55 protein-coding genes, 1 tRNA gene and 2 riboswitches (2 of these 58 running past the window's edge) are annotated in these 57,671 nt (G+C 45.9%); of the genes, 30 read left to right on the forward strand and 26 right to left on the reverse strand.

The genetic code is table 11. From position 1 onward, the window contains the following. On the reverse strand, positions 1–4 hold the 5' portion of the coding sequence (locus tag AC9UGD_RS01940; RefSeq protein ID WP_509568772.1) for a hypothetical protein. It extends 671 nt beyond the left edge of the window; 4 of the gene's 675 nt are visible here — the first part of the coding sequence; it begins with the start codon at positions 2–4; the stop codon falls past the left edge of the window. 274 nt (positions 5–278) lie between these two features. On the opposite strand from AC9UGD_RS01940, the gene AC9UGD_RS01945 reads away from it, so the two are divergent. Then, positions 279–351 (forward strand) — tRNA-Val (locus tag AC9UGD_RS01945). Between the two features lie 94 nt (positions 352–445). Next, positions 446–1,651, forward strand: a complete 1,206-nt coding sequence (locus AC9UGD_RS01950) for a hypothetical protein (protein WP_509568775.1) — start codon at positions 446–448, stop codon at positions 1,649–1,651. 209 nt (positions 1,652–1,860) lie between these two features. On the opposite strand, the gene AC9UGD_RS01955 is transcribed toward AC9UGD_RS01950, so the two are convergent. From AC9UGD_RS01955 to AC9UGD_RS01965, 3 genes are read right to left on the reverse strand one after another with little or no spacing between them, the layout of a single operon-like run. Continuing rightward, a complete protein-coding gene (locus tag AC9UGD_RS01955; RefSeq protein ID WP_509568778.1) occupies positions 1,861–3,144 on the reverse strand; it encodes a hypothetical protein in 1,284 nt (427 codons plus the stop codon). A gap of 59 nt (positions 3,145–3,203) precedes the next feature. Further along, entirely contained in the window at positions 3,204–3,461 is a 258-nt protein-coding gene (locus AC9UGD_RS01960; RefSeq protein ID WP_509568781.1) for a DUF2087 domain-containing protein, read from the reverse strand. A gap of 2 nt (positions 3,462–3,463) precedes the next feature. After that, on the reverse strand, positions 3,464–4,231 hold the full coding sequence (locus tag AC9UGD_RS01965) for a GNAT family N-acetyltransferase (RefSeq protein WP_509568784.1): 768 nt from the start codon (positions 4,229–4,231) through the stop codon (positions 3,464–3,466). Between the two features lie 202 nt (positions 4,232–4,433). On the opposite strand from AC9UGD_RS01965, the gene AC9UGD_RS01970 reads away from it, so the two are divergent. The 11 genes from AC9UGD_RS01970 to AC9UGD_RS02020 all read left to right on the forward strand — a co-directional run bounded on the left by AC9UGD_RS01970 (position 4,434) and on the right by AC9UGD_RS02020 (position 12,964). Beyond that, positions 4,434–4,757 (forward strand): hypothetical protein, encoded by a 324-nt coding sequence (locus tag AC9UGD_RS01970; protein ID WP_509568787.1) that lies wholly within the window; start codon positions 4,434–4,436, stop codon positions 4,755–4,757. A 113-nt stretch (positions 4,758–4,870) separates the two neighbouring features. Then, the gene (locus AC9UGD_RS01975) at positions 4,871–5,020 is read left to right on the forward strand and encodes a hypothetical protein (protein WP_509568789.1); all 150 of its coding nucleotides are present in this window, start codon (positions 4,871–4,873) and stop codon (positions 5,018–5,020) included. 126 nt (positions 5,021–5,146) lie between these two features. Then, positions 5,147–6,367 carry an ABC transporter substrate-binding protein gene (locus AC9UGD_RS01980; RefSeq protein ID WP_509568792.1) on the forward strand — a complete coding sequence of 407 codons (1,221 nt, stop codon included), beginning with the start codon at positions 5,147–5,149 and terminating at the stop codon, positions 6,365–6,367. A gap of 156 nt (positions 6,368–6,523) precedes the next feature. Then, on the forward strand, positions 6,524–7,456 hold the full coding sequence (locus AC9UGD_RS01985) for a carbohydrate ABC transporter permease (protein ID WP_509568795.1): 933 nt from the start codon (positions 6,524–6,526) through the stop codon (positions 7,454–7,456). Then, positions 7,456–8,286, forward strand: coding sequence for a carbohydrate ABC transporter permease (locus tag AC9UGD_RS01990; RefSeq protein WP_509568798.1), 831 nt, complete (start codon positions 7,456–7,458; stop codon positions 8,284–8,286). Before AC9UGD_RS01985 ends, AC9UGD_RS01990 begins: the two co-directional genes overlap by 1 nt. Positions 8,287–8,606: 320 nt before the next feature. Next, positions 8,607–8,924, forward strand: a complete 318-nt coding sequence (locus AC9UGD_RS01995) for a hypothetical protein (protein WP_509568800.1) — start codon at positions 8,607–8,609, stop codon at positions 8,922–8,924. Further along, complete coding sequence (locus tag AC9UGD_RS02000) at positions 8,924–10,312, forward strand: amylo-alpha-1,6-glucosidase (protein ID WP_509568803.1); 1,389 nt, start codon at positions 8,924–8,926, stop codon at positions 10,310–10,312. The genes AC9UGD_RS01995 and AC9UGD_RS02000 overlap by 1 nt, the downstream gene beginning before the upstream one ends. A gap of 42 nt (positions 10,313–10,354) precedes the next feature. Continuing rightward, complete coding sequence (locus AC9UGD_RS02005; protein WP_509568805.1) at positions 10,355–11,434, forward strand: LacI family DNA-binding transcriptional regulator; 1,080 nt, start codon at positions 10,355–10,357, stop codon at positions 11,432–11,434. Between the two features lie 44 nt (positions 11,435–11,478). Beyond that, a complete protein-coding gene (locus AC9UGD_RS02010; RefSeq protein ID WP_509568808.1) occupies positions 11,479–11,886 on the forward strand; it encodes a DoxX family protein in 408 nt (135 codons plus the stop codon). Beyond that, positions 11,883–12,404 (forward strand): SOUL family heme-binding protein, encoded by a 522-nt coding sequence (locus tag AC9UGD_RS02015; protein ID WP_509568811.1) that lies wholly within the window; start codon positions 11,883–11,885, stop codon positions 12,402–12,404. The genes AC9UGD_RS02010 and AC9UGD_RS02015 overlap by 4 nt, the downstream gene beginning before the upstream one ends. 335 nt (positions 12,405–12,739) lie before the next feature. After that, entirely contained in the window at positions 12,740–12,964 is a 225-nt protein-coding gene (locus tag AC9UGD_RS02020) for a cytochrome b5 domain-containing protein (RefSeq protein ID WP_509568814.1), read from the forward strand. Positions 12,965–12,968: 4 nt separating this feature from the next. On the opposite strand, the gene AC9UGD_RS02025 is transcribed toward AC9UGD_RS02020, so the two are convergent. The 19 genes from AC9UGD_RS02025 to lexA form a co-directional block, all read right to left on the reverse strand. Then, on the reverse strand, positions 12,969–13,430 hold the full coding sequence (locus AC9UGD_RS02025; protein WP_509568817.1) for a TspO/MBR family protein: 462 nt from the start codon (positions 13,428–13,430) through the stop codon (positions 12,969–12,971). Between the two features lie 4 nt (positions 13,431–13,434). Further along, on the reverse strand, positions 13,435–14,499 hold the full coding sequence (locus AC9UGD_RS02030) for an NADH:flavin oxidoreductase/NADH oxidase (RefSeq protein WP_509568820.1): 1,065 nt from the start codon (positions 14,497–14,499) through the stop codon (positions 13,435–13,437). A gap of 9 nt (positions 14,500–14,508) precedes the next feature. Continuing rightward, positions 14,509–15,060: a DUF4287 domain-containing protein gene (locus tag AC9UGD_RS02035; RefSeq protein ID WP_509568823.1), complete on the reverse strand. Its 552-nt coding sequence runs from the start codon at positions 15,058–15,060 to the stop codon at positions 14,509–14,511. A 64-nt stretch (positions 15,061–15,124) separates the two neighbouring features. Continuing rightward, the gene (locus AC9UGD_RS02040; RefSeq protein WP_509568826.1) at positions 15,125–16,153 is read right to left on the reverse strand and encodes an SGNH hydrolase domain-containing protein; all 1,029 of its coding nucleotides are present in this window, start codon (positions 16,151–16,153) and stop codon (positions 15,125–15,127) included. 13 nt (positions 16,154–16,166) lie between these two features. Then, on the reverse strand, positions 16,167–17,273 hold the full coding sequence (locus AC9UGD_RS02045; RefSeq protein ID WP_509568828.1) for an acyltransferase family protein: 1,107 nt from the start codon (positions 17,271–17,273) through the stop codon (positions 16,167–16,169). 6 nt (positions 17,274–17,279) lie between these two features. After that, on the reverse strand, positions 17,280–18,650 hold the full coding sequence (locus tag AC9UGD_RS02050; RefSeq protein WP_509568831.1) for a glycoside hydrolase family 28 protein: 1,371 nt from the start codon (positions 18,648–18,650) through the stop codon (positions 17,280–17,282). Then, positions 18,650–21,175, reverse strand: a complete 2,526-nt coding sequence (locus tag AC9UGD_RS02055; protein WP_509568834.1) for a glycoside hydrolase family 2 protein — start codon at positions 21,173–21,175, stop codon at positions 18,650–18,652. Before AC9UGD_RS02055 ends, AC9UGD_RS02050 begins: the two co-directional genes overlap by 1 nt. Before the next feature lie 2 nt (positions 21,176–21,177). Further along, positions 21,178–21,522, reverse strand: coding sequence for a phosphomannose isomerase type II C-terminal cupin domain (locus AC9UGD_RS02060; protein ID WP_509568837.1), 345 nt, complete (start codon positions 21,520–21,522; stop codon positions 21,178–21,180). A 6-nt stretch (positions 21,523–21,528) separates the two neighbouring features. Next, the gene (locus AC9UGD_RS02065) at positions 21,529–22,437 is read right to left on the reverse strand and encodes an ROK family protein (RefSeq protein ID WP_509568840.1); all 909 of its coding nucleotides are present in this window, start codon (positions 22,435–22,437) and stop codon (positions 21,529–21,531) included. Then, on the reverse strand, positions 22,434–23,477 hold the full coding sequence (locus tag AC9UGD_RS02070; RefSeq protein WP_509568843.1) for a LacI family DNA-binding transcriptional regulator: 1,044 nt from the start codon (positions 23,475–23,477) through the stop codon (positions 22,434–22,436). The genes AC9UGD_RS02065 and AC9UGD_RS02070 overlap by 4 nt, the downstream gene beginning before the upstream one ends. Beyond that, positions 23,477–25,195: a hypothetical protein gene (locus AC9UGD_RS02075; protein WP_509568846.1), complete on the reverse strand. Its 1,719-nt coding sequence runs from the start codon at positions 25,193–25,195 to the stop codon at positions 23,477–23,479. Before AC9UGD_RS02075 ends, AC9UGD_RS02070 begins: the two co-directional genes overlap by 1 nt. A gap of 60 nt (positions 25,196–25,255) precedes the next feature. Further along, complete coding sequence (locus AC9UGD_RS02080) at positions 25,256–26,224, reverse strand: carbohydrate ABC transporter permease (protein WP_509568849.1); 969 nt, start codon at positions 26,222–26,224, stop codon at positions 25,256–25,258. Then, entirely contained in the window at positions 26,221–27,186 is a 966-nt protein-coding gene (locus tag AC9UGD_RS02085) for a carbohydrate ABC transporter permease (protein ID WP_509568852.1), read from the reverse strand. Before AC9UGD_RS02085 ends, AC9UGD_RS02080 begins: the two co-directional genes overlap by 4 nt. 79 nt (positions 27,187–27,265) lie before the next feature. Further along, positions 27,266–28,522 (reverse strand): extracellular solute-binding protein, encoded by a 1,257-nt coding sequence (locus AC9UGD_RS02090; RefSeq protein WP_509568855.1) that lies wholly within the window; start codon positions 28,520–28,522, stop codon positions 27,266–27,268. A 196-nt stretch (positions 28,523–28,718) separates the two neighbouring features. Beyond that, positions 28,719–29,273 (reverse strand): hypothetical protein, encoded by a 555-nt coding sequence (locus AC9UGD_RS02095; RefSeq protein WP_509568858.1) that lies wholly within the window; start codon positions 29,271–29,273, stop codon positions 28,719–28,721. 69 nt (positions 29,274–29,342) lie between these two features. Then, positions 29,343–30,347: a glycoside hydrolase family 5 protein gene (locus tag AC9UGD_RS02100; RefSeq protein WP_509568861.1), complete on the reverse strand. Its 1,005-nt coding sequence runs from the start codon at positions 30,345–30,347 to the stop codon at positions 29,343–29,345. Then, a complete protein-coding gene (locus AC9UGD_RS02105) occupies positions 30,348–31,322 on the reverse strand; it encodes an acetylxylan esterase (RefSeq protein ID WP_509568864.1) in 975 nt (324 codons plus the stop codon). A gap of 40 nt (positions 31,323–31,362) precedes the next feature. Continuing rightward, positions 31,363–33,135, reverse strand: a complete 1,773-nt coding sequence (locus AC9UGD_RS02110; RefSeq protein WP_509568867.1) for an ABC transporter ATP-binding protein — start codon at positions 33,133–33,135, stop codon at positions 31,363–31,365. A gap of 90 nt (positions 33,136–33,225) precedes the next feature. Then, entirely contained in the window at positions 33,226–33,891 is a 666-nt protein-coding gene (gene lexA, locus AC9UGD_RS02115) for a transcriptional repressor LexA (protein ID WP_509568870.1), read from the reverse strand. A 184-nt stretch (positions 33,892–34,075) separates the two neighbouring features. On the opposite strand from lexA, the gene AC9UGD_RS02120 reads away from it, so the two are divergent. From AC9UGD_RS02120 to AC9UGD_RS02170, 11 genes are all read left to right on the forward strand, one after another. Next, positions 34,076–34,459, forward strand: coding sequence for a LysM peptidoglycan-binding domain-containing protein (locus AC9UGD_RS02120; protein ID WP_509568873.1), 384 nt, complete (start codon positions 34,076–34,078; stop codon positions 34,457–34,459). A gap of 203 nt (positions 34,460–34,662) precedes the next feature. After that, complete coding sequence (nrdR, locus tag AC9UGD_RS02125; RefSeq protein WP_509568876.1) at positions 34,663–35,184, forward strand: transcriptional regulator NrdR; 522 nt, start codon at positions 34,663–34,665, stop codon at positions 35,182–35,184. A gap of 21 nt (positions 35,185–35,205) precedes the next feature. After that, on the forward strand, positions 35,206–38,049 hold the full coding sequence (locus AC9UGD_RS02130) for a vitamin B12-dependent ribonucleotide reductase (protein ID WP_509568879.1): 2,844 nt from the start codon (positions 35,206–35,208) through the stop codon (positions 38,047–38,049). Positions 38,050–38,145: 96 nt separating this feature from the next. Next, positions 38,146–38,273: riboswitch (FMN riboswitch) on the forward strand. 85 nt (positions 38,274–38,358) lie between these two features. Further along, positions 38,359–39,372: a bifunctional diaminohydroxyphosphoribosylaminopyrimidine deaminase/5-amino-6-(5-phosphoribosylamino)uracil reductase RibD gene (gene ribD / locus AC9UGD_RS02135; RefSeq protein ID WP_509568881.1), complete on the forward strand. Its 1,014-nt coding sequence runs from the start codon at positions 38,359–38,361 to the stop codon at positions 39,370–39,372. After that, entirely contained in the window at positions 39,372–39,974 is a 603-nt protein-coding gene (locus tag AC9UGD_RS02140) for a riboflavin synthase (protein WP_509569188.1), read from the forward strand. The genes ribD and AC9UGD_RS02140 overlap by 1 nt, the downstream gene beginning before the upstream one ends. Further along, positions 39,974–41,179 carry a 3,4-dihydroxy-2-butanone-4-phosphate synthase gene (gene ribB / locus AC9UGD_RS02145; RefSeq protein ID WP_509568883.1) on the forward strand — a complete coding sequence of 402 codons (1,206 nt, stop codon included), beginning with the start codon at positions 39,974–39,976 and terminating at the stop codon, positions 41,177–41,179. The genes AC9UGD_RS02140 and ribB overlap by 1 nt, the downstream gene beginning before the upstream one ends. Next, on the forward strand, positions 41,180–41,644 hold the full coding sequence (gene ribH / locus AC9UGD_RS02150) for a 6,7-dimethyl-8-ribityllumazine synthase (RefSeq protein WP_509568885.1): 465 nt from the start codon (positions 41,180–41,182) through the stop codon (positions 41,642–41,644). Between the two features lie 13 nt (positions 41,645–41,657). After that, positions 41,658–42,545, forward strand: a complete 888-nt coding sequence (gene prpB, locus AC9UGD_RS02155; protein ID WP_509568887.1) for a methylisocitrate lyase — start codon at positions 41,658–41,660, stop codon at positions 42,543–42,545. A gap of 6 nt (positions 42,546–42,551) precedes the next feature. Further along, complete coding sequence (prpC, locus tag AC9UGD_RS02160; protein ID WP_509568889.1) at positions 42,552–43,682, forward strand: bifunctional 2-methylcitrate synthase/citrate synthase; 1,131 nt, start codon at positions 42,552–42,554, stop codon at positions 43,680–43,682. Between the two features lie 2 nt (positions 43,683–43,684). Further along, positions 43,685–45,124 carry a bifunctional 2-methylcitrate dehydratase/aconitate hydratase gene (locus tag AC9UGD_RS02165; RefSeq protein WP_509568891.1) on the forward strand — a complete coding sequence of 480 codons (1,440 nt, stop codon included), beginning with the start codon at positions 43,685–43,687 and terminating at the stop codon, positions 45,122–45,124. Beyond that, positions 45,124–47,115 carry an ATP-dependent DNA helicase gene (locus tag AC9UGD_RS02170; RefSeq protein WP_509568893.1) on the forward strand — a complete coding sequence of 664 codons (1,992 nt, stop codon included), beginning with the start codon at positions 45,124–45,126 and terminating at the stop codon, positions 47,113–47,115. The genes AC9UGD_RS02165 and AC9UGD_RS02170 overlap by 1 nt, the downstream gene beginning before the upstream one ends. Here AC9UGD_RS02170 and AC9UGD_RS02175 read toward each other — a convergent pair. Then, entirely contained in the window at positions 47,089–47,544 is a 456-nt protein-coding gene (locus AC9UGD_RS02175; RefSeq protein ID WP_509568895.1) for an NUDIX hydrolase, read from the reverse strand. The two genes, AC9UGD_RS02170 and AC9UGD_RS02175, sit on opposite strands and share 27 nt — an antisense overlap. 79 nt (positions 47,545–47,623) lie before the next feature. Here AC9UGD_RS02175 and AC9UGD_RS02180 point away from each other — a divergent pair, with 79 nt between their 5' ends. The 4 genes from AC9UGD_RS02180 (at position 47,624) to AC9UGD_RS02195 (ending at position 51,928) form a co-directional block, all read left to right on the forward strand. Further along, on the forward strand, positions 47,624–48,352 hold the full coding sequence (locus AC9UGD_RS02180) for a PKD domain-containing protein (protein ID WP_509568897.1): 729 nt from the start codon (positions 47,624–47,626) through the stop codon (positions 48,350–48,352). Positions 48,353–48,358: 6 nt separating this feature from the next. Continuing rightward, on the forward strand, positions 48,359–48,907 hold the full coding sequence (locus AC9UGD_RS02185) for a DUF4192 family protein (RefSeq protein ID WP_509568899.1): 549 nt from the start codon (positions 48,359–48,361) through the stop codon (positions 48,905–48,907). A 16-nt stretch (positions 48,908–48,923) separates the two neighbouring features. Beyond that, positions 48,924–49,028, forward strand: a riboswitch (SAM riboswitch). A 14-nt stretch (positions 49,029–49,042) separates the two neighbouring features. Beyond that, entirely contained in the window at positions 49,043–50,128 is a 1,086-nt protein-coding gene (gene metX, locus AC9UGD_RS02190) for a homoserine O-acetyltransferase MetX (protein WP_509568901.1), read from the forward strand. An 87-nt stretch (positions 50,129–50,215) separates the two neighbouring features. Beyond that, the gene (locus tag AC9UGD_RS02195; protein ID WP_509568903.1) at positions 50,216–51,928 is read left to right on the forward strand and encodes an RNA polymerase sigma factor; all 1,713 of its coding nucleotides are present in this window, start codon (positions 50,216–50,218) and stop codon (positions 51,926–51,928) included. Between the two features lie 59 nt (positions 51,929–51,987). Here the strand turns inward: AC9UGD_RS02195 and AC9UGD_RS02200 are convergent, their stop codons facing one another. Next, entirely contained in the window at positions 51,988–52,200 is a 213-nt protein-coding gene (locus AC9UGD_RS02200) for a DUF7455 domain-containing protein (RefSeq protein WP_509569191.1), read from the reverse strand. 187 nt (positions 52,201–52,387) lie between these two features. Between AC9UGD_RS02200 and AC9UGD_RS02205 the strand changes: the two genes are divergently transcribed. Together AC9UGD_RS02205 and AC9UGD_RS02210 are read left to right on the forward strand one after the other, a co-directional pair. After that, the gene (locus AC9UGD_RS02205) at positions 52,388–54,469 is read left to right on the forward strand and encodes a DNA gyrase/topoisomerase IV subunit B (protein WP_509568905.1); all 2,082 of its coding nucleotides are present in this window, start codon (positions 52,388–52,390) and stop codon (positions 54,467–54,469) included. A gap of 26 nt (positions 54,470–54,495) precedes the next feature. Continuing rightward, on the forward strand, positions 54,496–56,334 hold the full coding sequence (locus AC9UGD_RS02210) for a metallopeptidase domain-containing protein (protein ID WP_509568907.1): 1,839 nt from the start codon (positions 54,496–54,498) through the stop codon (positions 56,332–56,334). Here the strand turns inward: AC9UGD_RS02210 and abc-f are convergent. Continuing rightward, positions 56,331–57,671: the 3' portion of a ribosomal protection-like ABC-F family protein gene (gene abc-f, locus AC9UGD_RS02215; RefSeq protein WP_509568910.1), read on the reverse strand. The gene runs 258 nt beyond the window's last position; 1,341 of the gene's 1,599 nt are visible here — the last part of the coding sequence; its start codon lies beyond the right edge, outside the window — the gene reads right to left on this strand; the stop codon is at positions 56,331–56,333. The genes AC9UGD_RS02210 and abc-f overlap by 4 nt on opposite strands.

Consider the following 57,671-nt stretch of genomic DNA (forward strand, 5'->3'; position numbering starts at 1 on the left):
CCATGGCTAAGTCTCTCTAACCAGCAGGGGATTGTCTGCAGTTAAAGGGATTAATTCGGGTGAACTTCTCATACCGATGAACCTAAACCCCACTACCGACAAATCTATGGACATAGCAAAAGCCCCGCAGAAATTAATCCACGGGGCTGTTGTCTTTAAACGGGAGAGATTTTCACTCTTTTGACTAAGGTAAAAAAAGTTTATCACCTTTCTTTTGTCCACAGATTATCCAGTGATCGACTTGCTTGCGATGTTATGCCCTTACCTTCCGTTTGCGTACTGCTGTAGCTCAACGGATAGAGCACTCTTTTGACTAAGGAGCGGTTGCGGGTTCGAATCCCGCCAGTAGTACGCACATCAGGTGGCCCCGCAGTTCGTCGCGCGGGGCTACTTTTTTGACCACTGGGTAATGGTTATTTCCTCCAAGCCCCACCATAATTTGCATATGCGCAAGAGACTGCTGGTGTTACTGACTGTAACTCTTGCCATGGTTTCTCTTGAACCAATCGCAACAGCTGCAGTAAAGCCCGGCACAACCTGTAAGAAAGCCGGTCAAATAAGCACTTCAGCGGGAATCAAATACACCTGCATTAAATCTGGCAAGAAATTAATCTGGAACAAAGGCGTCGCGGTCAAGAAGCCTGCACCAGCACCAACTCCAACGCCCACTCCAACCACGCCAACAGCAATAGGCGATCCAATTGGTGCGATTGGCGGCACCCCAACACCCACAGCGACGCCAACACCCAAAAATCTCACTCCACTCGAAAAAATGAACTCCGATATTTATGCGCGCTACTTGGCTGCCGATAAGAAAATCAGTCCAAGCTTTAACTTTGTGCGCTGCCCTAACGTGGATAAATCCATGGCTGACATCACCGAAACTGCATATATTGATGCTTATTCTTTTTGGGCAACCGTATACAAGGCAACAGCAAAAATTAATTGGCTCTTAATGAGCGAGAAGGACTGGGACTGTTGGTATGAAACAACAGCTAAATTTGAAGGCCCTAGTCCGGTCAGTAGATCGTGGAACGTTTGGAACAAGGACACTGGAGTACTGGGGCATTGCTCTGTGAATTCCACAGCATTTTGTGGATACGGCACCGGAGTCCGCGAAGGTGGAATTTTTGCGCAATACAACCTCATCGGAAGTAACTACAAGATCGCGCCAACACCTGGAGTTGTCCATCACGAGACGGTTCATAACTATCAAGCGCAATTAATTGCCGACAATTTTGCAACTTCGAAAGTAGACACAGTCGCACCTTGGTTTATGGAAGGCCAAGCAAATCTTTTTGGTGCACCTATTTCAGCCAAGGGTGATCCAACCACCTACAGAAACTTTGAAATAGGCCGACTTCTCAAGGTCTATCCAAAAGGTGCTACGTACACAAAGGAGGAATGGGTCTTTGTCCTTAATACTTTAAAGAAAGACTCTGATTTCGTCTTTAAGAATGAATTGGGATACTCCCTTGGCTGGTTTGCCCTTGAGTGGACTTATATGAACTACACCATCGAAGAAATGCACACCTTCTTAGAGTTAATAGCAAAGGGCGCTACCTGGGAGCAAGCAATACAGGCCGTGATGAAGATGGATGAACAAGCGTACTTATCCAAGATTGCTCAATATTTTGCAGATGAGTTCTAGCCTAGATTCTTTTCAATAGATCTTTTGTCAGCGACAGTTCTAGTCTCAGGCTATGGCTGACTATCAGCCTTAATCGATTCCTTGACCGACTTTCATGCTCGAACCATATTTGTAGAGGGTGACAGTCCAGCGTAAGTAGGCCAATTAATAGGGCTATGAATATTTTCCAATTATAAGCAACTGGAGCATCTCCATTCTTCTCCAGTCAATTAGATATCCAACTTCTTGACCTTAGTTGGGAACATTTCTATAAATTCGGCATGCCTTTGGCGAAAGGAGTTGATTTCTTTTGCTGAAGATTCATAAGCAAGTTGAATTTCGAATAATTTTCTCTCGAAGGCGAATTTAACTGCGGTTGCGGCATCGCCGTATTCTGTTACCACCTTAGCATCAAGTCGCTTTTCATCCATCTCATGTGCGACTCCGATCAAAGTAGCGGCAACCCATAGTTCTTCAAGCAATTCGAACTGTGTGATCCAAACTTTAGACCCAGTGCGTGGCGCGATAAGTAGCTGGCGCCCATCGTATTGAAAATCGACTATTTTCTTGAAATCTGTCGTCTTGGTAAACATGCTGCCGGAGTATGAAACTTTTAGATTTGTAATAATGAATCGACCGCCATCATCAATCATGGTGAGTTCATCGGGGGCCGGGTAACTTATTGATGTCGAAGAACTCGATCCACTGCTACTGCCGCCACCGACACTTATCCGGCCTACACGAACACTTCCGCCGCCACTAGAGCCTGAATAAGACGATTCGCGATGGGTGACTCGTGCACCTTTTCGAACCTCGATAAGGCTACATCCAGAAGTTTCGAAAATGGTGCGTTCCGCAGTCGAACCCAGAGCATCCGGATTAATCGAAAGAATTAGATCCTTAAAGCGATCTCGCGTTTTAGCCAAGTTTTCTTGGTACATCAATTCTTTCTTTAAGGATCTGACCAGTTTCTTTACTTGTGGCGAAACTTTGCTCTTGTAATGTAACCATTGCCCGAAGGTCAATGTTGTAGATGGAAGCTTCTCCTGATTTTTCTTTTCCCTTGACTCAAATTTTTCATTTTTTTTCTCTTCTTTTTTCTTTTCCCTTGACTCAAATTTTTCGATTACCTTCGCTTCTATTTCTGTCGTCGCCTCTGCCTTCAGCTTCGCAAACGCTTCCGCCTTCTCCTTAGCTTCTACTTTTGCCTTCGCCTTAGTTTTTACCTTAGGTTGTTTAACCTTTTCCTCAATAGTTGACTTAAGGAAAATACTTAGCAGTAATGAAACTAGCCAAATGCCCAGAAGCGCATAAATATTTTCAAAAAGTCCAGAGACAATAAATCCTAAGAATGTAATTGTTGCTATCCATTTAGCGGCCTTTAGGCGTTTCTTGAACGCTAAAAATGACGGACCAAATAACCCAATGGAGGCTATGGCTAGTAGAAGCCAAAAGACATTTAGGGGTCTCTTAAACCAGGCTTGGCTAGCTAGGTCATTATTTTCCTCAGTCATGACAGAACTCTAGGGTCTCAGCTATTTTTTTCCCAGTAAGGACCAGTCGAGCCAAATGTTTAAGAGTTAACGCACATCCAATAAACACTCTCCCCATCCCTCTCCAATATTCCGTACTCGATCATGTGCCTGCGTAGTGCAGCTGTGTCTGCGTGGTACTTGGCAATTACTAGGTTCAGTTCCTTCTCCGGGTACTTGGTATCAGGGGAGAGTTCAGAGGCAATGTACTGAAGGACTGCGATCTTCTTGGCTGGTTTAACGGGAATGCTGATTAAGGTGCCATCAGGGCGGAAGAACTGGTCTATCTGTTCGGTCATTCTTACTTCTTGGTGACCTTTGATAGATACGGCAGGTAATCAAGGGTGATCCAGCCGCACTTGTCATACAAGAACTTGCCGGCGGTGGTTGCGTGCAGGAAGAAGTTCTTGGCACCCATGTCTTTGTGGGTTTTCATGACGTATTTAAGTAGTTGGGATCCGTATCCGTTTTTCTGATGGATAGTTGGCGTGCCCATGTTCCAAACGCCAATGGTGTCTTTATAGATAACTGCCGTTACTAGAGAAACCATTTCGCCATCTTTAAACAGGCCCCAGGTGTAATCCTGGTCAGTTGCAAATTGGAAGGGCTTGAAATCTGCAATCATTTCAGGAGTCATTGTGTAGACATCTGCGTAAATTGTGTTCATGACATCACTGTCGGTTGGGACAAGGCGTCTGACAGTTAGGCCATCGCGCAGTGTGAAGGTGTCCAGGGATGTATCTGCGCTCCAGAGCATAAATGGGCCGCCGCCATGGTTTGTGTATCCCAGTTCGGCTAAGGCGGTTGTGTGCACGATTGCTGGTCCTGCTAAACGAATTCCGGCAGGGGCCTGGTTAGCTTCAATGGTTGCGATTAACTCGGCAAGTGCTTCTTTGCGTGATGTGTAGAGCAATGCATTATTGAGCATTGAAAATTGTGAGTTGCTACTGCAGATTCTCCAGCCGTCGCCCTGTGCGATTTTTGAATGAGGGTGTTTTTCAGAGAAGAGTTCTAGGCCATCGCTAAATTGCTGCAGGAACTCGAGGCGTTGTTCGTAGCTAGTGTGCATTGGGAAAGTTTAAAGGCCTATACAAATCAGGCAATAGGCAAAACACGGCAAAAAACATGGACGGTGTGTACCGCGCAGTACGAGGAGGTTCAGCGTAAAGGCTTAGGCTGAGCCTTCAAGAAAGATTGCCTCAGGTATATACACCCTCTCTCAGCAGGTTTAGATTGAATTAACGAAAGCCCCACAATACTTAGGAGAGAACATGGCACGTACAGTTGAAGTTGCAATCGTCGAAGGCTTACCAGGCAAGACTCGAGCGCAGCAGATTGCTCGATTAAAAGAGTGGAAGAAGCACTGGCTAACTGAAGGTGCTGACAAGATCGTGGTTTCTGAAGTAGGTCCTGGCACTCTCAACCCTGGTTGGATCTTTGCTGTTCATCACAAATCAGGTGCTGCATATGGTGCAACACATGATGTCTACTTCAAGAACCCAAAAGCATATGACTCATTGATGGAAAAGTGGATTAAAGCGCCAGTCCTGAATGTGGTCAGTTTCGCTGTGACATTTGAGAATGATGAAATCTAAGCAATAAGCATTGATTTCAAAGGCTCCGTGCTGACGCGCGGGGCCTTTGGACTGCATAAAGGCGGTATGACCTATACGATTTCGCCAACCTTAATCAAGAAAAGAGATATGACATGGGCGCTTGTAGCTGCACATACACCAGAGATGAAGAGAAGAACTGCGACGGAACACATAAGGTCGTAAAGGCTGTTAAGGCAGAGTTAGCTGAGAAGCTAGAAGCAAATGGCTTTCCACATGCAGCTGAGTATGTGAGAAACAACTAGCTCCACCCTCCTGGGGCCTTTATCGTTATAAACACGTTATAAAAATCTGAGCCGAAGGCTATTGCCATGGAGTCTTTGCCACCCTAATATTTGAACGTTCAAATTATCAAGGAAATAGGGGGAAGTATGAAAAAGGCTCCAATCTGGGTGTCACTTCTGGCACTTGCTGTAACTGTTTCACTAGTGCCGCAGGCAAATGCTGCCGAGGCTGTCACCACGATTTCTGTTTCTACTTGGGGTTCTTCTCCATCAGAGACTTCAGCACTCAAGGATGCAATCGCAACTTTTGAGTCACGTAATCCAACCATCAAGGTGGATCTAATTGTCGATAACGACCACGGTGCTCAAATGGCTGCTCGTTTTGCCTCAAAGACACCTAATGATGTTTTCTATCTTGATGCAGGAATCGCACAAGATTGGGCTGCCCAGGGAGTTCTTCTTGATCTAACTCCATCAATCACTGCAGCTAAATTTAGTTTGACTCCTTTCAACGCTAGCTACCTGAAGCCATTCCAAAATGGCGGAAAGTTGTATGGCTTGCCTAAGGATGCAAATCCATTGGTTCTAGAGGGCAACAAGGCACTTATGGCAAAGGCTGGAATTAAAGCTTTGCCTAAGACAATTGCAGAGTTTGCAACTCACTCAAAGGCTCTATTGGCTAAGAAAATTACACCAATGTGTGTTGATGCTGACATCAACCGTCTTGGTGCATATTTTGTTGCCTTCGGTGGCGGTTTAGCTTCTAATGCAAACAAGTCACTTCTTTCATCAGCTGGTACCAAGGCTGGGCTCGAATGGGCAATGGGCAATTACAAGACCGGTGCTTTCAAGACTCCTGCACAGCTTTCAGCTGGATGGGCTGGAGAAGCGTTTGGTAAAGCAAAGTGTGCATACACAATGGAAGGCGCTTGGTTAGATCCATACCTTAAGGATTCATTCCCTGCTGTTTACAAGCAGTTAATTAAGGGACAACTTCCAACTGCGAAGCAAGCTGGATCTCTAGCGTTCACAGCTGCATATGCAATCGGTAAGGATTCACCAAATCCAAAGCAAGCTTGGACTTTCATTGAATACATGACAGGTGCTCGAGGCATGACTGTATGGACTTCATTTGGTGTTGCAATTCCTTCACGTTCAGATGTTGCAACTCCACTTGGCTACGAAGTCAATGGAGTAGCAGCGGGAATGAAGACAACAATTACAACTCCAGCATTTAAGGGCTGGGGCGATGTAGTTGGTGCATTCAACAACGAAGCAAAGAAGCAGATTCAAGATAAGAACTTCGATGTCAAGAAAGCGACAGCAGCTGTTATTGCCGCTGCAAATGCTGCCTGGCCACAGGGATAGGACACATAGAAAGCACCTTGATTTAGGCCCTAATAAGCCTAAATCAAGGTTCTTCTAGATAAGAGTAAGAGTTATCTCTGCATAAGGGGCGGATTTAACTCTTACTCTTAGTCATTCATGCACCATCATTGATTAACCACAAAAGAGGGGGAGGCTATGCAACTGACTAAACAGAAAAGCCTCCGACTAAGTCGTAAGCAGACAGAGTCTCTTGTTGCTTACGGTTTTCTCTCTATTCCTATGGCTCTTTTCTTGTTTTTAAGTGTAGGAATCTTTTTCTATGCAATTTATATTTCAATGTATGACTGGGGAATTATGGGCCCTACAGAATATGTCGGGTTAGATAATTATCGAAAAGCCTTTTCTGATCCAATATTCTTAAAGGCAATTAGAAATTCAGTTAAGTATGCAGCTCTCGTCGTTCCTATCCAAAGTGCCTTGGGTTTGTATCTTGCACTTTTGGTTAATTCCAAGATCAAGGGGAGTAAGTTCTTCCGATCTGCTTTCTACTTTCCATCAATCGCGAGCAGCGCGGCAATTACAACTCTTTTCATTTTTCTCATGGCACCAGATGGCGTCTTCAATGGGGTCTTACGTTTCTTTGGTGTAGATACCGCAAATCTTTTTAATCAAGGTGCTTGGCTGTCAGATTCTAGAACAGCGCTGTATTCGATCATTGGTTTAAATGCCTGGACGACAAGTGGCACCATGATGCTTTTCTATCTCGCGAATTTACAGACCGTTGACTCGCAGTATGCCGAGGCTGCCGTGATGGATGGGGCTAGCCGCAGACAAGTCTTTTGGTACATCACAATGCCGCTGTTAAAGCCGGCACATCTATTTGTCGTAGCAACCGGAATGATTGGTGCTCTGCAGCTGTATGACCAAGCCATTTTGGCTGGTGGGGCAGATGGAAGTCCAGATTATTCATTAATGACTGTTGTTCTCTACATTTACAACGCCTGCTTTAGAAAATTTGAGTTTGGATATGCAAGTTCTATTGGCGTAATTCTCTTTATCATCATTTTCTCCCTGACTCTTCTTCAGAAATCTCTTTTTGGCTCTGGGGCCTGGAAAGCAAATAACTGATGAGTAGAGTCCGCAAATTTAGCTTCTATGGGCTACTCATTTTCTACTCAGTCCTAACTATCGTTCCTTTTCTTTGGTCTCTCAGCACTTCATTCAAGCCATCAGAAGAGGTGTATCAAAGTAATCTGATTCCTGAAGCAGCGACCATGAAGGCTTACGCAACTGTCTTTGGAAAGATACAACCTAACTTTCAGACACTTTTTGCTAACTCACTCTTTATTGCTTGTGTTGTTGTTGTCTTGCACCTTATTTTTGCAGCGTTAGCCGGTTATGCCTTTGCTCGACTAAATTTCCCGGGCCGCGATGTTCTCTTCTTTGTTGTCCTTGGTTGCATGATGATTCCCGATCAACTGCGCCTTGTTCCTATGTATCAACTATTAGTGAATATGGGTCTCATAAACACCGGGCCAACCAACTACTTGGCAATTTTTCTAATCAAAGCTATTAGCGCTGCTGATGTGTTTTTAATGCGTCAGTACTTCCTAACCATGCCCAAGGAAATGGAAGATGCGGCAAAGATTGATGGAGCAGGGCCCTTCCAGCTCTTCTGGCGTGTGATGCTTCCTAATGCCGCGCCCGCGTTAGCAACAGTTGCAATATTAACTTTTCAGGGAACCTGGAATGACTTGTTCTGGCCCTCTATTGTTTTGCAAAGCCCATCACACTGGACGCTGCCTTTTGGAATCTTGCAATTTAAGGGCCAATTCTCAACAGATTGGCCGCCAATTATGGCCTTAGTAGTTCTTTCTACCGTCCCAATTCTGGCCCTTTATACCTTTGGGCAGAGGTACATCATTAACGTCCAACTCGCATCATCGGCGAAAGGATAGAAATGCAGATACGAAAAACTCACGGTAAATCGAGTGCGCTTCGCAGTGCTCTCTCTTTGACCTGGGATCTAAATCTTCGGGCAATTCCTTCTTCTATGGTGTGGGCTATTAGCTTGCTCTTTCTTTTTCAAACATCCAGTCTTTTGATGCGGTTGGGATGCGCGGTGGTGTGCTCATTGATTTCCTTGTTCAACTCCACAATTGTTAAATTCTCGCATAAGCGGATTAGGCCGATTGATTTAATTGAATCTCCTCAGTTTCAAAAGGTAGCCGTCCTTAATGTGTTCGTGGGGATTCTGTTTGTTCTAGCGCTCAGCAACATGCTCAATTTCGAGACTGCATCTCTTTTGATTTCGATAGCTCTTAAATCCAGCGCTCTTACATTATTGATCGCATGGATGGGGTTAATGCTTGTACTAAATCCAGTTTTTGTAAGTAAGGTCGCATATCAAGAAGCAGCGCCTATTTTTGAGATCTTCATGCTTTATGTGAAGCACAGCAAAAAGGAAGTACTTCTAACAGGAGCGATAGTGGTTGTGTGCGCCCCACTGATATTTATCTTCATTTCAATAGTTTTGACATTAACTCAGGCAATCGCCATCACCACATTCGAAGCAATGAGAGAGACTGAAATTTAATGGATGAATTGAAAGCTGGCGAAACTACGGTTAATTACGAGATCATTGTGCAAGAAAATGATCCTGCGCTTAATCCTGCCAATCGACCACCTATCAATGATGCGATAGAGATGATCCTTGGCCATGCCAACGGGTATCAGGTCCCATTTGCAGCGGTGCCATTAAGCCAACACAAGGATGTACCGGAGCAGAATCTTTATAACTGTCTTTTTGGGCGTGACTCACTAGTTATTTCAGATCTACTGTTTGACGTTAAGCCACATTTGCGCATGAATGTTATTTCTGCACTTGCACTGGATCAAGGAAAGAAATTTGATGCAAAAAGCGAAGAAGAGCCTGGGCGCATAGCCCATGAAGTGCGAAGTATTGATGATCCAGTAGCACAAAAACTTAGCGACCATGGTGACTGGAAGTTTCCATACTATGGCTCTGTAGATGCAACATTGATCTGGATGAAGCAAGTTTATTGTGCAGCAAAGGATGATCAATCAATTCTAGATACTGATATTGGTGGCGTTGCCCTGTGGGAGCGCTTCATTGCTTCGACCGAGTGGGTCTTGAAGCGTCTTGCCACTCCTTCAGGTTTTATCGAATCATCACGAGCAAATCCCAAGGGTATTGCTAATCAAGTGTGGAAAGACTCTGGCGATTCCTACATGCATGCCAATGGCGCATTAGCGCGTGGAAATTCAACTGCATCGGTTGAAACCGTGGGTGAAACATACGATGCAATTATGGCTGCTGTGGAAATTCAGCTGTTGAAACCAACTAAGAGTTGGCCACTTTCAACAAAAGAGTTGACTCAATTAGCACACAACCTTCGGCGCTCTTTAATCGCATATTTTTGGATGGGAGATAGTTTTGCTTTGGGTCTTGAAAGAGATTCGAATGGTGAGATTGTTAAATTCGAGTCACTCGCGAGTAATCAAGGTCGACTCTTAGATTCTGATGTTCTTTCAGGTGATGAATTCAGCATCTATCGCACAGCTATTGCCGCAGCGATGACTGATAGTTCGATGTTGGGTGATAGTGGATTGCGTACACTTTCAAACGCGCATGTTTCATATCGACCTGGGGGATACCACACAGGGTCTGCGTGGCCATTTGATGGCGTCCTAACCGCCCGTGGGCTCTTAAAACAAGGATTCACCAGAGAATCTATTTATGTGCAAGATAAAATTAAAAATGCAATTGAATCATGCGGTGGGTATCCCGAATTCTTCCGTGGCGATTGGCCAGAACAAGATCTCATCAATCGTTTTATACAGGATGTACAATTTGAGGATGAAAGCGGAGTTCGTGCAGACACAAATCGAATTGCACAACCACCTCAAATTATTCAAGGGTGGACTGTCGCTGCATACTCCTGGCTTTCTAATAGGCAGTGATTGCCCAGTAGTAAATCAAACAGGATCTCTGGGATACAAATAATGGATAAAAAAAGAGCTTCCATTGTCTCTGTTGCCCAAGAGGCGGGCGTTTCCTTGCAAACCGTTTCTAACGTGCTCAATTTTCCGGACAGAGTAAAGCCTGAGACAACAAAGAAGGTCTTGAAGGCTATTGAGAAACTTAACTATTCACCGAATTTGTCAGCTCGACGATTACGATCAAAAAAGTCATCATCAATCGCGGTCCGAGTAGATTCAAATGCACCTGTAGGCAAGGGATCTGATGGTCTGTACTCCGGATATATTCAAGATGAATTTGTGTATGAACTTGTTCGAGCCTCTGAATTGCGTGGAATTAGAGTTTTTACTTATGCATGCGGTGAGAAAGAAAACGAAGTAGAAAAACTATCAAAACTCATTGATTCCCGTGAGGTTGATGGATTTCTTCTAACCTCGACCGTAGAAGCAGATCCACGACTTAAATACCTACTCGACAGAAATGTACCTTTCCTCAGTTTTGGTAGACCATGGGGAAGTTCCCCTGAGTTTGCTAACTCATATCCATGGATCGATGTTGATGGTGCCAGCGGAACTAGAGATGCGACCAAAATGTTCTGGAAACTTGGACATCGCACAATTGGATTTCTCGGTTGGAAAACTAGCAATCAGAGTTCTGCTAAACCTAAGAGCGTTGCAGAAGATCGCTTACTTGGTTGGTCGCAGACCTATGCTGAATTGAAGGATTTCAAGCCAAAGAGGTCTCCACGTGATTACTCTGAATTAGGTGAAGAGACAATAGCTAGCGCACGTGCTTCAACTGCACGTTTACTCTCGCGCCATCCAGAGATTGATGCGCTTGTTTGTGCCAGTGATACTTTGGCTTTAGGAGCACAGATGGAGATAGCAAGCCTTAAAAAAACTATCCCTGTCTCTGGATTTGATAATAGTCCAACCTCCAAAGTCTTTAATTTCTCCTCGCTAGATCAAAATATCCCAGAAGTAGCATCCCTTGCACTGAAAGTGCTTATGGGGGAAGAGGGTAATTCGATAGGAAAATTCAATTCACTGAAACAAATTAGTGAACCGAACTTAATCATTCCACCCAGATTAGTTATTCGTTAAGTTTATTTCACAAATAGATCGATTAAAGGGTGTTTACTTATCCAATGATTATTGTGCGAAGGCTGCCTCAGATGCTCTTGGGGTTTGCTCTGGCCTATGCCGGTATTGGGCATCTAACAACTAGTAGGCAAGAGTTTCAGGCACAGGTGCCAACTCTGTTAAAAGATTATGCAGACTTTGTGGTGTTGGCATCTGGGGTGGTTGAGATCGCACTGGGTGTTGGGTTAATAGCGTTGTGGCAATACAGAGTGCAGTTAGGTTGGCTAGTTGCGGCCTTCTTTGTGGCAATCTTTTGGGGAAATATCTCTCAGTATGTAAACGGCGTTGATGCCTTTGGTTTAAATAGCGATACAGCACGGTTAATTAGATTGTTCTTTCAGCCGTTGTTGGTGATGTGGGCATTGGGTAGTACTGGTGCCTGGAGTGCGTGGAGATCTAGGGTTAAGCCATGACAGAGAGACAAGAGTTCAGAGTTATTCAAAGCTATAAGGGCTTTGAGCTACGTGAGTATCTACCGTGCTCCTTAGCTGAGGTTAAAGTCTCAGCAGATTACTCATCTGCTGGAAGCGTGGCCTTTAGATCTTTATTTGGATATATCTCTCAAGGCAATAAGCGATCAGAAAAAATTGCTATGACAGCACCTGTTATCAGTGCGCAAAAGGCTGACAAGGTGGCCGATGATGAGTGGTTTGTTTCCTTTGTAATGCCAGCAGGTAGCACTAAGGCGGATATGCCTGATCCCAATGATCCGCGGGTTGTGTTGCGCCAGCTAGAGGCTGAGAGCTGTGTTGCAGCCTCTTTTAGAGGTAGAGCAAATGAAGATGTAATGAAGAAAAAAGTAGCAGAGCTACGTGCTTTGGCTGCTAAAGAAAATATTGCCTTATCTAATGAGACAAGGATCTGTCGCTTTGATCCGCCAATGAAGCCAGGGTTTATGCAGTACAACGAGATAGTTATTCCAACTCTTTAAAGTGCTTTTACGGAATAGAAGTCAAGACAAAAGCCCCGCAATATTTCGCGGGGCTTTTGCTTTGTAACTCTATGGATATTCTTTATCACTGACTTCGCAAGTAAGAAAAATATAGCAGAAGAATTAACAGTCTAGAAGTTATCCACCACATTCATTTCGAAAAAGAATGACTTAGCGACCTCCACTTATCTTTCGCTGGTCCAACACCAACACCAACACCAACACCAACACCAACACCAACCCCAACGCCAACGCCAACACCAACACCAACACCAACACCAACACCAACACCAACACCAACACCAACACCAACGCCAACAGTTGCGGGTTACACGATGACCCAGGTAAGGGCTAATAACAACGCACAGAGTTGTTGGACCGTTGTAAATGATTACGTGTACAACTTAACCAGCTGGATAAATTCTCACCCTGGTGGATCTGGTGCGATCTTGTTCTTATGTGGAACAGACGGCACGAGCGCCTTTAAGTCTCAGCATGCAAATCAAAGCAAGCCTGCCATCCGATTAGATGGTTACAAACTAGGTCCGCTTAACAAGTAGTTTGTTAATTTAGTTTGCTGTATTGATAACTAAGAGTTGCAGCTGTTGCTACCCAGAGTTGATAAGGAAGCAGCGCAAATCCAATAGGGATTGATGTTCTAAATGCGATCACCATCATAGGCAAGGTCAAAAGCACGGTTCCAAAAAGTGCGATCACGGCAAACTCAAGGTTGTGGGGCCGATAGAATTGATAGGCCCAGATCAGCGCACATGCCACAGAGAGGGCAAAGAAAGTCAGATAGATCAGGGTGGCTGTGCTGGTTGCACGTTGGGCAATAGTGACAGCGGCAATACCTAAAACAATAAAATTGTAGGGCCAGATGATTCCAAAGATATAACCCGGTGGTTGCCATGCTGGTTGGTTCAATGTGCGATACCAGTTATCTCCAGTATTTACCCAGAGACCAGAACCAATGACATAGATTGCAACGATCGCAATACCTGCAACAGCGCCAAGTGATTTCATGGAATTAACTTAACTTGCCGCGCTCTATTGGTAGCGGCCACTTAATCTTCACACCAAGTTTTTCTGCAGCATGCAAAGGGAAGCGTGGATTGCGCAGGAATTCGCGGGCCATAAAGACAGCATCTGCCTCGCCGGTTTGGATGATGTGATCTGCTTGCTCTGGTTCAGTAATTAAGCCAACAGCAGTTGTCATGATTCCGGTTTCTGCTCTAATCGCTGTAGCAAAAGGAACTTGAAAACCAGGTGTTGCTTTGATGGGTGCGTTATGAACATTGCCACCGGTTGAAACATCGACCAAGTCCACACCCAGCGCCTTTAGCTGTGTACATAGTTCAACTGAATCAATCAAGTTCCAACCATCATCAACCCAGTCTGTTGCGGATATTCTGACAAACAGTGGTGTGCCTGTTGGAATCGCTGCGCGAACTGCTTCGACAGTTTCTAGAAGGAATCTGGTTCTGTTTGCAAAATCTCCGCCGTATTCATCGGTGCGCTTATTTGCAAGAGGTGAATAGAACTGGTGAAACAAATAACCGTGGGCTGCATGTAGTTCGATGACATCAAAGCCAATAGCAACTGCGCGCTTTGCTGCATCAACAAAATCCTGTGTTAGCTGATGGATTTGCGGGATCGTTAAGGCGACAGGTTCGGCGTAGCCTTCAAAGGCAATTGCCGATGATGAAACTGCTTGCCAGCCACCTTCCGAAGGTGATGCCATTCGGTGATCATCCCAAGGCAACATCGTGCCGCCTTTACGACCTGCGTGAGCTAATTGGATTCCGATCTTCACATCGTGGCTATGTGCAAAATTAACCATTGGTTTAAATGCATTGGCATGTGCGTCATCTTCGATAGATGGGCACCCAATTGAAATGCGACCTTCTGGCACAACTCCTGTTGCTTCGACCATGATCAAACCAGTGCCACCTGTTGCAAAGGAACCTAGGTGAACATCGTGCCATTGGCCGACAAAGCCATCCTTGGCCATGTACTGGCACATAGGAGACACCCAGATGCGGTTATTGAATTGGACCTCGCGGATTGTTAGTGGATCAAAGAGTGCGCTCATGTGTGCAGTCTATTTGAGATTGGCCAGGCTTGCTTTAATCATGGCCTGGATCAACTTGGCATCGACCTCCCAGTCATTGGGCAGCTGAATAGTTTTTTTAAGGGCGTTGCCCTCTTTGAACTTTGGAGCAAACTGCTGCAATACCTTTTGATCCCAGGGCGCTATCAACACATGCTTGGTCGATGCTGATGCACCAAAGATGTAATGCTTTTCAAACTTGACCATGGGTTGGTTATAGGCGATGACAAGTTCTAGGTCGGGAAACTTGGTGGAGATTGCCTTAAAGATCGCCTTCATTGTTTTTGCTTGTTGTGGAGTTACAGATTTATAAAAATCAGTGTGAGTGGCAAACCTTTGTGATGATTCAGAGCCCCGTGAAAACATAACAAGTGCGTTGGCATGGGCTTGTGAAAAACCATAGTTTTCTCGCAAGTGTGCAATTTGCTCTGGATATTTCTTGCCTTCAAGTTTTGCCATGACCTTAAACCAGTAGGCCATCTTCTCGCCGTACTTCTTTTCAATAGCCGGGAAGTGGGCTTCGCGCGAAGGATCTTTTGCCATGGGAAAAGAATAACCCCCGCAGCGATAGGGCTACGGGGGCTATGTCTAGTTCTAGCGCAGTCCTTTAGGGCTTAAAAGCTGGCGCTAATTTACTTTCCAAAGCTGGTGTCAAAAATTTCACATAGCTTTCAGAAAAATGCCATTGGTCGAAGTATGCAAGCTTTGAATTGATCACAATTGGACACAATGAATCGGTGCATGCCCAGGCAACGGTATCGATATATGTGCCACCAACAGCTTTGGTCGCTTTGGCTTCAGTACTGTTGTACTTGGCGTTATCTGCCTGTGTGCGGCCAGCAGAACACAGCGCAAGAGTTACGTTGGGCTTACTAACGCAATCAACTGGGTCTTGGGTCAAGCTCGGGTTATTACCAAGGACATAAACCTTTTTTGCCATCTTAGATATGCGAGCCATAGCTACCGGGAACTCTTTCTCCCACATAAACGGAGTATCAAAATCTGACTTCTTTCCATCCACAACAGCAGGCTTCCACTGATCTGTGACGATAATGATTTCTGGAGCAAGCGCTGAGATCAATGGGAACACTTTTTGTTGCCACTGCGTGCATTCGATGAATGGTTTATTCAGCTGATAACTCCAAATCGGAATTTCAACAAGTGGGCAGGCTAACTTTGCAAAAAGTCGAACCTTGTACCCATTCTTTTTCGCAATTACATCTAGGGCGCTCATCCACATCGACGCATGCGAATCACCGTACAGCACAATCACTTTCTTCGAATTCAAATCACCAGCTTCACACACAGGCGTATCTGTGGATGCAAAATCAACTGAACATTCTTGATCTAGCCAAGAACTCTTATCCTTACGAGCCTGCAGAATATTTGATGTGACAGCTTTAGGAACTACATTCAGGGTTACAGCTTTTTCAACGGCTAGCTTGATCTTTAGGTCTGCTGTAAGCAATTGCCAGCTTCTTTTACTTCCGGACTTCAAGCAGATGAAGGTCGAACTCTTTTCAGTCACCGTTTTATTCACCGTTGGACAATTGGCTCCGACCTTAGTTGCAGCTTGCGCAATTGGAATCGGACTGACAAGCGCGATCAGCACTGCTGCAGTAATTAGTCGTTTCATTTCAGCTCTTTTCTTATCCTTGGTATACAGAGAATAGGGTTGTTGCGGTTGCTGCAATTGCAATTGTTCCAGCGCCAACTGTGATTTTCGGTCTGCGAGATAGCGTTTGGGAGTAGCGAACCGGGTTTTCAAAGAAGTGATGGGTTAATACGGATAGCAGGGCGGTCAGAGCAATAACAAGCAGAACCTCTTGTGTGCCTAGCCGCGAGTAATAGCTTCTTGTAATCGTTAAGACTGGCCAGTGCCACAAATAAATGATGTACGAAAGATCACCGATATATGTGATGACCTTGTTTTCAAGAAGAGCAAAACTTTCCATCCGCGGATTTCTGAGTAACAGAACTGCGGTAGCGAGAACAACCGGAATTGTTGTAAGTCGGGGCCACTGCATACTTTGCTCAATGATAAACGCCGATGCTAGTAAAAAAGTCACCAATCCATACAGCACAAAGCCTGGAATCCGTATTGTCTTTGCTGTTATTGCCAGCAAAGCGCCAGCTGCTAACTCCCAAATTCTGGTCCAAGTAGAAAAGAATTGCGCGCTTTCGTTAATGACACTTTGATAGATCGCTGTTAGTAATGAAAGTGCGATCACGACACCAAGTAACATTTGCTTGCTTTTTAGGCTTATTGACTTGACAGACAAAAGTATAAAAAGAGCTGGCCATACAAGGTAGAACTGTTCTTCTATCGATAGCGACCAAAAATGTTGAAGCGGGGAAACTGCGGTTCCGGCCGCAAAATAATCTAAGGCGGTGTTGTGGAAATGAAAATTGCTCAGAAAGATGGTCGCCCAACCGGCATCTAAAGTCGCATCATTTGAAGCAACAGGCCCTAGCAACAGTTTGGTAGCCCAGATAGTTACAAGAGTTACCAAAATCGCACTCGGCACGATGCGTCGGATGCGACGTGCGTAGAAGTTGATAAGAAATCCCTTAGAACTGTTCAGATAACTTTTAAGCATCTGCTGGGTAATGACAAAGCCCGAGATCACAAAGAAAATATCAACCCCAATAAAGCCGCCCTTTACGACCCCTGGGAACAAGTGACCCGCAACAACTAGTAAGACAGCAAGTGCGCGCAGCCCCTGGATGTCCTTACGGTGCTGCGTTGGGGCCATCGTGGGTCAGCGAGTGAGTTCAGTGAAATTAGTTGAGGTTACGTTTACCGAGTTAGATTCAACAACAGCTTGTCCATATTCAGCCCTAGATGCCTGATCCCAAATTACAGTGCAGTTATCCAGATTAATGTCGGATGAATTAAAAATTTCAAAGGCATTGTGCTTGCGATGTATTACTGGCTCGATTGCATTTGGACGCAGGTCAATACGTGGCGCCCATTTTGATTCCTTTTGCATATGTACTTCTACATTGCGATAGGTCACGCCCTTAATTAGTTCGGGGTGTGCTGCGTAATTTAGGATTCCGGCCTCGGTGTGGCAGGTGATGTTTTCAAAGGTAATGTCTCGCACAAAGCCTTCATAGGTACGTTCGATATTGCCATCGGTACCCTTTGCTGGATCATCCCAAGAAAACGCAGTCACATGTAGCGCTTCGCCATGTCCCCACCATATATCGCTGAAGGTGCGGGTATGAACTATTGAGTTCGAGAAGCGCACATTTGAAATTGTTCCGCCTTCTCGTGCTCTAACTGCAAACCCTCTGTGTGAATCTTTAATAATGCAGTTGTTAACCAAAACATTTTTGATATCGCCAACAGATTCTGTGCCCAAGGTAATCGCACCTGATGTAGATGTCATGATGCAGTTTGAGATCAGGATATTGGCCACATCGCCGTACTGGGCTGTTTGCGAACATGATTTCAAGGAAATGCAGTCATCTGCTGTGACAAATTCACAGTTAACAATTCGAACATTTTGACAGCGATCAATGTCGACCCCATCGGCGTTAGGAACCATCAAATCGGTAAGGATTCGAATGCCATCAATCAGAAGCTCGTTACATCCAGTAGTGCGGACCGCCCAGAATGCTGGATCCTTGATTACAACATCTCTTATGGTCAAGTTTGTGCACTCGATCATGAAGATGGCAAAGGGGCGTTCTAGGTATTGATCTTTACCGCCAACAGGTCCACGCATTTTATGGATGTATTGACCGCGTTCGGCAATGAACCCATCAGCGTTACCGTCGATAGTGCCATGACCTGAAATACGGGCGTTATGAGCCTTAAAAGCGCTAATGAATGCACGTTGAGGCAGTACAAACTCATCAACAGTCCCATTAGTTAGGGTCTTTATGTTGTGGTTTGCGGTGTAGTCGTTGTAGTCACTACTTGCTCGCAGAGTTGCACCTGATTCTAGGTACAGATCCACATTGGCTTTTAGCGCAATACTGCCGGAAAGATAGATTCCTCCACTTGGGATGATTACCTTGCCACCGCCAGATTTATGCACAGAGTCAATAGCTTCATTGATAATTAAGGCATTGTTGAAAATGCCGTCATTCTTGGCACCTACATCACTAATGACGATATTCATCAGCCATTAACGATTCTGTTATGTGACCACAAGATCGATTCTACGGATTTTTGAATCTTTGCTAGATCCTGCGCGTTACCAGTAATCGTGAAGACATGGTTTTCACCAGGCAGCAGCGAAACATTTTGCGAATCAATCTGGGTTCCTAGTGCAATAATTTCTGGAAGAATCGACAGTTCGTGAACATAAGTTTTGGCAGTTACATCTACCGTCAATTTTCCGTCAACCATTTCGGCAAAGTATTCAAGATCATGTGCTGGTGCCGCCGCAGCTGGCTTTAAAGTTGTGCGACGAGAAACCCGAACTTCAGGGCAGGATGCAAGAATGAATCCTTCAAAATCTCCTGCTGCAATTTCAGGGAAGATTTCGGTTGCTGGTGTTCTGAAAACTCCGTAGCGATCTAATTCAACTTCCAGCAGATGCTTGTTAATGACGGTACCAACGTGATTGATTAAGAAAACCTCAACACGTGGCTTCCAAGGATCTGGATGATCGTTTAGCAAGGTGATCTGTGCACCCTGATCTACTCGGCCAACAATTAGAGTTCGTGGGCGATACGCAGCCTTCATCGCATGCCAAGCAAGTTTTCTAAATCCAGTGTGGTCCAGGACAGCCCAGCTAATCGCTGGCCACATGTCATTGAACTGCCACAGAATTGAGCCAGAACAGGTCTCGTACAGGCTTCTAAAGTGCTTTAAACCAATCTCTACAGCGCGGGCTTGATCCAACGCGGCAGCGAAGTACCAGGCATGGCCTGCAGTTGGGGGATTGGCAAACTCGCGTGAAAGTCCTGATGCAATCTTTGTCATTCCATCAAATGCCCGCTGGTAGTACGCAACTTCAGCTGTTGTTGAATCCAGATCATCACTACCGATTGCTCGGGTCAGCATTGACCACGAGCCAGGGCCGTTAAATCCAAACTCTGCAGCAAAGGAAGGGCTGTACTGCTCGTAGCGCTCGTATCCGGTTTCATTCCAGACATCCCAAATGTGATTAGTACCAGAATCAAAACTGCGAACATCATCGCTATGAGTTGAGAAAGGTGATCCAGGAATATATGGACGTGAATTATCAATTGTCTTTAAGGTGTTTGGAATTGTCTGACGGTAGAAAGTTTCACCCCAAGGACGACCAGCAAGATCTGGCTGCCAGCCCCAGTATTGAAAACCTTCTAGACATTCATTGCCGCCACACCAGATAACTAAACTTGGGTGGGATGACAGTCTGCGAACATTTTCATCAACTTCTGCGGCGACTTCCTCAAACATTTCTGGTGTCTCAGGATATGCAGCACAGGCAAAAAGAAAATCTTGCCAAACAACAATTCCTTCTTCATCACAGAAATTGTAGAAGTGCTCGGATTCATAGATTCCGCCACCCCAAACTCTAATTCCATTAATGTTTACTTCCAACATATCTTTGATTCTTTGTTGGTAGCGCTCTTTTGTGACTCTAGTAGGGAACGGGTCATCAGGAATCCAGTTAGCACCGCGAATCCAAAGGCGTTCGCCATTGACCTTGATTGCAAAAAGATTCTTGCTATCGCTAATGGCTGATGAATCTAATTCGACTTTTCTAAAACCTACGCGCTTGCTTTGGGTTTCTAGCAGCTGACCAGCTGCGTCGAGCAACTCAAACTCAACGGTGTACAACGGTTGTTCGCCTCGACCACGAGGATGCCAAATCTTTGCATCCGGAACTTGGATCCGTTCGGCAAATTGTGAGCCATGTATGCTCACTTTTTGCTCCACAATTGCAGCTCCGCCGCTAGCTGGCAGTACTCGAACAACTGCTGTTAGTGAACGAGTTTCACCTTTTACCGGAACATTCAGATCAAAGGCTGGAACTCCATTTTCAACAGTCGGAACAATCGCCAGGTGATCTACATATGCAACATTCCAAGAATGAAGCTCAATTGGCTTCCAAATACCTGAAGAAACTGTGATGGGACCCCAATCCCAGCCATAACTACAGGCCATCTTTCGCTGATAGTTATATGGCATGTCATATGGACGGGGATATAGCCCTAACTCTGCAACATGTTCTTCGGCATCAGTAAGCGGTGCTTTAAAGGCAATCTCCAGTACAACATCGCCCTTTGATATTTCTTGCGTAATATCTAGTCGGTACGAACGATGCATATTCTTGGTGGTCAAACGAACAGACCCATTAATGGAAATAGTTGCAATCGTGTCTAAACCTTTAAAGATTAAATCTTTATGGCCAGCAGTTGTATCCTGTGGAATTGTTGTTGAGTAGAGGCTATCGGTTTTCCAAATCCAGAATTGATCCTGCTCTTTTCCATTGATGGAAATATCATCGATGAAACCGGCAGCAATCAGATCTGTATGAATACATCCCGGCACAGTTGCCTTAAATGAAGTAGGAAGTTCTTTGCGAACAAATTTTGTTGGATCATTACGCCAAGCGTTGTGTCCATCTTTAACAGGTTCGATATCCCAGGCATCTGGTCGTGGTGAAAGCTTTAGAGTCCAGTCAGTCTTAATTTCGCGTGATGAGTTCATGGCTATCGACCAAAATCATCTTCGACGCGTTCGATGTCATCTTCACCGAAGTATGATCCTGTTTGGACTTCGACGAAAACAACGTCATCATTACCGATGTTTGCAATTCTGTGCAAAACACCGATTGCAAAATCAACTGTTGCTCCTGGTCCCAAGGTGCGATCTTGGCCATCAATGGTTACAAGAGCGGTTCCCTGAACAATAAACCAGTGCTCTGCACGCTTTTGATGACGTTGGTACGACAATCTCTTGCCAGGTGTGACCCAGATGCACTTGACCTTGTGGCCCGTTGCTTCTTGTAAGACTTCGTAACGACCCCAAGGACGTTCTGATTTTTCGAGTTCCATGTGTTCCTAACTCAGAACTGCAAGAGCTGCGCCTAGAACACCAGCATCTCTATCCAGTTCAGCTTTTTGTAGTTGGATGTTTTTAAGGAACCCAATCGCCTTTGATTCGGTTTCAATGTGCTTCTGGAGTGGTCCCCAGAAAATTTCACCAGCCTGTGCAACCCCGCCACCAATTACTACATGGTTGATATCAAGGGTTCCGACAAAGTTCACAATACCGATGGCCAGTGCGCGTGTTCCTTGAGAAATCGCATCAATTGCAATTGCGTTTCCTTCGCGTGCAGCTTGGGCCAAATCAATAAAGGAATCTAAGTTGCTAGCCCAGCCATTTTCGCGTGCAATAGCAACCATTTGTGGTCCACTTGAATAGGCTTCTACACAACCTTTTCGGCCGCAGGCACACATGCGTCCTTCGAAATTAATTGAGTGATGTCCGATGTAGCAGGAATTTCCAGATTCCCCAGTGAAGACTTTTCCATCAAGAATTAATCCTCCACCAACTCCGGTTGAGACAACCATTCCCAACATATTTTGCAAACCTCGACCGGCTCCCAAAATGTGTTCGGCATGTGCCAGAGCTAGGGCATCACCGTGCAAAGTAACTTTAGAACCCCCAGTTAAATCATTTAATCTGCTAACAATTGGGAAATCTCGCCAAATAGGAATATTGACAGGGCTTAAGGTTCCGTTGGGAACATCAATTGGTCCAGCAGCTCCAACACCAATACCTAGCAATGATCCCGACTCTGTTTTTATGAATTCTGAAATCACCTCTTCGATACTGGCCCACAGCTCGTCACCACTACCCGCAAACGTCAGCACCTCTTGCTTTTGGTGCACAGAAAAGTCTTCACCAATAGTTGCGATAGCTACCTTTGTGGCACCAACATCAATACCAACTGCAAATTTACTCATCGCCGCTTGCCGCCATCCGTTTCAGTGTCTCTCATTGAAACTTTCATGATTTGAGTTGAAAATGCTCGATCTGTTGGGTTTTCAAAGCGCTTCAGTAGCAACTCTGCAGACATTCTTCCCAATCGCTGTGGATCGTGATCAAGGGTTGGGATGTTCAATAAATTCGCTGTAGGAAAAACGTCGAAGCTAACCACGTTGACCGTTGCCTTTGAGGCGTTAATTGTCTGTCCAACGCCCATCGCAATCAAATCATTCGTTGCGATAATTCCATCTACTTCTGGATTTTCTTTCAATAATTTCTTTGTAGCTAATCCAGCTTCTTCCGAAGTGTGAACGTTGGAAATAATGTGAACATTCTTTCTATCTATCTTGCGGCTAAGGAGCGCTTGCTTAAAGGCCTCTATACGCTCTGATGCGGTCCAAATGCTTGGCGTATCGGCAATGATTGCAATTGACTTGCAGTTTTGTGCAAGTAAGTAATCTAAACAAGAAGTGATTCCACCGCGGTTATCTACAGTGACAGAGTCCGCATCAAGATATGGCGCTGGGCGATCCACAAAGACAAATGAGAATCCACGTTTACGTTCTTGGTGTAAGTGACTGTAATCCTCGCCAGATGGAACAATAATTAATCCTCGAACGCGGCGTTCTAGAAGTGATTCAATTAGGTTCTTCTCTCGCTCGCCATCATCTCTAGCCGTTGCAAGAATTAAGTCCAGGCCTTCTTCGCTCAAGCGTTCTTCAGCTCCAGCTGCAAGACCGGCATAAAAAGGGTTCGCTAAATCTGAAATTATCATTCCAACCAGATTGCTGAGAGAACCAACTCTTAATTCTCGGGCAATTCGATTAGATCGGTATCCAACTAGGTTGGCTGCTTTTTTCACTTTGTCAGCGGTGTCCTGTGAAACTTGTTCAGATCCATTCATGACACGGCTGGCGGTTTTGATACTTACGCCAGAAATTGCTGCGACATCAGCCAAGGTTGGATGTGCTAACGGATTATCAATCTCTTTTGGGGAATTCAACTCGCTCACCTTCATTAACTTAGCACCGCCTCTATGCGAAAGGCCAAGTCTCCGGTGAATTTAGGAACCTTAATGCTCACAGAAGTTGTTTTCGTCGTAACATTTTGCTGAGAAACAATCTTGCCGGTAAAGGTGTTCATGTAAACAACTGTGTAAGAGCCAGCTTTGGAAACTGGAACCACAAGATTGCCACCTTTAGAGGTTGGAGTTGGGAAGACGGTTTGAATCTTTTTCTTGGTCTTTAAGGAAAGTATGGCGGCCTCAAGCATCAATTGAGTTTTTGCTGAGCGATCGAAATTGGTGTGACGAATCCAGCCGATAGTTGCTTTTTCATTTGAAAGCGTCAATGAAGTAGTCAGTGGAATTCCAGAAACACGTGTTGTTTGCATATTTGCAACATCTAGATCTTTTATAAGTTTCACAAGTCCAGTTGTATGTGGCCACAAACCAAGTGGGTCGATGTAGTTATCCCACCACCAGTAAGAGGCTGGAGCGCCAAAACCAACAAATGTTGCTGCCCATTGTGAGTTATGAAGATGCAATCCTGTGGGATCAGAAAATGGATCCTCTGTAACGCTGCCGGAACCCATCTCGCCAACAAGGATTGGTTTATTTGGGACAACTGCGCGCAGCGCATCTGCCTGCACAGTTAATGATTTGATCGGGTCAGATGGGTCGTACACATGTGTAACTGCGTAATCCAAATCATCCCAATTTTGCAGGCTGGCTGCAGAAGACCATGAATTAGTAACAAGTGTGTTGTACGGATCCCACTGATCTAATACAGCATTAGATTTCTTAATCCATGCGGTCAAGTCATTGCTCAAAATAGGGGTGTAATTAACTTCATTCCACCACTCCCACGTAAACAATGATGGATAAGCGGCATAACGGGCGACGATGTAACGCAATCTACGTTCCCAGAATTTCCAGGCAGTTTCATTAGTTGCAAACTCCCCGGCATTAGCAATCGGACCGCCATTGGCTGCGTAGTATGGGTTGGAATACCACTCGGGGTTAGTAGTAGTACTGAATGCTCCATGATTGATAAAAACTAAATTGATTCCAACACCATATTTAGCAGCGATGGCAAAGACTTGATCCAAGATCCAGGCACGATCCAAACGCTTTGTGTAATCACCAAGACCGGTATCAGTCCATTCGATTCCTAATGACCATGATGCCATCCACACACGAGCAACATTTACTCCAGCTTTTGAAGCCTTTGAGAACCATTGATCGTACTTTTCAAGCTCCTCAAAACGATTTGCCCAGGCTATGTTGTAAGCAATTGGAACAAAAGGACGTGAATCACGAATAAATGATTTACCAGAAGTTACAACCTTTGATTGCGTCGCATAATCTGTCGTAACCGAGTGAGTCACGGGAGCTTGTTTAACTCCGTTTACCTCGCTTTGTATCGCTATGGAATACGTACCTGGCTTTGTCGAAGAAAATGAGACTTGCCAGTATGGATCACCAATCTTTTTTGTGCTGCGTTGGCCATTTACGTTAACTAGCGAATACTCCTGGTACCAAAAACCTTCAGCAGCAATTGATGTGCCATCTGGACGAGCAATAGTTGCTACAACTCGAATCTGTGAGGAATCAAACGGATTAGAAACAGTCGGCAAGCCATAAACTCCAACGATAACTGGCATGATTTTTGAACCAGCTGACACTGTTTTTACGGTTGCACCAGTGTTTGCATGCAGGGGCAAAGGCGCAATCAAGAAACTTAGGCAGAGGAAAGCCAGTAGGGAAGTAATTGATTTCTTATACATTGCGATGAATCACTTCAATCCAGACAGTGCAATTCCGCGAATGAAGTGCTTTTGAGTGGCAAAGAACAAGGCAATAGTTGGGATACTTGTAATCAAGGAAGCACCCATAATTACGCCTTGTGTACCAATATTTCCTGCGCCAGAGTTTCTCAGGTTAGCCAAAGCCACCGGCAAGGTAGCCATATCTTGACTGGTTGTAATGATCAACGGCCACAAGAAGTTATTCCATTCACCAATTGCCGTAAAGATCATCATCGCGATTAGGGCTGGCTTTAGTAACGGAAGAATAATCCTGTAGTAAATCGTAAATTCAGAAGCACCATCGATACGGGCCGCTTCAACTAGCTCATCTGGAATCGACGATAAGTACTGCGTCAAGAAGAAAACTATGAAGGCTTTGGGAAGAGCCGGAACAATGTAAGCCCAGAAAGTGTTAAGCCAGCCAAATTGATCCATCAGTAAGAATCCTGGGATTAATCCAACCTGCCAAGGAATCATCATCGAACCAATAATGACGAGATAAATAGCTTTTTTACCCTTGAAACGATGCTTGCTGACAACGTATGCTGCTAAAGAACCGATTATTAGAGTCAAGCAGGTGATGGAGATATTGACGAAAAAGCTATTCATCATGAATCTAAAGAAACCGAACTGTAAATCTGGATAACGCTGGAACAAACCCTGCATTACATCTTGCTGATAGTTCAATGGATCAAAATTAACGTCGTAATAATTTCCCCAAATTAACTTTTTAGGGAACAAGGTTGGTGGAACAACTTGAAGCTCTTCTACCGATTTTAGGGATGAGGTAATCATCCAGTAATACGGCGCGATCATTACGATCGTTAAAATGTAGAGCGGAAGTCTACGCAATTTTGCCGAGCGCGATTTGTGTTCGAATGGATTCTTGAAGGAGCCGCTGCGCTCCATCAACTTATCGTTGCGTTTGATCTCTGACTTTGTCAGCACGGCGCTCACTTGAGGTCCTCCAATGAACGGGTCAGTTTCAGATTAATCATGCTGACTACAAAGATGATTGCAAAGAGAATCCAGGCGATCGCAGAGGCGTACCCAAGCCGGAATTTGTTAAAGCCGGCGTCATATAGGTAAGGAACAATCATCAACGCCATATCCTGCAAGCCACCAATTGATCCAACACTTGTTGGGAACAACAGGTAAACGCCTTCAAAGATTTGGAAAGCACCGATGATTCCGGTTATTGCCACATAAACCATCACCGGACGCAGCAAAGGCAAGGTGATGTATCGGAAACGTTGCTTGGGACCAGCGCCATCAATTACTGCAGCCTCGTAATACATGGCCGGAATTGAATTGAGACCAGCAAGGAAAAGAATCATTCCGAAGCCAGCGCCACCCCAGATGGACATAAAAATCAAAATCGGAATTGCCATCCAGGTTGTTGCTAGCCATTCGATTGGCGCAACATCTAAAAGGCTCAGCATGGCATTTAACAAACCGACACCATCACCTCGGAAGACCCAGCCCCAAACTAGGACAACCGCAATTCCAGAAGTAACGGACGGCAAAAAGAAGATCACGCGTAAAACGCGGTTTGCTCGTGAATCCTCTTGCAAAGATAAAGCTAAAGAAAGTGAGGCAATCATTCCCAAAATCACTGCACCAATTACGTACAGTGCGGTGTTGGCTAGCGCCTTATGAAAACGAGCATCTTCAAAAATTAAAGTTGTGTAGTTGCCGAAACCAACGCTGCCACACGGGCTCTGATCTGGATTACAGATGGCGTTGTAGCGCATAAACGATAAGCGCAAACTAGCAAGTACTGGATAAACGCTAAATACAAGAAACAACAGGGCAAAAGGAGAGAGCATCAAATAGGTCGAGATACCCACATCGCTGAATCTTCTAAATCCAGTTTTGCGAGTGACTCCACCCTCTGTTGCCTTGATGCTCTTTAACATTGATTAACCAATCTTTTAAGTGACAGTGGATGGGGTGTGAACCCCATCCACTGTCTTCCCTTGAATCGCTCTTTTAGTTTTAGAGCTTGGACTTCATGACAGCAGCGGCTTCATCTAGTGCAGCCTTTGCTGTTGCAGAACCGAATAGGAAGTTCTGAAGCGCAGTTGTTACACCGGCTTGTGAATCTTCCCATCCCTTACAGTTTGGAGGACCTTGTGCATCCTTCAACTGACTCTTGATTGTTGCCAATACATCAGCTGGGTACGCATCGATTGTGTCTGCGTTGCTGATAACTGGTGACAAGAAGATTGCATTCTGTGCTGCACCAACAAGGTTCATCTGACGTACAACGCTGCGGTCGTACAGTGTCTTGATGAATGAAGCTGCAAGCTTTTGCTGTGCTGGCTTTGCGTATCCCATGATTGAGATTCCACGTCCACCAATGAATGCAACGCTCTTAGATCCTGCTGCTGCAGGAACTGGTGCGACTGACCAGTTCTTGTAATCCTTGTAGTAGGTGTAGTAGCTGCTTGCCTGGAAGTTTCCAGAGAAGCCGATTCCATACTTACCTTGCTTGATGTTGTCGTTCATGCTCCAGTCAGCAACGCCAGGCTTTGGTGCGCTGTAATCTGTGTACAACTTCTTGTACTGAGTTAGAGCTGCAACACCCTTAGCGTTATTGATTGTTACCTTGCACTGTGCGTCGTACAAAGTTCCACCTGATGAGTACAACCAGGAGAAGAAGCCAAGCCAGTCAGCATTTCCCCATTCGTTGTAAACAGGTGTTGCAACGCCAGCCGCCTTTAGCTTGTCTGCTGCTGCGTTGAAATCAGTAATTGTCTTTGGCGCAGCTGTGATTCCAGCCTTTGACAAAGTTGTCTTGTCGTAGAACATCATCATCAATGTAAGGTCGAATGGAACTGCATAGACCTTAGTTGACTTGTATCCAACAAGTGCCTTGTAAATCTGTGATGGCACCTTTGGTTGTACGTAGCTTGCAACTCCGAGAGTACGAAGGTCAGCTAACGCTCCCTTGTCTCCTGCAGAGATACCCCATGAAAGACCCCCAGTGAAAACATCTGGACCCTTCTTTGCTGCGGCGGCTGCAAGAACCTTTGCATAACCATCGCCCCATGAGATTGCTTCTACCTTCACAGTTACACCTGGGTTAGCATCCTCAAATGCTTTTCCAGCTGCCTTCATTACCGCAGCATCTGCATCTCCGCCGGTTGCCCAAACGGTCAATGTTTGCTTAGCCGCAGCGTTTGCAGGGGCAGTTAAAACAACCCCGGCGATCATGGTGATAGCTACAGCTATCGCTCCTAAACGCTTCACGTATTACTCCTTTGTAGAAGCGCAAGCGGCTCTCGCTGCGCCTTAGAGGGTAGATTTCTTGGAAATGACAGCGTTGTCAAGAATAAACATAGGCACAGTTAGGTAACGATTGAAAAGTCTTTCGGGACATTTCCTGTCTGCTTAGGACATGAATGCGGCAATTACGCGATAGGTAGTACAAGCAGAAACAGCGTGCTTACTTGACCGTACTTTCTAGGGTGACCTGCTCTTCACCCGTAGCGCTAAAGGTCAGGTACAACTTATCGCCGGCAACGGTTGGACACACGATTGCCCACTTGAATTCCAGAGATTTGCCTGGCGCAATAATTGTTTCCATGGGCAAGCCGGCAACTCCGGATGCTTCCTCAAAAACATCAAAACATGACAGCGTCGCATCGGATTCAAAGGCGCTTTGAATAATTGAAAATGATGCTAAATCAGCCTCTTTTGAGCCTGTATTACTGATTTTTATACTCATGATCAGTGGTCGTCCATCGACGCCGAGAGCGGCAAAGTCCTTAGCCTTGAAAACTTCAGGATCAGACACATTTAAGATCAAACCATTGCCAAGATCGATGTCAGAGCCAAAGCCGCCCTTAACTTCTTCTAGTTTATCTTCAGACTCTTGTTCGCTGATGGCAAGAGCTGATGTGTTGTCGCCATCCATGGGCACACGTGGACCGGCAGTGAAATATGCAATTGATACAACTGATGCAATTGCAAGTGGTGCGATGATCTGCCAGCGTTTCATAACTGCTCCCTTTTCGATATGCGGAGATTTCCATTTTGTTCCATCGTTGTCAAGCGATACCGGCGTGGCTTATGCGCGACTTTCCAACATTAACTCTAAGAGCGCTCGATCAATATTGAGTCCTTCGAAGTTTTCATACTTAACCCCGGGACGGCCGTGGTTAGCAATTCCAAAGTTTCCATCAAACTCCCACAATGAGTAGCCCCATTTGGATTCGCGATAGATATCAAAGAGATCTTTAAACCAAGCAAGTGCTACAGCGTTATCGGTGTATTTGTAACAACCAAATTCACCGATGTGTACCGGTCTGCCCATTGCTTGAACTTCGCGCCACGGGGCGTAAAAATCCCACAGCGAATCTCGATTCCAATGCGTACCTTCGTAATCACATGGATACGTTGGCACCGGCATCCCTTTGCTGCCATCCCACCATTCAGCTTTGTAATGGCTGACTAACATTGGTTGATATCCGCGACCGCTATGAACAACATTTAAATCAGCAAGTTCTGGCATCGCCAAATGCCCACCAGCTAAACCATTGATAACAACTGTTCTTTCGGGATCAATTGCATGAATAGCATGTGTGACAGAACGAATTACTTTTTGATGAATATCTCGAGTGAAACCTCGCTGCCCAACTGCGGGAGGTTCGTTGACTAAATCAAAACTCATTAAATCCAGGTATTTACCTTTGTATCGCTCCGCAACGGCTTCCCATAAGCGATGAAAGGTTTTTTGCGGTGCTTCATCTGCCCACAGATTTGTACTTTCTTGTTCCCAGCCATTGATGCAATAACCAGGCGCCCGATGCAGATTAAGACTGATATGAATTCCACGAGAGACGGACTCATGTACATAAGAATCGATTAACTTCAAAAAACTCTCGTGAATAGGACCTTCTAGGTCATCAATCCAAAACCTGTAATCAGTCGGAAGTCTTAAGAATTTAAAATCGTACTTAGCCATAAAGTCGAGCATGCGGGTATCTGCCGGTAGTGCAGCAGGCATGTGTCCTCTGGAATATGCCCATTGCGCATTGAAGCCATAGCCTAAATTTTCATCAGCATTAATCATTTACTTACTCTTTTCTAGTAGCGCCGAAAGCCACTGTGCCTGAACCAATTGATGGGCAACACTTCCGCCCTCATGTGTGTTGTATTCATAAATTTCAGTCGTTACAGGCCCTGCATAGTGATTGCGCATCGCAAAAATAGTGTCAGGTGGGCAGACAGGATCATGCATTCCTATAGAAATTAAAGCTGGAGAATTCGCCATGGTCACAAGATTCATGCAATCAAAATATGACAGTGTTTCAAACACCTGTGCCACCTTGTCACGATGAATTCTGCAGTACAGCGTAATTTCGTGATACGGATATGTATCAACCATTTCAGTTGCTTTTTTGTAGTTACATAAAAAAGGAACATCAGGCATAGCAGCAAAAACTTTTTTGGATAGAGCTGCAGCAGCTAGCGAAATTCCACCACCTTGGCTGCCCCCAGCCACAATAATTCGATCAGGATCTACACCTGGCATTTGTTGAGCAGCATTTACAAATGCGACCGCATCAACAAAAACTCGACGATAGTAATAATCATCTTTGTTGAGGATGCCAGAAGTCATAAAGCCAGGAGTTTGTGAAGCGCGTGGATATGCGCCATCGGCGGTGTCACTTAATCTAAATCCGCCACCCTGTCCGCGAGTGTCCATAACAAGTACGCGATAGCCAACATTGACCCAGAACAACCATTCGTGGGGGAGGCCTCGACCGCCGCCGTATCCGTCGTACATAACAATGCATGGCGTTTGTGCATCAGCGTTTTTTAAGGCAAGGAACCAGCCTTTTATTGGGTCACCATTGAAGCCTGCAACAGTTACATCTTTAACAGCAACATGTTTCATTGGTGTTGAATGATCAACTAACACAGGTGGGGTTGTCTGTGGCAGACAGGTATCTAAGGTAGTGCTCCAAAATTTTTCGAAGTCAGCAGACTTAGTTAAAGGCACCTGCAGCTTTTCAAGTACATCTCTACTTGCCCCAACTAACATGATTACTCCACTTCATTTCTAGGTTTCTAGTCATTTTGGATTACTGAATAAAGGACTGCGCATCGTAAAGACGTCGATAAACGCCTTGGTGGGTTAGTAATTCGCTATGTGTTCCGGACTCAACGATTCTGCCTTCATCCAAAACTAGAATCTGATCAGCTTCCTGAACCGTCGAAAGCCGGTGCGCCACGACAAATGTTGTGCGATCTTTCATCAGCCGAGACAGTGCATCCTGAATCAATTTTTCAGATTCTGAATCTAGGGCTGAAGTAGCCTCATCTAGAATCAAAATTCTGGGGTTTCTAATCAACGCTCGAGCAATTGCCAGCCGCTGTTTTTGGCCACCACTTAGCCGAGCGCCTCGTTCGCCAACAATTGTGTCGACTCCGTCATCAAAGGCTTGGACAAAATCCCAAGCATTCGCATCACGCAACGCAGCTTCGATTTCAACAGAGCTGACATCGCTTAGGCCATACGAGATGTTTTCGGCGATGGTTCCATCAAACAAAACAGATTCTTGTGGAACAACTGACAGGAATTTTCTGACAGTACGTAGGTCAAGATTTTTATAGTCGGCACCATCTATCCGAATCGTTCCTTGAGTAGGTCGCAAGAAGCCGATGACTAAGTTAATGAGTGTTGATTTTCCCGAACCCGATGGCCCAACAAGTGCGATCATTTTTCCGGGTGCTGCCGAAAATGAAATGTCTGACAAGGAAGGCTTGTGATTAGTTGGGTATGTGAAATTAACTGCCGAAAATTCAACAACGCCAGCTACTGAATCAACGCTCTTTTTACCATCATTAACCTCAAGATCTGGTGACTCCAGCACTTCACCCAAAGAGGTAATGGAAGCGAAACCTTTGGAAATAGCTGGAGCAAGGCTGGCCAGCAAGATAATCGAGCCAATGAGCATTCCGAAGTTAGATGTCAGCAGAACAACATCACCTGCGGAGATCCCAAATTTATTATTCAGCGCAAAGTATGCGGAAAGAATTAAGCAGAAAACGTTGGCAAGCTGAAAAGTGACCCAGGCTGCAGCATTAAAGCGACCATTGATTCGATCAAGTTTTAAACCCGCCACTTGCACAGAGGCAAAGGAATCTTTCATCCGTCCAACTGCGCGACGTTCTAAGCCATGTGCGCGAGTAACTGTCAGCAGAGTTGTCATTTCATTGACACGAGATGACATTTTCTCGATTTGACTGCGGAAATCTTCGTTGTATTCATTGAGTGATTTGCGAAGCCTGATAATGGTTATTGAAGCGATGGGCGCAACAAGAATAAAAAAGATTAAAAAGTTAGGCACCCTGATAGCGGTGACGACTATTGCGCCAATTAAACCGTTTAAGGCGGCTAACCCACCATCTGACATGTGGCGCAACATTTGTTCAATATTTTCAACATCGCGAACCACCTTTGTTTGCAAGGCTCCGGCATTAGTTTTTTGGTAGTAACCAATACTTAATTGCTGCATTCGAACAACGAGCGCCGAACGCAATCTATTTTCAGTGTCTCTAATTGCGGTAGTTAAAAATCGCACATATAAAAGGTTGGTTGGAAAGTTTTGTGCAACGACAATAATTAAAGCTGCCGAATTAAGAGCAAAGTCTGTGGTTGATTTCTTCTGGACAACTATGTCAATCAAATTTGCAGTAAATAGTGGAATCAACCAAGCAGGGGAATGCTTGATAGAGAAAAATACGACAGCTAAGGCAATGTTTTTTCGCTGCCCACTGAGCATGTATCGCAAAGTGCGTATAGGGCTCTCACCCTTGAACTGATGAGCGAGTTCACTATCTTGGACCTGCATGGACAAACCGTACTCATAGAATTTAGCGCAGTCAGGGCAAATAGATAACGATTTTCTGTCCTGGGCGCTGGCTTTGGGACAGCAGGTTAGTTAGCGGACGGAACGAAGTACCGCTGTAACTTTTCCTAAGATCTCGCAGTTGTCACCATCGATTGGCGCGAAATCATCGTTGGCAGGAAGTAGCCAAATATGGCCGTTCTTACGCGAGAAAGTCTTAACTGTTGCTTCGCCATCGATCATTGCTGCAACAATTTCGCCGTTGTTGCAATCCTTTTGAGAACGAATGACAACGTAATCGCCATCGCAAATAGCTGCATTAATCATTGATTCACCAACGACTTTGAGCATAAATAATTCGCCGCTACCAACAAGTGATTCTGGAAGAGGGAAAGTTTCTTCGATTGATTGTTCAGCAGTGATTGGACCACCGGCTGCGATGCGACCGACCAATGGGATGTAGCGAGTTGCATCAACTGGTGTTGAGTTTTCCGCTGTTTTTTCATCAGGCATCAAAACTTCTAGTGCGCGGCCACGAGTTGGGTCGCGGCGGATAAAGCCCTTTTTCTCTAAAGCTTCTAATTGGTACTTGACCGAGGCAGGGGAGGTCAGGCCAGCGACAACGCCGATTTCGCGCATTGTTGGTGGATAGCCGTTGTTTTCAACCGCATCTTTGATCGCGCCCAGGATCTTGAGCTGGCGGGAGGTCAGGCCGTGTGGCCCCTCTGGACTGTCTGGGAGTTCAATAATTTTTGCCATAGCGCCAACCTTTTCTTCTAGGGGATAAGCGTGACACAAGTTTACCAAAAATTCAAACACCTGTTCGAATTTTTCTTGCTATTTGTCAGTGGGAGGGTGTTTAATTGTCTTATTCGAACAGTTGTTCGAGTACCTTCCCCAAGGTTAGACAAAGGATTCTTATCAAAGAATCTAGGAGACAACGATGAGCACACTAAGTATCAATTCATTTGGTAATTCAACAAGTGGAAAAAGCATTGTAAATCAAGGCTTTTTGAGCAATTCAACAACCAATCCGTCCGGTGTTTTGAATCGCCGTGGTCGTCTTGCTCGTACATTCGTTGTTCTTTCGCTGACCGTTGTGATGGCAGCTGGCTTTGCTTCTCAGTCCGGGGCCGGACAGGTCGAGGCAAGCACAGCGCCTTCATACGAGATCGTGGTTGTGGCACCAGGTGAAACCCTATGGTCTGTAGCTGCCGCCTATGCATCGGGGGATGTGCAGGGCATGGTTAACGAAATTCGCGAGGCAAATAACCTCACAGGCTTTGATCTACAGGCTGGACAGCGGCTCCGCGTCCCTGTGAAGTAACTGCGACACGCCGTTCAGATACTTTTAACCTACTCGACAGGCAAAGCCTCAAGAAATGCTTTATAGTTAACACAAGATGTAGGGGTCAATGGGAGAATAACTTCCATTAGTAGTGGTTTTAGGGTAAATTACCGAATCCGCTCTAAAAAGCCCTTTACACCCGAAGTTGCATAAATCGAGCATTGATTGGAGGACACGCCGAGATGAATTGCCCATTCTGTCGCAATGAAGATTCCCGCGTTGTGGACTCTCGTCCAGTTGAAGATGGCACAGCAATCCGCCGTCGTCGCGAGTGCCCCCAGTGCGGCCAGCGATTTTCAACTCAAGAGCTTTCACTACTTAACATTATTAAGCGAAGCGGGGCTTCAGAGCCATTTAGCCGCGAGAAGGTACTGGTTGGCGTTCGCAAAGCCTGCCAAGGACGTCCCGTTAATGAGGACGATTTAGTTTTGCTTGCACAGCGCGTAGAAGAGACCCTTCGCCGCACCGGACAGGCAGAAATCGAAGCACAAGAAGTTGGAATGGCAATTCTTGCGCCACTCCGAGAGCTCGATGAGGTCGCCTACTTACGTTATGCATCTGTGTACCGTAACTTTGCCTCCCTTGAAGACTTCGAAGGTGAGATCGCACTTCTCCGCGCTCTACCTTCCAGCAATTCCCCAATTGCTCCAAGCACTAGCACCACAGAACAAAGCACTAACGCATCTCAAAAAATTAACTCATAAATAGAAGACGGGGAACCACACATGTCAGAGACGGTCATCAACCGACCAGCGAAAATCAAGGCCCACAACACTCTTAAGGGTAAGGGCTTGACGATCGAACGCATCTACACCAACGAAGGCGTACACCCATACGATGAAGTTAAGTGGGAACGTCGCGATGTAGTGCAGCAAAACTGGAGAACGGGCGAGACTGTTTTCGAACAACGAGGCGTTGAGTACCCAGACACTTGGTCAGTAAACGCTTCAACAATCGTTACTACAAAGTACTTCCGCGGCGCACTCGGTGCTGAAAATCGCGAATGGTCTTTGAAGCAGGTTATCGATCGCGTTGTGTTGACATACACAAAGGCCGGCAAAGAGCACGGTTATTTTGCAACTGATAAAGATGCAGAAATTTTTGAACACGAGCTAACACACATGCTGATGCACCAGATCTTCTCTTTCAACTCACCAGTGTGGTTCAACGTTGGAACAAACCAGCCACAGCAGGTATCAGCATGTTTCATCTTGTCAGTTGATGACACTATGGACAGCATTCTTAACTGGTACCGCGAAGAAGGAATGATCTTCAAGGGTGGATCAGGAGCAGGACTTAACTTGTCTCGCATCCGTTCATCAAAGGAGCTTCTAAAGTCTGGCGGAACAGCATCTGGTCCAGTTTCATTCATGCGCGGTGCTGATGCATCTGCAGGAACAATCAAATCAGGAGGCGCAACCCGTCGCGCTGCAAAGATGGTTGTTCTAGATGTAGATCACCCAGATATCGAAGAATTCATCGAAACAAAGGTCAACGAAGAAGACAAGATTCGCGCACTTCGCGATGCTGGCTTTGACATGGACCTTGGTGGAAAAGACATCATCTCTGTTCAGTACCAGAATGCAAACAACTCTGTCCGTCTTTCAGACAAGTTCATGCAAGCGGTTGAAAAGGGAGAGCAGTTTGGTTTAACAGCTCGCGCAACTGGTGAAGTTATTGACACAGTTGATGCACGCGCACTGTTTACAAAGATTGCACAAGCTGCATGGGCATGTGCTGATCCTGGTGTTCAGTTTGATGACACCATCAATGATTGGCACACAACCCCAGAGACAGGTCGCATCAATGCGTCAAACCCTTGCTCTGAGTACATGTCACTAGACAACTCATCATGTAACTTGGCTTCACTTAACTTGATGAAGTTCCTAAAGTCAGATGGCTCATTTGATGCAAAGTCATTTGGTAAGGCTGCAGAGCTGATCATCACAGCGATGGACATCTCAATCTGTTTCGCAGATTTCCCAACTGAAGCAATCGGTGACACAACAAAGGCTTACCGTCAGCTCGGTATTGGATATGCAAACCTTGGCGCGCTATTGATGGCTTCAGGTCTTGCCTACGATTCCGAAGGTGGACGCGCACTTGCTGGTGCGATCACATCATTGATGTCAGGTATTACCTACAAGCGTTCAGCAGAACTTGCTGGAATCGTTGGACCATACGCAGGCTTTGCACAAAACGCTAAGCCACACGCACGTGTTATGCGCAAGCACGCATCTGCTTCATCTGCAGCAAAGTCTGAAACAACACTAGACCGCGATGTTTGGACAGAAGCAAACAAGGCGTGGGATGCATGTCTTTCAACAGGAGATAAGAACGGATGGCGCAACGCGCAGATCTCAGTACTAGCTCCAACAGGAACAATCGGTTTGATGATGGATTGCGATACAACTGGTATCGAGCCTGACTTCTCATTGGTTAAGTTCAAGAAGCTTGTCGGTGGCGGATCTATGCAGATCGTTAACCAGACAGTTCCACTTGCGCTACAAAAGCTTGGTTACGCACAAGAAACAGTTGAAGCAATCGTTGAGTTCATTGCAGCTAACGGTCACGTCATCGATGCTCCAGGGTTAAAGCTTGAGCACTACGAAGTATTTGACTGCGCACTAGGACAACGTTCAATCGCTCCAATGGGTCACGTTCGCATGATGGCTGCCTGCCAGCCATTCCTGTCAGGTGCGATCTCAAAGACAGTAAACCTTCCTGAGGATGCAACTGTTGAAGAGGTTGAAGAAGTTCACATCGAAGCATGGAGAATGGGAATTAAGGCGCTCGCGGTTTACCGTGACAACTGCAAAGTTGGTCAGCCTCTATCTGATGGCAAGGCGAAGAAGAAAGAAGCAGTTGTAGAAGAAGAGATTTCTTCTCCAGTTCGCAAGCGTCTGCCAAAGGCACGTCCTGCAACAACAACATCGTTCTCTGTTGGTGGCGCCGAGGGTTACATGACCGCTGGCGCATATGCAGATGGCGCACTCGGTGAAGTGTTCTTGAAGCTTGGCAAGCAGGGTTCAACTCTTGCCGGTGTAATGGATGCGTTCTCAATTGCAGTATCTATCGGACTTCAATACGGAGTTCCACTAGAAACATTTGTTGAGAAGTTCACAAACTTGCGTTTCGAGCCAGCAGGTATGACTGATGATGCGGATATCCGTATGGCGCAGTCAATGATGGATTACATCTTCCGTCGCTTGGCTCTTGACTACCTACCATTCGAACAACGTTCAGCAATGGGTCTTTACACTGCAGCAGAACGTGCAGCAGCGTTAGACAATGGTGGCGAGTACGCAGAGCTAGCAAAGGAAACCGATACCCCAAAAGCACCGATAGCAGTTGCGCCTGTGGCGGCTCCTGCGGTTGCAAGTAAGCCGGTTGCAGTAAAGATTGAAGCTGCGCCCCTTGCAGCAACAATCGGATCTTCATCTGATCTACTTGAATCAATGGGAATCAAGTCTGATGCTCCACTGTGTATGACATGTGGCGTGAAGATGCGTATGTCAGGTGCATGTTTCGTCTGCGAAGGGTGCGGAAACACATCTGGTTGCAGCTAAACCATAAATATTGAATTACCCCGTTGATCTGTTGTCCGGCAGATAAGCGGGGTTTTTCATGTTCCCAGGAAGGTTAATGCAGAGGTAGAATTACGACGTTGTTTCCGGGGTCGATGTAATTTCGAACCGGCGGTTATAGTCCGCGACCCGATGCCTGCCAGGTATCGGTTGACTCAGTGAAATTCTGAGACCGACGGTTAAAGTCCGGATGAGAGGAAACCAACAAAGGGTGGGCTTGCGCCTACCTTCTTTGTGCATTTCTTCGTGCACCCACCCCGGTTACTCGTTTCTAGAGTTGGGGGAATAAATATGGATTACACAGTTGCAATGCAACGTGCCATTGCCCTTGCCGAAAAAAGTTTAGGAAAAACTGCGCCCAATCCAATTGTCGGCGCAGTGATTATTGATGCAGCAGGAAATGTTGTAGGCGAAGGTTTCCATGATCGTGTTAACAGCAGCGATCACGCCGAAATAGTTGCAATAAAAGCTGCAGGAAACAAAGCGGTTGGGGCAACAATTGTTGTAACCCTTGAACCATGCAATCACACAGGTTCAACAGGGCCTTGCACGCAAGCAATTATTGATGCGGGTATTACAACTGTTGTCTTTGCAGTCAGCGATCCCAATGAAAAGGCTGCAGGGGGAGCAGCTGCTCTGCGAGCAGCAGGCATCACTATTGTTGAAGGTGTCATGAAAGATGAAGCCGCATTTTCCAATCGTGCCTGGCTGATGAAGATTCGAAAGAACCGACCTTTCTTTACCTGGAAAGTCGCCGCAACTCTTGATGGCAAAGTTGCAGCAGCTGATGGAACTTCTAAGTGGATTAGCAATGAGACATCACGGGCTGATGTGCAGGTATTGCGCCGGCAGGCAGATGCAATTCTTGTAGGCACCAATACTGTTATTACAGATGATCCACATTTGATTCCTAGGGGATCCTTTGCTGGTTATGGGGCTAATCCAATTCGTGTTATTTGCGGAGAACAAGAACTACCAAAGGATGCGCAGGTCTTTGATGATGCAGCACATACAGTTGTGGTGAAATCAAAAGATTTAGATGTCTTGGTGGAAAAACTCAACGCACTAGGCGTTAACCACGTCTTTGTTGAAGCAGGACCAACTTTGGGCAGCGCGATGTTAGATCACTGCTTGCTTGATGAATTAATCATGTATCAGGCACCATCACTTTTGGGCACGGGCAAGCACTTCTTTGCTTTCGATTACCCAACGACGATTTCCGACCAAATGCGAATGGATCACCTCAGCACCCAGGTACTAGCTGGCGATGTTAAATCGGTCTATCGGATTAGGAATGGTGAGTGATGTTTACTGGACTCATTGCCGAACTTGGTTCGATAACCGCTATTGAAAAGAGCGATACATCTGCTGTTTTCACGATCAACGCACCTGGGCTGATTTCGCAGATCGCAGTTGGTGATTCTGTTGCAGTAAACGGCGTATGTCTAACCGCTACATCAATAGTTGGCACAGCCTTTACAGCAGATGTCATGGTTCAAACCTTGTCTATAACTTCACTTTCACAAATCTTTGTTGGCAGCCCAGTTAATTTAGAACTTGCTGCACAGTTAAATGCCCGCATGGGTGGGCATCTGGTCCAAGGTCATGTTGATGGGGTTGCAACAGTTGTTGGCTTAACACCGGGGGATAAGTGGGCACAATTTGATATCTCTGTGCCTGCCGATTTAACCAAATACATTGTTAATCAAGGTTCTATTTGTTTAGATGGAATTTCCTTAACTGTTGGTGAAATCAATGATGCCAATAATGTCGTCACAGTGTGGTTAATCCCAGAAACATTGGATCGCACAAATCTTTCATCGCTTTTGCCAGGGGATTTAATCAATGTCGAAGTCGATGTCTTAGCCAAATATGTTGAGCGCTTGCTATCCAAAGGAGATAAATAATGAGTAATCTCCAAGCAGCTCTTACTGCCTATAAAAATGGCGATCTGATTATTGTTACCGATGATGCCGATCGTGAAAACGAAGGCGACTTAATGATTCTTGCTGAAAAGGCCACACCAGAAAAAGTTGCTTTTATGGTGCGCCATACAACTGGAATCTTGTGTGTTGCAATGACCCAAGAGCGTGCTCGCGCCTTGCATTTGCCACTGATGGTTGAAGAAAATCAGGATTCAAAAAAGACCGCCTTTACGGTCAGCGTTGATTACAAACCAGGGATAACAACTGGTGTTAGTGCACAAGAGCGATCAAACACTGTGCGAGCACTTGCTAATTCATCAGCTGTTGCCTCAGATTTCATTCGGCCAGGCCATGTGTTTCCGTTGATTGCAGATAACGGTGGATTAGCAGCCCGTGGTGGACATACCGAAGCGGGTGTTGCACTGTCACACATCGTTGGCGCACAACCGCTGTGTCTACTGTCTGAAATTGTTAACGATGATGGCTCTATGGCACGCGGACAAGCTCTTGCTGCTTTTGCCGTAGAGCACTCAATCCCAATGATCTCTGTTGAAGAATTGAAGTCGTATGTTGCTAGCAATCCAATTGCAGCAATAGAGAGTGCTCCTGAATTTGTCTTTGAATGGGCGCAACTCCCACTTCGCAGCGGCATGTGGAAGATTGCAACATTTCCTGGGTTACGTCAGCGCGAACATGCAGTAATCGCATTTGGTGATGCAGGTAAGTTGCCCATGGTTCGTATCCATAGCGAGTGCTTTACGGGCGATGTTATTCATTCCCAACGCTGTGATTGCGGCGAACAGTTAGAACAATCAATCAATCTGATTCAAGCTCATGGTTACGGATACATCATTTATTTACGTGATCACGAAGGTCGCGGAATTGGGCTAACAGAGAAAATCAAGGCATACCAATTACAGGATCAAGGCATGGACACCATTGATGCCAACTTGCATTTGGGTCACGAGATCGATGCGCGTGACTGGAACGATGCGGTCGCAATTGTTCGAGCCCTTGGTCTGCACGAACTTGTTATCTTGACTAACAATCCCAACAAGGTTGCGGCGCTACGCAATGCAGCTCTTGAAGTTACCCAGCAACCACTTGTAATTGTTAGCAACAAATTTAATGAAAAATACCTAGCAACCAAGGAAGCAAAACTTGGTCACACACGAGGAGGCAAGTAAATGGCAGGACATGCACCAAGCATTGGTATCACGCCACTTCCACAGGCAAAAGTTGCGATCATTTCTTCATCGTGGCATCTAGATATTTGTAATGACTTAATTGCAGGCGCCCAGCGCGCACTTGCCGTAGCAAAAGTAGGAGCCGTTGAAGTTCAGTTTGTTCCGGGATCATTTGAGATTCCACTAGCCGCCCAGTACGCATTTGATAAAGGCTTTGATGCTGTTGTTGCAGTTGGTCTAGTCCTTAAAGGTGAAACACCTCACTTTGATTACGTCTGCCAAGGCGTTACTCAAGGCGTGATTGATGTTTCGCTTAAGTACGGCAAGCCAATTGGCTACGGCGTCTTGATGTGTAACGACCTAGCTCAAGCAATTGCCAGATCTGGTGTTGCTGGTAGCAAAGAAGACAAGGGTTATGACAGCGCAGTTGCTGCTCTTGAACTTTTGCGTTTGAAGAACGCCTAGATAGACTCGCCAGGTGAGCGTAACTAGCGCAGGAGCAGCCTTTAAGAAGGCGTTAGCTGAAGAAACCCCACTTCAAATAATTGGAACCATCAACGCTAATCACGCCCTGCTTGCTAAACGCGCAGGATTTCGCGCAATTTATTTATCAGGCGGTGGAGTCGCAGCAGGATCTCTGGGAATTCCAGATCTAGGAATCACAACATTAGAAGATGTCTTAATTGATGTTCGCCGAATTACTAATGTCTGCGATACGCCGCTTTTGGTTGATGCAGATACAGGGTTTGGTGCATCGGCTTTTAACATTGGCCGCACAGTAAAGGATCTGATCAAAGCTGGAGCGGCCGCAATGCATATCGAAGATCAAGTTGGCGCAAAGCGCTGTGGCCATCGCCCTAATAAGGAAATTGTTTCTAAGTCCGAAATGGTTGATCGCATTAAAGCAGCAGTTGATGCCCGCACAGATGACAGCTTTCAGATCATGGCCCGCACAGATGCGATTGCAAATGAAGGTATCGAATCAGCACTAGATCGCATGCATGCATACATCGAAGCTGGTGCTGACTTAGTTTTCCCAGAAGCAATCGAAAGTTTGGCAGATTACGCAAAGATTTCAGCTGCTGTTTCCACACCGATCCTGGCAAATATCACCGAATTTGGAAAGACTCCCTTGTTTACACGTGACGAACTAGCGGCCAATGGCGTGGGAATGATCCTGTATCCATTGTCAGCCTTCAGAGCGATGAACAAGGCTGCAGAAAATGTCTATACCGCCATCCGCCGTGACGGCACCCAGGCAAATGTGATCGACACAATGCAGACTCGCGAAGAGTTGTACCAAGCAATTAATTATTATGAGTACGAGAAAGCACTTGACCAAACACTAGGCAAAGACAACGGGTAAAAAATCATGGAAGAAATCAAAGTAAAGAAGTCAGTTGCGCTCTCGGGTGTTCCAGCTGGAAACACATCACTTAGCGCAGTGGGTGGAGCTGATCTTCACTATCGTGGATACTCAATCAAGGACTTGGCTGCTAACTGTCAGTTCGAAGAGGTCGCACACCTTCTTGTCCATGGCGCGCTACCTACCCAGGCGCAGCTTGATGCATACAAGGCAAAGCTCAAAGGTCTACGGGGGCTGTCACCTCAGGTCAAGACTGTTCTAGAACAACTTCCAGCAACAGCTCATGCAATGGATGTTTTGCGTACCGGTTTTTCCGCACTTGGTGCAATAAATCCAGAATCAACCCATCACACTGAAGCAGAAGCCCGCGATATTGCAGATTCGATGCTGGCAAAGACTGGTTCACTACTTGGTTACTGGCACCACTTTGCTAATAACGGAAAACGCATCGAAGTAGAAACTGATGACAATTCAATCGGTGCTCACTTCTTGCATCTATTGCACGGTGATAAGCCATCTGATTTGTGGGAAAAAGCAATGCACGCTTCACTAGTTCTATATGCAGAGCACGAATTTAATGCATCTACCTTTACCGGTCGTGTAATCGCCGGAACTGGTGCAGACATTTACTCTTGCGTTACAGGGTCGATCGGTGCACTTAGTGGTCCAAAGCACGGCGGTGCAAACGAGGTCGCACTTGAAATTCAGCTTCGTTACTCATCACCAGATCAAGCAGAAACAGATATTCGTGCTCGCGTAGAAGCCAAGGAAGTTGTCATTGGCTTTGGACACCCGGTGTACACAGTTTCAGATCCTCGCAATGAGATCGTGAAGGTAATTACAAAAGAGCTGGCAATCGCTGCAGATAAAGAGAATTTGTATAACGTTGCAGAACGCATCGAATCTGTCATGTGGGAAGTTAAGAAGATGTTCCCTAACGTGGACTGGTTCTCAGCTGTTGCATATGATGCGATGAAGATTCCAGTTAACTATTTCACGCCGCTATTTGTGATGGCACGTATTTCAGGCTGGACTGCCCACGTTATCGAACAGCGCAATGACGGCAAGATCATCCGCCCAACAGCCACTTATGTTGGTCCAGAAGATTTGGCGTTTGTTCCAATCGAAAAGCGCTAAAAGTGTCGAGCCATGTAGGTTCAAACAACCAGCCGTACGATCAGGAAATCATCGACATCGTCGACTATGCACTGAACTACGAAGTGACATCACCGGTTGCTTACGAAACTGCATGGAACTGCCTTTTGGACACACTTGGGTGTGGCCTAGAAGCACTGGAATATGAAGCCTGCACCAAGCTTTTGGGGCCAGTTGTTGCTGGATTAACCGTTGAAAGCGGAGTAAAAGTTCCGGGCACCAAGCATGTATTGGACCCAGTGCAAGGTGCGTTCAACATAGGCGCAATGATTCGCTGGTTAGATTTTAATGACACCTGGCTAGCTGCCGAATGGGGACACCCATCAGATAACTTAGGTGGCATTCTTGCAACAGCTGATTGGTTATCACGTACAACCGATAAAAAATTTGCGATCAAAGATGTTTTAACCGCGATGATCAAGGCACATGAGATCCAAGGTTGTATTGCACTTGAAAACTCATTTAATAAAGTTGGGCTAGATCACGTAATTTTGGTCAAGGTTGCATCAACGGCCGTTGTTGCACAGCTGATGGGTTTAACGCGCGATCAAGCATTGGCTGCGGTTTCACTTGCGTGGGTTGATGGGCAATCACTGCGAACATATCGCCACTTTCCAAATGCAGGATCACGCAAATCATGGGCTGCCGGGGATGCAACATCTCGCGCCGTGCGACTTGCCTTAATCGCACAAACCGGCGAAATGGGTTATCCATCGGCGCTGACCGCAAAAACCTGGGGCTTTTACGATGTTTCTTTTAAGGGACAACCATTTAAGTTTCAACGCGCCTATGGTTCGTATGTAATGGAAAATATCCTGTTTAAGATTTCCTTCCCTGCTGAATTCCATTCGCAGACCGCTGTCGAAGCTGCAATGACGATTTATCACCAGATGCAGGCAGCAGGGAAAACTTCAGATGACATCAAGAAAGTAACGATTCGTACCCACGAGGCGTGTATTCGTATCATCGACAAAAAAGGACCACTGAACAACCCAGCAGATCGCGATCACTGTATTCAGTACATGACGGCTGTGCCTTTTATCTTCGGTCGCTTAACTGCACGTGATTACGAAGAAGATATTGCAGCTGATCCGCGCATCGATGCTTTGCGCGAAAAAATTATCTGTGTAGAAGATCCTGGATATACCGCTGATTATCACGACCCAGAAAAGCGCTCTATTGCCAACGCAATAACAGTTGAATTCAATGATGGCAGCAGCTTTGCCGAAGTAGCCGTTGAGTACCCAATCGGCCATGCGCGCCGTCGCGTGGAAGGTATCCCGTTGTTGATCGAAAAGTACAAGACCAACTTGGCTCGTATTTATGATGTAGATAAGCAAATGAAGATCTTGGAGCTATGCCTGAATTATGACAAGCTAGCGGCAACACCAGTAAATGAGTTCATGGATTTGTTGGCTCTTTAATGAGCGACATGTCAGCAAAGGTGCGTCGAGCACTAGATGTTGCTGTCGAAGCTATTGGTGGTTCACCCCGTGAAGGCCAGATTGAAATGGCCGAAGCAGTTGCAAACGCCTTAACCAATCGCCATCACTTAATGGTTCAAGCCGGTACGGGCACAGGAAAATCTCTTGCGTATTTAATTCCTGGAATCGTGCATGGCCGAAAGGTTTTGGTCGCTACAGCGACAATTGCATTACAACGCCAGTTAGTAGATCGCGATTTGCCAGCAGTTGTCCCGGCACTGGAAAAAGAGCTTGGTCGCGAAATAAGTTACGCGATCTATAAGGGCGTAGGAAACTATGTCTGTTTGCAAAAGATGAATAGCGATGAAGTTGACCCTGATGGTGAATTAGTAATGGAAGTTTCCTCCCTTGAAAAAGATGCCAAACGCTTAATCGCCTGGGCTAAGACTCCGGGCGTCACCGGAGACCGTGATGATGCACCGGAAGTAGATCGCAGGGTCTGGGCAGCAAATAGTGTTTCGGGACGCGAATGTGTGGGGGCTGATGTCTGTGCCTTTGGCTCGCAATGCTTTGCCGCTAATGCAAAAGCAAAGGCCCAGACTGCAGATATCGTCATTACCAACCACACCCTTTTGGCAATCGAGATCGTAGATTCTCACCCGATCTTGCCCGAACGTGATTGTGTTATTTTGGATGAAGCGCATGAGTTTATGGATCGCGCTACACAGGCAGTGACCGATGAGCTAACCAGCAACCGTGTTTTGCGTGCCGCAGCAATGGCTCGAAAATTCATGCCGGGCAAGCTTTCAGATGCGTTTCACAAAGCAGCAAATGATTTTCACGAATCCATGGTGGACTATGGCGAGTCGATTAAATCCGAGTTTGGTGCACAAGGCCGTCTAGAAGAAATTCCACAATCCCTTGAATTCTCAATTCGCAAAGTCATGGAAGCATCCAAGGCCATTATTCAATTTCTATCTGCTGACGATGAAATCATTGATACCGATGCAATGGCAGAGCGTGCTCGTGTTAAGGGCGCGGTAAACGAAATTGCAACGACAGCGACAACGCTATTAAAAATGGGCGATGGTTTAGTGCTGTGGTACGAGCCAACATTTTCTACTTTGTACTTAGCGCCGTTGTCTGTGTCCGAAGTCTTGCGGGAAAACTTGCTGACCAAGACTCCTGTGATTGCAACATCAGCGACACTTACTGTAGGAAATGGATTTGATTCGATGGCAAAGAGCATTGGCTTTTTGGTTAACGAAGAAATGAATGCTGAGATTAAAGAAGGTGAAGTAGATCCAGCCAATATTCAGATGCTAGATGTTGGAAGTCCATTTGATTTTGCTAATCAGGGCGTTTTGTATATGCCAAAGCATTTACCCGAACCAGGTCGAGATGGCCCTAGCCAAGAGGTATTAACTGAACTTGGTGAACTCATTGATGCCGCTGGCGGACGAACCTTGGCATTGTTTTCATCGTGGCGCGGTGTAGAAGCTGCAGATTTACATTTGCGCAAAGTATTGGCCGAGCTTCCGATAAAGATCATCACACAAAAGCGTGGAGATGCGGTTGGACCACTTGTTTCTAGGTTTGCAAAGGATGAAACATCAATTTTGATCGGCACCATGTCGCTATGGCAAGGCGTCGATGTGCCAGGCAGCAGTTGCATATTGGTAGCAATTGATCGCATTCCTTTTCCGCGCCCTGATGAACCAGTTATGAGTGCGCGCGCGGCCCAAGCAGATGCCAAGGGCGGCAGTGGATTTATGCAGGTTTCTCTGCCTAGAGCAGCACTTTTGTTGGCTCAGGGCACGGGACGACTAATCCGCTCGGTCGATGATCGGGGAGTAGTAGCGATCTTGGATTCCCGAATCGTGACTAAGCGTTACGGAAGTGTCTTACTTAATTCGATGCCACCTCTGTGGCGCACATCGGATGCTGCAGTGGTACGGGATTCGCTAAAACGCCTTAAGGAGAGTTTGTAGCTCTGGCCAGGATTTAGCAAAGCTGGGATGTAACGGTAATTCTGCAACTTTTTCAATATTTACCCACCGAACTTCGTGGGATTCATCATTAACTTCGTGGGCCACTAAACCATCACTAGCACGTGCGATAACGGTTTCGTACTTCCAGATTCCGTGATCATCGGTAAATGTGTGAAGCGGTGTCAATAATTGGGTATCGATTCCAGTTTCTTCTACAGCTTCGCGAAAAGCACCTTCGATAGTTGTTTCGTGAGAATCACGAGCACCACCAGGTATTCCCCAGGTATCACCGTTATGAACCCACGGGGCACGGTGTTGTAACAAGATTTCCGCCCCACGAAAGATCAAAATCCCGGCTGCACCATTGAGGCCCCAATGTTTGTTTCCGCAGGCGCATTCCACCCAACCATCACCATCGCGCGCTGCCATGGTCGTAGCCTGTCACATCTATCCACAGTTGGCGCAGCGACCTTCAGCACAGTCACAGCAGCAATTTATGGTGCCGCACATGGTGAAAATAATTCTCAGTCTGGCACTTACCTTTGTTGGAATTCAGGCAGCCGCTGCAGCCGATCAATGTCAGAAAACAGCGTGCGTCAATGTGTACACCGAAAACAATGAAATTATTATTGAAGCCCACAAGGGGAATTCAAAGGTCAAAAAAACAATCACTCAGGCTCCGAAAAAAGCTGCGGTGAAGGTAGCGCCAAAACCAAAGACAGTACCCTTATTTTTTCCACCAACAGCTGCAGCAAAACCAGCAGTAAAAAAACCAGCTATAAAAAGCACCTACAAGCCGAAAATAAAAAAGGCTGTTACCAAGGTCAATTTAAGTGATCGATTAATAAAGATCGTTCCTACAGCTGGTGTTGCATACCAACCTGAATTTGAGCCATTAGTAAATGTTCCTGTCTATTTCTGGTGCGACTTGCCAACACTTTTCCAAAGTCGAGTCGACATCATCGGCGAAGTTGTAGATGTTGCCTTGCGACCATCATTCATCTGGAGCTTTGGTGATGGCAACTTCTATGCCACAACAGAAAATGGTGCGCCATATCCAAGCGGCACGATCCAACACACCTATAGGCAACCAGGTACCTATGAAATTTCTTTACTGACAACCTGGAATGGCACCTACACACATAACGCAGCGGCCCGCGCGGTTACGGGCACTGTCAAAAAAGTTTCCATCGCACTTATCACAATTGTAAAAGCCCCTACTAGTTTCAAAGGATAAGGATCCATGACAACTGAAAACACATATGTAAGCATCACCGCACTTCCACTTGCAACAGATATGGAATTTATTGAAAGTGTTAATACTTTCTCGGTATCTACTGAAAGCCCCGAACTAAATATGTTGCAACGAGATGGCGCGACCGCGGTTATTGACTTATCAATGCAGTTTGCAGATCGTGGATACAACTGTGATGTCGAATTAATGTCACAGGTGGTAGGCCGCCTGTCGGATATTCAAGTTCGCGATTTCGCAATGGGCACCCACAATGCTGAGACTTTTGATATCTATTGGAACATGTGGCTGTATTTACTGCGCATTGCACCCAATGATTTTGTGGCACCAGTAGCTTGTTTGTTTGCTACTTTGGCATATGAACGCGGGGAAAAAGAACTTGCCTATCGCGCATTAGATCGCGCAACTGTCGATGACCCCAAGTACGCCCTAACAATTTTGTTGCGCCGGGTCTTTGGTTCAGGCTGGCCCGCCGCTGCTTTTGCAGCCATGCGAGTAGAGCTGCATCCAAAGGTCACCGCTGGGATTTTCGAGGGGTAGTCGCTAGAATTACAGCGTTCACGAGTCCTACGTACTAGCCCCGGCTTAGTAGGCGGCAACCCTCCACCGCGGCGGGGTGCTCCGGGTGACGAACAGGTCGCTGATGCGACAAGCGCAGGTGAAGGACTATTTGTAATGGATAACAAGCAAGCGGTTACGGGTGCGTGGCTAGAAACGCATGATCCCGGCGAGCGACAATATATATCAATTGGATTCTTGCTTCTTGAAAATGGCGAAACTTTGCCCAATGTCACTATTGCATATCAAACCTGGGGCAGCTTAAACGGGGCTAAAGATAATGCGATTTTAGTTAATCATGCATTGACTGGATGGTCTGATGTTCCTGGTTGGTGGCCATCAATGGTTGGCCCAGGATTACCTTTTGATACAGATAAGTATTTTGTGGTTTGCCCCAATGTTATTGGAGGATGCCAAGGCTCGACAGGTCCATCTTCAATTGCACCCGATGGAAAGCGTTGGGGTTCACGCTTTCCTGCAGTAACAATCAGAGACATGGTTGCAGCAGAGGTCGCATTTACAGATGCGATTGGGATCAAAAAGTATTTGTTAGCTGTTGGTCCATCACTTGGCGGAATGCGCGCATTGGAATGGGCGGTTCAGTTGCCTGAACGTGTTGGAGCGATCTGCACTATCGGTTCATCTGCTGTTGCAACCGGCGATCAAATTGGCACCGCCTCAATTCAGATCAGAGCAATTAAATCTGATCCACATTTCAACAGTGGAGATTATTACGAGCAAGAAGTTGGCCCCGATGAGGGCATGGGAATTGCTCGTCGCATTGCCCACCTGACCTATCGAACAGAAGCAGAAATGGATATTCGTTTTGGTCGACAGCTTCAGGGCGATGACACTGGACGCTTTGCCGTCGAGTCATATTTGGATCATCAAGCAGATAAGTTAGCTAAGCGCTTTGATGCCAACACCTATATCGTCCTGACAGAGGCGATGAACAGCCATGACATTGGTAGAGAACGAGGGGGAGTTGCCGCCGCTTTGGCCACAATCAAGGTCCCGGTTGTAGCGGTATCGATTGATACAGATCGCTTGTTTCCACCTCGCCTACAGGCCGAGATCGCCGAATTAGCACCCGCTGCAGCCCCATTGGTCACAATTACGAGCCCATTTGGCCATGACGGCTTCCTCGTTGAGGTCGAAAGCGTTGGAAATGTGATCAGAGAGGCTTTAAATCTGGCCAAATAGGGGTTTTCGATGTGCATTTTGCCCTGTGGACAAATTATAATATACCTATCACTTCAGCGGACTCGCTGAAAAAATCAAAGGACAATTGTGGCTGTATTTAGTGCGCTCAAAAACAAGGTCAAAGCAAAATCTTCTGTGAAGAAGAAAGCCGCACCCGCTAAGAAGGCTGTTGTTAAGAAAGCTGCGCCAGTTAAAAAAGCTGCGCCAGTTAAAAAAGCTGCGCCAGTTAAAAAAGCTGCACCTGCGAAGAAAGCTGTTGCGAAAAAGGCAGCACCTGTTACAAAGGTTGTTGCAAAGAAGGCTGCGCCTGCCAAGAAGATTGAACTTAAAAAGGATTTAACTGCAAAAGATGTTCAGCAAATTGTTGATGCCAAAAACGCGGTACTTCGTCAGAATGAAGTTCTTGCAGAACTAGATACTCGCGGTGTTACATCAATCAATCGAATTCCGAAAAAAGCTGATAAAGATTTAGTTGATGAGGCCCGCGCGCTCGCAGCCGAAGTCCCTGTTTTGATTGAAAAACTTCGTAAGAGTGGACTTGGTTCACCTTCACGAATTTTGAAGAAGGCTGATTATGAATTAATCGCACCAAAGCCTGCAAAGGTCGAAGCGCCAAAAGCCGAAGCGCCAAAGGCTGATTCAAAGGCCGGCAAGACAGTTGTTACCAAAATTGATGGCGAAGAAGTTGAGCTAGAAGAAGTAGAACTTGAAGATGTTGAAACTCTCATCAAGGAAGTTGTCGAGATCATCGACAGCGAAGAGGACAAAGGAGCACAACCACGCGTTGTAGATCTTGCTGATGAAGCAACACAGGGCAAGGAAGAGGATGCATTTACTTTAAAGGCATCTGAAGAAGATGATGCTCCTGCACAGACTGTTATGACAGCTGGTGCAACTGCAGACCCTGTTAAGGATTACCTCAAGCAGATCGGCCGCGTAGCCTTGCTTAACGCAGAACTTGAAGTAGAGCTTGCTACACGCGTAGAAGTTGGTCTTTTTGCAGAAGAGAAGTTGAAGCATGAAAAGAAGCTTGATAAAAAGTACAAGCGCGAACTCGAATGGCTTGTCGAAGATGGAAAGCGCGCAAAGAACCACTTGCTAGAAGCAAACCTTCGTCTGGTTGTTTCGCTGGCAAAGCGCTACACCGGCCGTGGAATGTTGTTCTTGGACTTGATCCAGGAAGGTAACTTGGGCCTAATCCGCGCGGTTGAAAAGTTCGACTACACAAAGGGTTACAAGTTTTCTACCTATGCGACATGGTGGATTCGCCAGGCGATCACTCGTGCGATGGCAGATCAGGCCCGTACGATCCGTATTCCTGTTCACATGGTTGAAGTCATTAACAAGTTGGCACGTGTTCAGCGCCAGATGCTGCAAGATCTTGGTCGCGAACCGACCCCAGAAGAGTTAGCAAAAGAACTTGATATGACCCCTGAAAAGGTTGTTGAAGTTCAAAAGTACGGTCGCGAACCAATCTCACTTCACACACCACTTGGTGAAGAAGGAGATAGCGAATTTGGTGATTTGATTGAGGATAGCGAAGCAGTTGTACCAGCTGATGCGGTTTCCTTCACATTGCTACAAGAGCAGTTGCACTCAGTTCTGGACACATTGTCAGAACGTGAAGCTGGCGTAGTTGCAATGCGATTTGGTTTAACTGATGGTCAGCCAAAGACACTTGATGAAATCGGAAAAGTTTACGGAGTTACTCGTGAACGTATTCGCCAGATTGAATCAAAGACTATGTCAAAGCTTCGTCACCCATCACGTAGTCAGGTTTTGCGCGACTATCTAGATTAATTCTGAAGTACAAAAAAGCCCTTACGCGAAATTCGCATAAGGGCTTTTTTGATATAAAACTAGTTTTTAGATTCAATCAGCTTTTCTGATTCATCTTGAATCTTTGCGGCAATTGGCTTTAGCTTTTCAGCGTATTCCTTGCCGTGATGAGCGCAGAACATAAGTTCTCCACCATTGAGAAGAACGGCACGCACATAAGCCTGGGCACCGCAACGATCGCAACGATCTAGGGCGTTAAGAGGTACTGATTCAAGCAACATCTGTTCTGTCATATCTCTCTCCGTCTCCGTAATTACTTCTTCGTTATATGGAACAGGAAACCACATTTATTTATTCCCCGCTCGTTTTATTTAATCTTTTTTCCATAAATTACGCCGAGAGTCGACAATTTCCACTATCTGAGATGTATTCGGCGCGCTTACGCACAAATATGGGGTGAGGCAGATAATCTTTCGCCCCATGGCTGAAAAAGATGTAATTGCGACCCCTTCGCAAGATAGCTATACCGCAAAAGATTTAGCGGTCCTCGAAGGCCTCGATGCAGTCCGCAAACGCCCAGGTATGTACATCGGTTCAACCGATTCACGCGGCCTCATGCACTGCTTGTGGGAAATTATTGATAACTCAGTTGATGAAGCTCTAGCTGGGCATTGCAAGAAAATTGAAATCAATCTTGAATCTGATGGCTCAGTTGAAGTCCATGATGATGGTCGCGGTATTCCGGTAGATAAAGAACAAAAGACTGGCTTAACAGGCGTCGAAGTTGTTTTAACAAAATTGCACGCAGGTGGAAAATTTGGTGGCGGTTCATACGCCGCATCTGGTGGTCTACATGGTGTCGGTGCATCAGTTGTTAACGCACTTGCATCGCGCCTTGATGCCGAAGTTGATCGTGATGGAAAGATTTATTGGATGTCATTCCAACGCGGAACCGCCGGCATATTTGATGGCGATGGACCAAAGGCTCCCTTTGAACCAAAATCAGGTTTGCGTGTAATCGGAAAAATTTCTTCAAAGGTAACGGGCACACGCATTAAATGGTGGAGTGATCGTCAGATTTTCCTTAAAGAAGCCGAACTTGATCTAGAGGATATTTACGCACGTGCACGCCAGACTTCTTATTTAGTCCCTGGATTAACGCTGATTGTTAATGACAATCGCACCAAGACCAAGACAACTGAAACTTTCTTCCACAAGAGCGGAATTACTGAATACTGTAATTATTTGCAGCCAGATGAACCAGTTGGCGATGTCATTCGTATTTACGGCACCGGTCACTACCAAGAGACTGTTCCTGTCTTAGATGACAAGGGCCATATGGTTTCTACCGAGGTAGAGCGCGACATGGAAGTTGATATCGCGATGAAGTGGGGCAATGGCTTTGAGACGACTCAGCGCTCATTCGTCAACATTATTGCTACACCTAAGGGCGGAACACACGTTGTTGGTTTTGAAAAGGCGTTAGTAAAGGTTGTTAACGAAGCACTTCGATCTACAAAAACTTTGTCGAACAAAGAAATCGATGTCATCAAGGACGATGTGCTTGAAGGTTTAACCGCTGTCGTAACAGTTCGTATGTCAGAGCCACAGTTTGAAGGACAGACGAAGGAAGTTCTAGGAACTGCAGCGGCAAACAGAATTGTTTCAGCAGTTGTTGCGGACAAGATGAAGGAATACTTCAACACCTCAAAACGCATTGATAAAGCAAATGGTCGACTCGTTCTTGAAAAGATCGCAGCTGCATCTCGCACACGTATCAGCGCACGTGCCCACAAAGATCTTCAGCGTCGCAAGAACGCACTTGAATCATCATCGCTTCCTACAAAGCTCTCAGATTGTCGCTCAGAGGATGTAACACGTACTGAATTGTTCATCGTAGAAGGTGACTCGGCACTGGGTACTACAAAGGCTGCCCGTAATAGCGAGTTCCAAGCGATCTTGCCTATTCGTGGAAAAATCTTGAATGTTCAAAAGGCATCGCTATCGCAGATGCTTGAAGACAAAGAGTGCGGATCCATCATTCAGGTAATCGGCGCAGGTTCTGGAAAGTCCTTTGAATTAGATGAAGCCCGCTATGGCCGCATTATCTTGATGTCAGATGCTGACGTTGACGGCGCCCATATTCGTTGTTTGTTATTGACCTTGATGTATCGCTACATGCGCCCACTGATTGATTCGGGCCGCGTATTTGCTGCGATTCCACCTCTGCACCGCATCGAAGTAATGGGCGGGGGAGGCAAGAAGGGCGAATACATCTACACATACAGTGATGATGAGATGAAGCGCGTCACTGCAGATCTTAAGAAGTCAGGCAAGCGTTGGAAGGAACCAATTCAGCGCTACAAAGGTTTGGGCGAAATGGATGCAGACCAGCTTCGTGAAACAACAATGGATCCAGATGCTCGCACCTTGCGCCGTATTACCGTTTCAGATGGCGCTGCTTCAGAGGCAATGTTTGAACTATTGATGGGTAGCGATGTGGCACCACGTAAGGAATTTATTGCTAATGCTGAGATTGATCGCGAACACATCGACGCTTAAGGCGTAATCCCTACTATCCTCTGGATATGCGTCGTAGGGTTTATGTTGCACTTCTGCCTTTAGTGGCGGGAATACTCCTTGTCCCGATTAGCAGTTCTGCAGCACCTGTTACCGGTAAAACCTGTACCAAACTTGGGCAACAGCAAACCTATAAATCACAAAAGTTCACCTGCATTAAATCCGGTAAGAAACTTGTGTGGAGTAAACCAGTTGCGGTTACTCCAAAGCCGAAGCCTTCTGCAACTCCTACGCCTACTCCTTCTCCAACTCCAACGCCTTCAGCAACACCGACACCAACTCCAACGCCTTCAGCAACACCGACACCAACCATAAGCGGTGCTATTCCTCCACCAGTAAAAGGAATCACTGTCTATACAGGTGGTGCTGGCGGTAATCCAAAAAATCTCGAACAAAGTTTTGATCTTCCAGTATCAGTGCAAGCTGCACCATCTGGTACAAATGTAAAACTCTGGATCTACAACCCAAGTGACAAGAAAGTAAAGGCTGGCTCACCTGGTGTTTGGATCCAACTCACTGGCGGAGATTGGAAGTTTTCTCCCGCTAATCCTGATGGAAGTTTTTATGCAAACTTAGTTTCTGGCTCCTATCTTTTTGATGTCGTCGAGCCAAATACAACGCAGTATCTTCGAAAGCGTTATTCGACAACGGTCAATACTTCTGGTGCCTTATCAATAGCAGGAATGGCAGCAAATGCGGCAGGTTTCTATACGGTGACCGTTGACCTCATGCAAAGCAGCTCGGTGAACAAATACATACCAACTACCCAATGTCAGTTGCTTGATCAAACCGGCAATACTCAAATGCAGGTTGGATTTCCAAAAGCTCCTGGCCGCCTACCTAGTTTTGGAACTATCAAGGCATTGATCGTTCCAGTTGATTTTGCAGATGTTGTAGGACAAAGGCCACCCGCTGAGGAATTCACGCCAATGACTGATGGCCAGAATGATTTCTACTACAAGATGTCTGGAAACAAGGTTAAATTCGACTATCAAGTATTGAAAAACTGGGTACGTATGCCGGTAAGTTCAACCTTCCATAAATTGGGTACCTGGAATCAAGGAGATTCTTATTCCTATTGGAAGTTGGCAATCGAGACCGCTGACCCACTGGTTGATTACTCACAATTTGATGTTGTTTATGTCTTAAGTCCACGTGAAATCCCTTGGGCATCAATTGCCTATGGTCCTGCCGGCCCACTTAACTCTGTGGGTATTTCGACAGATGATGGACCCGTCACCAATATTACGTTGTCTGGCGCCGATGCTTGGCAGAACATTTCACGAGGCACGCCATGGCGTTGGATCTCACATGAAACTGGCCATCTCTTTGGATTACATGATTTGTATGTAAATCCAGGTGATGCGGTTTATGGAACTTGGGATTTGATGTCCAACAACTGGGCCGTGGGTGCAATTGAACTAAACGCTTGGAACCGATACTTACTCGGGTGGTTAACCGATTCCCAGATTAATTGCCTTAACACAACTGAGATAACTTCAACGGGTGTTACTCAGTTGCTTAATCCAATCGAACGCGTCAACGATCTTACAAAGGCTGTCGTTGTGAGGCTTTCTAGTACCAAGATTTTAGTGATTGAATCACGTCGCAATGAGGGTTTTGATGTTTTGGCCCCATCACAAGAGGGCACCCTTGTCTATACAGTTGATATGACAATTCAATCAATTAAGGGCGGATGGAAAGTTCAACGTCGCCCCGGTTCAACGGATCCACAATTTACCGATGCTGCGCTTCGCGTTGGCGATGTGATTACAGTTGATGGTGTGAGAATAGAAGTTATATCTCGCGATCAAAATGGAGACACAGTAAAAGTAAGCAAGCCTTAGTCAATAGAAACTAAGTCGAAGTACTCTTCTTTCCACAGATCCTCGTCGCCATCTGGCAGCAAGATAACGCGTTCTGGTTTAAGGGCTTGGACAGCGCCTTCATCGTGAGAAACCATAATGACTGAACCTTGATATTCAGTTAGAGCGCCAAGAATTTCAGCGCGAGAAGCTGGATCTAAGTTGTTTGTTGGCTCATCTAATAGCAAAACATTTGCAGCAGAAACAACTAACACAGCTAACGCTAAGCGTGTTCGCTCTCCACCAGATAAAACCTTGACCGGCTTATGAACATCATCGCCAACAAATAGGAATGAACCCAAGGTATTGCGGGCTTCTGGTTCAGCAATATCTGGAGTTGCAGACATCATGTTCTCTAAGATCGTGCGTTCAAAATCAAGTGATTCATGCTCCTGGGCGTAGTAGCCGATTTTTAGGCCATGGCCGTGTTCAACTTTTCCAGTATCTGATTCTAATTCGCCAGCCAAAATACGTAGCAAAGTTGTTTTACCTGCACCGTTGAGTCCAAGAATTACAACACGAGAACCCTTATCGATAACACATGAAACATCTGTGAAGATTTCGAGTGATCCATAATTCTTTGATAACTCTTCACCTGACAACGGAGTCTTGCCACATGGGGCAGGGGTTGGGAAGCGCAGCTTTGCAACCTTGTCTGCGACTCGAACATCATCTAGACCGCTTCTAAGCTTTTCAGCACGACGTAACATGCCCTGGGCCGCAGTTGCCTTAGATGCCTTTGCACGCATCTTCTCGCCCTGCTTCTGCAAAATTTCTGCACGCTTTTCAGCATTTGCGCGTTCCTTCTTACGGCGGTGTTCATCTTGCTCACGCTGTAACAAGTAAGCCTTCCAGCCCAAGTTATAAACATCGATGCAGTTACGGTTGGCATCTAAGTAGAACACCTTGTTTACAACTGTTTCGATCAAGTTCACATCGTGGGAAATGATTACCAATCCGCCAGAGTACTTAGATAGAAACTCGCGCAGCCATACAATGGAATCAGCATCTAAGTGGTTAGTCGGCTCATCTAGTAACAATGTTTCTGCACCACTAAAGAGAATGCGAGCTAGTTCGATACGGCGACGCTGACCACCAGAAAGAGTTGCGAGCTCGTTACCAAAGACAGCCTCTGAAACTCCAAGGGAAGTTGCTATTGCTTCAGCTTCAGCTGTTGCTGCATATCCACCTGCTGCTGAGAACTCAGATTCAACGCGTCCATATCGATCCATCGCTTTTTCAAGTGCTTCACCTTGGGCAGTTGCCATTTCCTCTTCAACAGAGCGCATACGTGCAGCGATCTGATCAAGATCACGAGC

The organism is Candidatus Planktophila sp. (assembly GCF_044232745.1).
In the GTDB taxonomy this organism is placed as follows: Bacteria; Actinomycetota; Actinomycetes; order Nanopelagicales; family Nanopelagicaceae; genus Planktophila.

Coding starts and splice junctions, on each gene's coding strand:
- AC9UGD_RS01950 (WP_509568775.1), top strand. CDS start 446: ATGCGCAAGAGACTGCTGGTGTTACTGACTGTAACTCTTGCCATGGTT.
- AC9UGD_RS01955 (WP_509568778.1), bottom strand. CDS start 3,144: ATGACTGAGGAAAATAATGACCTAGCTAGCCAAGCCTGGTTTAAGAGA.
- AC9UGD_RS01960 (WP_509568781.1), bottom strand. CDS start 3,461: ATGACCGAACAGATAGACCAGTTCTTCCGCCCTGATGGCACCTTAATC.
- AC9UGD_RS01965 (WP_509568784.1), bottom strand. CDS start 4,231: ATGCACACTAGCTACGAACAACGCCTCGAGTTCCTGCAGCAATTTAGC.
- AC9UGD_RS01970 (WP_509568787.1), top strand. CDS start 4,434: ATGGCACGTACAGTTGAAGTTGCAATCGTCGAAGGCTTACCAGGCAAG.
- AC9UGD_RS01975 (WP_509568789.1), top strand. CDS start 4,871: ATGGGCGCTTGTAGCTGCACATACACCAGAGATGAAGAGAAGAACTGC.
- AC9UGD_RS01980 (WP_509568792.1), top strand. CDS start 5,147: ATGAAAAAGGCTCCAATCTGGGTGTCACTTCTGGCACTTGCTGTAACT.
- AC9UGD_RS01985 (WP_509568795.1), top strand. CDS start 6,524: ATGCAACTGACTAAACAGAAAAGCCTCCGACTAAGTCGTAAGCAGACA.
- AC9UGD_RS01990 (WP_509568798.1), top strand. CDS start 7,456: ATGAGTAGAGTCCGCAAATTTAGCTTCTATGGGCTACTCATTTTCTAC.
- AC9UGD_RS01995 (WP_509568800.1), top strand. CDS start 8,607: ATGCTCAATTTCGAGACTGCATCTCTTTTGATTTCGATAGCTCTTAAA.
- AC9UGD_RS02000 (WP_509568803.1), top strand. CDS start 8,924: ATGGATGAATTGAAAGCTGGCGAAACTACGGTTAATTACGAGATCATT.
- AC9UGD_RS02005 (WP_509568805.1), top strand. CDS start 10,355: ATGGATAAAAAAAGAGCTTCCATTGTCTCTGTTGCCCAAGAGGCGGGC.
- AC9UGD_RS02010 (WP_509568808.1), top strand. CDS start 11,479: ATGATTATTGTGCGAAGGCTGCCTCAGATGCTCTTGGGGTTTGCTCTG.
- AC9UGD_RS02015 (WP_509568811.1), top strand. CDS start 11,883: ATGACAGAGAGACAAGAGTTCAGAGTTATTCAAAGCTATAAGGGCTTT.
- AC9UGD_RS02020 (WP_509568814.1), top strand. CDS start 12,740: ATGACCCAGGTAAGGGCTAATAACAACGCACAGAGTTGTTGGACCGTT.
- AC9UGD_RS02025 (WP_509568817.1), bottom strand. CDS start 13,430: ATGAAATCACTTGGCGCTGTTGCAGGTATTGCGATCGTTGCAATCTAT.
- AC9UGD_RS02030 (WP_509568820.1), bottom strand. CDS start 14,499: ATGAGCGCACTCTTTGATCCACTAACAATCCGCGAGGTCCAATTCAAT.
- AC9UGD_RS02035 (WP_509568823.1), bottom strand. CDS start 15,060: ATGGCAAAAGATCCTTCGCGCGAAGCCCACTTCCCGGCTATTGAAAAG.
- AC9UGD_RS02040 (WP_509568826.1), bottom strand. CDS start 16,153: ATGAAACGACTAATTACTGCAGCAGTGCTGATCGCGCTTGTCAGTCCG.
- AC9UGD_RS02045 (WP_509568828.1), bottom strand. CDS start 17,273: ATGGCCCCAACGCAGCACCGTAAGGACATCCAGGGGCTGCGCGCACTT.
- AC9UGD_RS02050 (WP_509568831.1), bottom strand. CDS start 18,650: ATGAATATCGTCATTAGTGATGTAGGTGCCAAGAATGACGGCATTTTC.
- AC9UGD_RS02055 (WP_509568834.1), bottom strand. CDS start 21,175: ATGAACTCATCACGCGAAATTAAGACTGACTGGACTCTAAAGCTTTCA.
- AC9UGD_RS02060 (WP_509568837.1), bottom strand. CDS start 21,522: ATGGAACTCGAAAAATCAGAACGTCCTTGGGGTCGTTACGAAGTCTTA.
- AC9UGD_RS02065 (WP_509568840.1), bottom strand. CDS start 22,437: ATGAGTAAATTTGCAGTTGGTATTGATGTTGGTGCCACAAAGGTAGCT.
- AC9UGD_RS02070 (WP_509568843.1), bottom strand. CDS start 23,477: ATGAAGGTGAGCGAGTTGAATTCCCCAAAAGAGATTGATAATCCGTTA.
- AC9UGD_RS02085 (WP_509568852.1), bottom strand. CDS start 27,186: ATGTTAAAGAGCATCAAGGCAACAGAGGGTGGAGTCACTCGCAAAACT.
- AC9UGD_RS02095 (WP_509568858.1), bottom strand. CDS start 29,273: ATGAAACGCTGGCAGATCATCGCACCACTTGCAATTGCATCAGTTGTA.
- AC9UGD_RS02100 (WP_509568861.1), bottom strand. CDS start 30,347: ATGATTAATGCTGATGAAAATTTAGGCTATGGCTTCAATGCGCAATGG.
- AC9UGD_RS02105 (WP_509568864.1), bottom strand. CDS start 31,322: ATGTTAGTTGGGGCAAGTAGAGATGTACTTGAAAAGCTGCAGGTGCCT.
- AC9UGD_RS02110 (WP_509568867.1), bottom strand. CDS start 33,135: ATGCAGGTCCAAGATAGTGAACTCGCTCATCAGTTCAAGGGTGAGAGC.
- lexA (WP_509568870.1), bottom strand. CDS start 33,891: ATGGCAAAAATTATTGAACTCCCAGACAGTCCAGAGGGGCCACACGGC.
- AC9UGD_RS02120 (WP_509568873.1), top strand. CDS start 34,076: ATGAGCACACTAAGTATCAATTCATTTGGTAATTCAACAAGTGGAAAA.
- nrdR (WP_509568876.1), top strand. CDS start 34,663: ATGAATTGCCCATTCTGTCGCAATGAAGATTCCCGCGTTGTGGACTCT.
- AC9UGD_RS02130 (WP_509568879.1), top strand. CDS start 35,206: ATGTCAGAGACGGTCATCAACCGACCAGCGAAAATCAAGGCCCACAAC.
- ribD (WP_509568881.1), top strand. CDS start 38,359: ATGGATTACACAGTTGCAATGCAACGTGCCATTGCCCTTGCCGAAAAA.
- AC9UGD_RS02140 (WP_509569188.1), top strand. CDS start 39,372: ATGTTTACTGGACTCATTGCCGAACTTGGTTCGATAACCGCTATTGAA.
- ribB (WP_509568883.1), top strand. CDS start 39,974: ATGAGTAATCTCCAAGCAGCTCTTACTGCCTATAAAAATGGCGATCTG.
- ribH (WP_509568885.1), top strand. CDS start 41,180: ATGGCAGGACATGCACCAAGCATTGGTATCACGCCACTTCCACAGGCA.
- prpC (WP_509568889.1), top strand. CDS start 42,552: ATGGAAGAAATCAAAGTAAAGAAGTCAGTTGCGCTCTCGGGTGTTCCA.
- AC9UGD_RS02170 (WP_509568893.1), top strand. CDS start 45,124: ATGAGCGACATGTCAGCAAAGGTGCGTCGAGCACTAGATGTTGCTGTC.
- AC9UGD_RS02175 (WP_509568895.1), bottom strand. CDS start 47,544: ATGGCAGCGCGCGATGGTGATGGTTGGGTGGAATGCGCCTGCGGAAAC.
- AC9UGD_RS02180 (WP_509568897.1), top strand. CDS start 47,624: ATGGTGAAAATAATTCTCAGTCTGGCACTTACCTTTGTTGGAATTCAG.
- AC9UGD_RS02185 (WP_509568899.1), top strand. CDS start 48,359: ATGACAACTGAAAACACATATGTAAGCATCACCGCACTTCCACTTGCA.
- metX (WP_509568901.1), top strand. CDS start 49,043: ATGGATAACAAGCAAGCGGTTACGGGTGCGTGGCTAGAAACGCATGAT.
- AC9UGD_RS02200 (WP_509569191.1), bottom strand. CDS start 52,200: ATGACAGAACAGATGTTGCTTGAATCAGTACCTCTTAACGCCCTAGAT.
- AC9UGD_RS02205 (WP_509568905.1), top strand. CDS start 52,388: ATGGCTGAAAAAGATGTAATTGCGACCCCTTCGCAAGATAGCTATACC.
- AC9UGD_RS02210 (WP_509568907.1), top strand. CDS start 54,496: ATGCGTCGTAGGGTTTATGTTGCACTTCTGCCTTTAGTGGCGGGAATA.